Origin of the sequence: Paenibacillus ihuae (assembly GCF_001368795.1) — a bacterium.
Lineage (GTDB): Bacteria > Bacillota > Bacilli > Paenibacillales > Paenibacillaceae > Paenibacillus_AQ > Paenibacillus_AQ ihuae.
Map to the genome: position 1 here is coordinate 41,411 of NZ_LN831200.1, position 48,886 is coordinate 90,296.

Annotated in this window: 44 protein-coding genes, 1 pseudogene and 1 riboswitch; of the genes and pseudogenes, 6 read left to right on the plus strand and 39 right to left on the minus strand. The window is 43.2% G+C overall.

All coding sequences use genetic code 11. The annotated features are described in order from the left end of the window. From cobA to AQR02_RS22860, 14 genes and pseudogenes are all read right to left on the minus strand, one after another. A partial coding sequence (gene cobA / locus AQR02_RS22800) for a uroporphyrinogen-III C-methyltransferase (protein ID WP_082452031.1) occupies positions 1-913 on the minus strand: 913 nt, incomplete at its 3' end. Between the two features lie 5 nt (positions 914-918). Next, on the minus strand, positions 919-1,887 hold the full coding sequence (hemC, locus tag AQR02_RS22805) for a hydroxymethylbilane synthase (protein WP_054942719.1): 969 nt from the start codon (positions 1,885-1,887) through the stop codon (positions 919-921). Positions 1,888-2,386: 499 nt separating this feature from the next. Beyond that, positions 2,387-3,034 (minus strand): precorrin-2 dehydrogenase/sirohydrochlorin ferrochelatase family protein, encoded by a 648-nt coding sequence (locus AQR02_RS22810; RefSeq protein WP_054942720.1) that lies wholly within the window; start codon positions 3,032-3,034, stop codon positions 2,387-2,389. 5 nt (positions 3,035-3,039) lie between these two features. Then, the gene (gene ccsA, locus AQR02_RS22815; RefSeq protein ID WP_054942721.1) at positions 3,040-3,867 is read right to left on the minus strand and encodes a cytochrome c biogenesis protein CcsA; all 828 of its coding nucleotides are present in this window, start codon (positions 3,865-3,867) and stop codon (positions 3,040-3,042) included. Positions 3,868-3,872: 5 nt separating this feature from the next. Beyond that, on the minus strand, positions 3,873-5,264 hold the full coding sequence (hemA, locus tag AQR02_RS22820) for a glutamyl-tRNA reductase (RefSeq protein WP_054942722.1): 1,392 nt from the start codon (positions 5,262-5,264) through the stop codon (positions 3,873-3,875). A gap of 419 nt (positions 5,265-5,683) precedes the next feature. Next, a pseudogene (locus tag AQR02_RS22825) lies at positions 5,684-6,992 on the minus strand (IS4 family transposase). Between the two features lie 167 nt (positions 6,993-7,159). Then, the gene (locus AQR02_RS22830; RefSeq protein ID WP_054942723.1) at positions 7,160-7,912 is read right to left on the minus strand and encodes a hypothetical protein; all 753 of its coding nucleotides are present in this window, start codon (positions 7,910-7,912) and stop codon (positions 7,160-7,162) included. A 32-nt stretch (positions 7,913-7,944) separates the two neighbouring features. After that, positions 7,945-8,865: an ABC transporter ATP-binding protein gene (locus AQR02_RS22835; RefSeq protein WP_054942724.1), complete on the minus strand. Its 921-nt coding sequence runs from the start codon at positions 8,863-8,865 to the stop codon at positions 7,945-7,947. Between the two features lie 37 nt (positions 8,866-8,902). After that, the gene (locus AQR02_RS22840) at positions 8,903-9,493 is read right to left on the minus strand and encodes an ATP-binding cassette domain-containing protein (RefSeq protein ID WP_054942725.1); all 591 of its coding nucleotides are present in this window, start codon (positions 9,491-9,493) and stop codon (positions 8,903-8,905) included. Beyond that, entirely contained in the window at positions 9,472-10,527 is a 1,056-nt protein-coding gene (locus AQR02_RS22845) for an ABC transporter transmembrane domain-containing protein (RefSeq protein ID WP_054942726.1), read from the minus strand. The genes AQR02_RS22840 and AQR02_RS22845 overlap by 22 nt, the downstream gene beginning before the upstream one ends. Positions 10,528-10,529: 2 nt before the next feature. After that, positions 10,530-10,691, minus strand: a complete 162-nt coding sequence (locus AQR02_RS32615) for a hypothetical protein (protein ID WP_159067823.1) — start codon at positions 10,689-10,691, stop codon at positions 10,530-10,532. Continuing rightward, positions 10,688-11,167 carry an SPASM domain-containing protein gene (locus AQR02_RS22850; RefSeq protein WP_054942727.1) on the minus strand — a complete coding sequence of 160 codons (480 nt, stop codon included), beginning with the start codon at positions 11,165-11,167 and terminating at the stop codon, positions 10,688-10,690. Before AQR02_RS22850 ends, AQR02_RS32615 begins: the two co-directional genes overlap by 4 nt. After that, positions 11,164-11,931 (minus strand): radical SAM protein, encoded by a 768-nt coding sequence (locus AQR02_RS22855; protein WP_054942728.1) that lies wholly within the window; start codon positions 11,929-11,931, stop codon positions 11,164-11,166. Before AQR02_RS22855 ends, AQR02_RS22850 begins: the two co-directional genes overlap by 4 nt. Before the next feature lie 42 nt (positions 11,932-11,973). Continuing rightward, a complete protein-coding gene (locus AQR02_RS22860) occupies positions 11,974-13,278 on the minus strand; it encodes a radical SAM protein (protein ID WP_054942729.1) in 1,305 nt (434 codons plus the stop codon). 224 nt (positions 13,279-13,502) lie between these two features. Between AQR02_RS22860 and AQR02_RS22865 the strand changes: the two genes are divergently transcribed. The 4 genes from AQR02_RS22865 (at position 13,503) to hpt (ending at position 17,312) form a co-directional block, all read left to right on the plus strand. Then, a complete protein-coding gene (locus AQR02_RS22865; protein WP_082452033.1) occupies positions 13,503-14,096 on the plus strand; it encodes a transposase in 594 nt (197 codons plus the stop codon). A gap of 239 nt (positions 14,097-14,335) precedes the next feature. Then, positions 14,336-14,438, plus strand: a riboswitch (purine riboswitch). Positions 14,439-14,559: 121 nt separating this feature from the next. Further along, positions 14,560-15,120 carry a phosphoribosyltransferase gene (locus AQR02_RS22870; RefSeq protein ID WP_054942730.1) on the plus strand — a complete coding sequence of 187 codons (561 nt, stop codon included), beginning with the start codon at positions 14,560-14,562 and terminating at the stop codon, positions 15,118-15,120. A 114-nt stretch (positions 15,121-15,234) separates the two neighbouring features. Next, positions 15,235-16,746: an IMP dehydrogenase gene (locus tag AQR02_RS22875; protein WP_054942731.1), complete on the plus strand. Its 1,512-nt coding sequence runs from the start codon at positions 15,235-15,237 to the stop codon at positions 16,744-16,746. Between the two features lie 32 nt (positions 16,747-16,778). After that, positions 16,779-17,312: a hypoxanthine phosphoribosyltransferase gene (gene hpt / locus AQR02_RS22880; RefSeq protein WP_054942732.1), complete on the plus strand. Its 534-nt coding sequence runs from the start codon at positions 16,779-16,781 to the stop codon at positions 17,310-17,312. An 89-nt stretch (positions 17,313-17,401) separates the two neighbouring features. Here the strand turns inward: hpt and AQR02_RS33170 are convergent, their stop codons facing one another. Further along, positions 17,402-17,578: a hypothetical protein gene (locus AQR02_RS33170; protein ID WP_209444265.1), complete on the minus strand. Its 177-nt coding sequence runs from the start codon at positions 17,576-17,578 to the stop codon at positions 17,402-17,404. A 214-nt stretch (positions 17,579-17,792) separates the two neighbouring features. On the opposite strand from AQR02_RS33170, the gene AQR02_RS22890 reads away from it, so the two are divergent. Further along, a complete protein-coding gene (locus tag AQR02_RS22890; protein ID WP_209444267.1) occupies positions 17,793-18,257 on the plus strand; it encodes a hypothetical protein in 465 nt (154 codons plus the stop codon). 101 nt (positions 18,258-18,358) lie between these two features. Here AQR02_RS22890 and AQR02_RS22895 read toward each other — a convergent pair whose 3' ends face one another. Then, entirely contained in the window at positions 18,359-23,653 is a 5,295-nt protein-coding gene (locus AQR02_RS22895) for an S-layer homology domain-containing protein (RefSeq protein ID WP_054942735.1), read from the minus strand. Positions 23,654-23,913: 260 nt separating this feature from the next. Here AQR02_RS22895 and AQR02_RS32620 point away from each other — a divergent pair, with 260 nt between their 5' ends. Then, on the plus strand, positions 23,914-24,174 hold the full coding sequence (locus AQR02_RS32620) for a hypothetical protein (RefSeq protein WP_159067826.1): 261 nt from the start codon (positions 23,914-23,916) through the stop codon (positions 24,172-24,174). A 216-nt stretch (positions 24,175-24,390) separates the two neighbouring features. Here the strand turns inward: AQR02_RS32620 and AQR02_RS35205 are convergent, their stop codons facing one another. The 23 genes from AQR02_RS35205 to AQR02_RS23005 all read right to left on the minus strand — a co-directional run. Beyond that, complete coding sequence (locus AQR02_RS35205) at positions 24,391-24,516, minus strand: hypothetical protein (protein WP_280818659.1); 126 nt, start codon at positions 24,514-24,516, stop codon at positions 24,391-24,393. Between the two features lie 998 nt (positions 24,517-25,514). Beyond that, positions 25,515-26,075 carry a serine O-acetyltransferase gene (locus tag AQR02_RS22900; RefSeq protein WP_054942736.1) on the minus strand — a complete coding sequence of 187 codons (561 nt, stop codon included), beginning with the start codon at positions 26,073-26,075 and terminating at the stop codon, positions 25,515-25,517. Positions 26,076-26,280: 205 nt separating this feature from the next. Beyond that, positions 26,281-27,792, minus strand: coding sequence for a murein biosynthesis integral membrane protein MurJ (gene murJ / locus AQR02_RS22905; RefSeq protein ID WP_054942737.1), 1,512 nt, complete (start codon positions 27,790-27,792; stop codon positions 26,281-26,283). A 29-nt stretch (positions 27,793-27,821) separates the two neighbouring features. Further along, positions 27,822-28,994: an O-antigen polymerase gene (locus AQR02_RS22910; RefSeq protein ID WP_054942738.1), complete on the minus strand. Its 1,173-nt coding sequence runs from the start codon at positions 28,992-28,994 to the stop codon at positions 27,822-27,824. 81 nt (positions 28,995-29,075) lie between these two features. Continuing rightward, positions 29,076-30,206, minus strand: a complete 1,131-nt coding sequence (locus AQR02_RS22915) for a glycosyltransferase family 4 protein (RefSeq protein ID WP_054942739.1) — start codon at positions 30,204-30,206, stop codon at positions 29,076-29,078. A gap of 3 nt (positions 30,207-30,209) precedes the next feature. Next, positions 30,210-31,334 (minus strand): glycosyltransferase, encoded by a 1,125-nt coding sequence (locus tag AQR02_RS22920; RefSeq protein WP_054942740.1) that lies wholly within the window; start codon positions 31,332-31,334, stop codon positions 30,210-30,212. A 60-nt stretch (positions 31,335-31,394) separates the two neighbouring features. Next, positions 31,395-32,606, minus strand: a complete 1,212-nt coding sequence (locus AQR02_RS22925) for a glycosyltransferase (RefSeq protein ID WP_054942741.1) — start codon at positions 32,604-32,606, stop codon at positions 31,395-31,397. A 1-nt stretch (position 32,607) separates the two neighbouring features. Next, positions 32,608-33,732 carry a non-hydrolyzing UDP-N-acetylglucosamine 2-epimerase gene (wecB, locus tag AQR02_RS22930; RefSeq protein ID WP_054942742.1) on the minus strand — a complete coding sequence of 375 codons (1,125 nt, stop codon included), beginning with the start codon at positions 33,730-33,732 and terminating at the stop codon, positions 32,608-32,610. Positions 33,733-33,736: 4 nt separating this feature from the next. Continuing rightward, a complete protein-coding gene (locus AQR02_RS22935; RefSeq protein WP_054942743.1) occupies positions 33,737-34,852 on the minus strand; it encodes a polysaccharide biosynthesis C-terminal domain-containing protein in 1,116 nt (371 codons plus the stop codon). 4 nt (positions 34,853-34,856) lie between these two features. Further along, complete coding sequence (locus AQR02_RS22940) at positions 34,857-35,873, minus strand: polysaccharide biosynthesis protein (protein WP_054942744.1); 1,017 nt, start codon at positions 35,871-35,873, stop codon at positions 34,857-34,859. Continuing rightward, entirely contained in the window at positions 35,860-37,110 is a 1,251-nt protein-coding gene (locus tag AQR02_RS22945) for a glycosyltransferase family 4 protein (protein WP_054942745.1), read from the minus strand. Before AQR02_RS22945 ends, AQR02_RS22940 begins: the two co-directional genes overlap by 14 nt. Beyond that, the gene (locus AQR02_RS22950) at positions 37,107-37,994 is read right to left on the minus strand and encodes an NAD-dependent epimerase/dehydratase family protein (protein ID WP_054942746.1); all 888 of its coding nucleotides are present in this window, start codon (positions 37,992-37,994) and stop codon (positions 37,107-37,109) included. The genes AQR02_RS22945 and AQR02_RS22950 overlap by 4 nt, the downstream gene beginning before the upstream one ends. Position 37,995: 1 nt before the next feature. Next, positions 37,996-38,628 carry a sugar transferase gene (locus tag AQR02_RS22955; RefSeq protein ID WP_108722090.1) on the minus strand — a complete coding sequence of 211 codons (633 nt, stop codon included), beginning with the start codon at positions 38,626-38,628 and terminating at the stop codon, positions 37,996-37,998. Between the two features lie 98 nt (positions 38,629-38,726). Then, positions 38,727-39,734 carry a copper amine oxidase N-terminal domain-containing protein gene (locus AQR02_RS22960; RefSeq protein ID WP_054942747.1) on the minus strand — a complete coding sequence of 336 codons (1,008 nt, stop codon included), beginning with the start codon at positions 39,732-39,734 and terminating at the stop codon, positions 38,727-38,729. Further along, positions 39,731-40,495 carry a hypothetical protein gene (locus AQR02_RS22965; protein ID WP_209444269.1) on the minus strand — a complete coding sequence of 255 codons (765 nt, stop codon included), beginning with the start codon at positions 40,493-40,495 and terminating at the stop codon, positions 39,731-39,733. Before AQR02_RS22965 ends, AQR02_RS22960 begins: the two co-directional genes overlap by 4 nt. Before the next feature lie 5 nt (positions 40,496-40,500). Next, positions 40,501-42,333, minus strand: coding sequence for a polysaccharide biosynthesis protein (locus AQR02_RS22970; RefSeq protein ID WP_054942749.1), 1,833 nt, complete (start codon positions 42,331-42,333; stop codon positions 40,501-40,503). 42 nt (positions 42,334-42,375) lie between these two features. Beyond that, complete coding sequence (locus AQR02_RS22975; RefSeq protein WP_054942750.1) at positions 42,376-43,062, minus strand: CpsD/CapB family tyrosine-protein kinase; 687 nt, start codon at positions 43,060-43,062, stop codon at positions 42,376-42,378. After that, on the minus strand, positions 43,043-43,822 hold the full coding sequence (locus AQR02_RS22980; protein WP_082452035.1) for a YveK family protein: 780 nt from the start codon (positions 43,820-43,822) through the stop codon (positions 43,043-43,045). The genes AQR02_RS22975 and AQR02_RS22980 overlap by 20 nt, the downstream gene beginning before the upstream one ends. Positions 43,823-43,926: 104 nt before the next feature. Continuing rightward, positions 43,927-45,906: an S-layer homology domain-containing protein gene (locus AQR02_RS22985; protein ID WP_054942751.1), complete on the minus strand. Its 1,980-nt coding sequence runs from the start codon at positions 45,904-45,906 to the stop codon at positions 43,927-43,929. Positions 45,907-46,045: 139 nt separating this feature from the next. Beyond that, on the minus strand, positions 46,046-46,828 hold the full coding sequence (locus tag AQR02_RS22990) for a tyrosine-protein phosphatase (RefSeq protein ID WP_054942752.1): 783 nt from the start codon (positions 46,826-46,828) through the stop codon (positions 46,046-46,048). A 101-nt stretch (positions 46,829-46,929) separates the two neighbouring features. Then, on the minus strand, positions 46,930-47,517 hold the full coding sequence (locus tag AQR02_RS22995; RefSeq protein ID WP_054942753.1) for a hypothetical protein: 588 nt from the start codon (positions 47,515-47,517) through the stop codon (positions 46,930-46,932). Positions 47,518-47,692: 175 nt separating this feature from the next. Beyond that, on the minus strand, positions 47,693-48,385 hold the full coding sequence (gene yihA, locus AQR02_RS23000; RefSeq protein WP_054942754.1) for a ribosome biogenesis GTP-binding protein YihA/YsxC: 693 nt from the start codon (positions 48,383-48,385) through the stop codon (positions 47,693-47,695). A gap of 12 nt (positions 48,386-48,397) precedes the next feature. Continuing rightward, positions 48,398-48,886: S16 family serine protease (locus tag AQR02_RS23005; RefSeq protein ID WP_280818660.1), on the minus strand; the 489-nt coding region annotated here is incomplete at its 5' end.

The window sequence follows — 48,886 nt, forward strand, 5'->3', positions numbered from 1 at the left end:
CGCCCAGCGCGGAAGCAATGGCGGCTTTCTTCTCTGCGCCTTCCGGCATGACCGTCTCAATGACCGGGAACTCGTAGGGTTCCCCGCCGAGCTCCTCAATGCGGTCCACCAGCTCGCTGGCCTGGCTGCGAGCGCGGGTCACGACGATGCGCTTGCCGAACAGCGGCAGCGCCTCTACCCACTGCAGCTGCTTGCGCTGCAGGACCACATCGCCGACGACGATCACCGCCGGCGGCTGGAAATCAGCCGCCTTGACCTTGTCCTCTATGTCGGCGAGCGTGCCCACAAGCGTCTCCTGATCGGCGCGCGTGCCCCAGCGGACCAGCGCCACCGGCGTCTCCGGCGGGCGCCCGTGCTTAATCAGCTGGGCGCTGATGTAGCCGATCTTGGCTACGCCCATCAGGAATACCAGTGTACCCGTGGCATTCGTGACCTTATCCCAATGAATGGAACGGTCCAGCTTATCCGGGCTCTCATGACCGGTGATAATCGACAGGGAGGAGGCGTAATCCCGGTGTGTCACCGGTATGCCGGCATACGCCGGCACGCTGATCGCCGACGTGATGCCAGGCACGATCTCATAGTAGATGCCGTGCCGCCGCAGCAGCTCCGCTTCTTCACCCACCCGGCCAAAAATCGTCGGATCTCCGCCCTTAAGCCGCACAACCGTCTTCCCCTCCAGCGCCAGATCAACCAGCAGCTGATTGATCTCCTCCTGCTTCATGGTATGGCGGTCAGGCAATTTCCCCACGTAAATTTTTTGACCGCCGGGTTTCATATGCTTCAGCAGCCTCGGGCTTGCGAGCCGGTCATAGACCAGCACATCCGCCTTTTGAATACACTCCAAGCCCTTCACAGTGATCAGCTTCGCATCTCCCGGACCCGCACCTACCAGATATACTTTCCCCGTCATCTCTATCATCCCCTTACATCCGCCAAAATCTTCTCCGCACCCCTGGCGATCAGCTTACGGGCTACCTCTTCGCCAAGCTGCACCGGGTCTTCGCCGCTGCAGGTTTCCTTAAGGATTACCGAGCCGTCCGGTGTTCCGACCATACCGGTCAGTGTAATGACTTGCCCCTTAGTTTCAGCTGTCCGCTCTGTTCCCGCAGCTTCGCCCGCACCGAGCACCGCATAAGCGCCGATCGGTACCTGGCAGCCGCCGTTCAATGCCCCCAGGAAGGTCCGTTCCGCCGCAACCGTCAGCGCCGTCTGCTCATCATTGTAGAGTGCAAGCAGCTTCCGCAGTTCCGTATCCTCCTCACGGCACTCAATGCCAAGCGCGCCTTGGCCTACTGCGGGAAGACACACCTCAGGCGGCAGATAGGCGCTTACCCGGTCCTGCCAGCCCATACGCGTCAGTCCGGCGGCAGCCAGCAGAATAGCGTCATATTCGCCGCTCTCCAGCTTCTTCAGCCGTGAGTCGATATTGCCGCGCACCGGCTCAATCACAAGATCCGGCCGCAGGGCAGCCAGCTGGCTGGAGCGGCGCAGACTGCTTGTGCCCACACGCGCGCCCTGCGGCAGTTCCTCCAGGCCCGATCCCCCGGAAGCAATCAGGCAGTCCCGCGGATCCACCCGCTTCGGAACAGCGCCATTCATTAAGCCCTCCGGCAATTCGGAAGGCATATCCTTCATACTATGTACTGCCATATCAATTTCACGGGCCAGCATCGCCTGCTCAATTTCCTTCACGAACAGTCCCTTGCCGCCTACTTTGGATAAGGTCACATCCAGAATACGGTCGCCCTTGGTCACGATTTTGTGCACCTCAAAGGTGAAATCGAAGCTATGCTCCGCACTTAGCCGTGTAAGATCCTCAATGACATGCCCTGTCTGGGTCAGCGCCAGAGCGCTTTGTCTGCTGCCTACAATAATTTTACGCATTCTCTCGTTCCTCCCGGTAACATCGCTCTGTCTTACTGCTCTCCCAATCATTGTACTCTTATCTAATCCGGGGCATGCCTGCCGTTCATCCGTCTGCCTGCAGTGCTATTAATTATATAAATAATGGTGTAAATAATGGTGTAAATGCCGTAAACTAGAGGGCTTACTGGTATAATTTGTTTCAAAAAAGTATTATCCAATAATTAATTGGATTTGCTCCTTCTAATCCCATCATATTCCGATATTTACGATGATTAGTTGGAAAACCTCCACCTAATTCGGTCCACACATCCATCTGGGCTCAATTTCGATACATTTAAGTGGAGTTATTCCCACTAGCACTCTGATTCCAAGTTTGAACTGAGAATTAGGTGGAGTAATTCCACTTAGCTTGAGCAGCAGATGATCTCTACAACAATTTCCTTAAAATCCGTTAAGCCGGGTCATAAAACCGGTTCCGCCATGGCCACTACCCGGCATTACCCGGCATTACCCGTCACTAATCGCCCCGGTTCCCGGCGATCCATGCCTCCACATCCTGCGGAGTCCACTCTATAAAGGTGCCCTGCCGCATCTCATTCAACACGTCCAGCCGGCTAAGCCTGCGCAGAAGCCGTCCCCGCACCTCAGCCGAGGGCTCGCGCCGCTTGATCTCGGTGCGCAGCTGATGCAAAAAATCCAGGTACGGTTCGTATTCCTCACCCAGCACCTCGCTCAGCTGTTCCGTAATCCTGGCCGCGGCAGACGGCCCTGCGCCTGAAGTTGAGACGGCTACCGTCAGCCTTCCCCGGCGCAGAACGCCGGGGGTAATGAAATTCCCCGCCTCAGCCCGGCTGGCCACATTCACCGGAAGTCCAAGCGAACGCGCCTCCGCAGCCACTTGCTCATTCACCTCGTCATCGCTACTCGTGGCATATACCAAAAAAGCCCCCCGGAGATCACCGGGTGCATAGCTGCGGTTCAACCAGTTCAGCCCGCCGGCCTCAGCGAGCGCGCTAAGTGCCGTACTCAGCGAGGGGCTGACAACAACGACCGCCGCCTCCGCATCAAGGAGCGCCAGCACCCTGCGCTCCGCTACGGCTCCACCGCCGATAACAATTACCTTTTGTCCCCTAAGATCCAGCATCACCGGCATATAATAGCTCATCCCGCTCACCTCCCGCCCCAGCCATGAAATTCAGACAACGAATTCAGCAGGAAGTTGAGGATAATGAAGGCGTAGCCTGATATGGCCCAGCGGGCCATAATGGTGCCGCTTCTACGTCCGGACCGTTTGAGGACAATATAAATAACATATACCCCCAGCCCGAGCAGTGTCGTCAGCACCTTGGAATCCTGAAACAGCGGTGTCCGCCCCTCAGCGATAATCGACGTAGCAGCGAGCAGCAGGGAGATGATCAGCAGCGGCACTCCGGCAAGGATCGCGGAATACGAATATTTGTCCATCGTTTCGAGACTCGGCAGGCGGCGGATACGGTCATCCCACTTTTTATTTTTGAGCTTCGTGTGCAGGAACAGGTACATTATTGCAAATACTGTCCCCAGTGTCAGTGCGCCAAAGCTCAGATTGGCCAAAATAATATGCATCGCCAGCCAGCCATGCACCGCACTCCAGCTTTCTAGGCTATGATCTGCCGCCGTCAGCCAGACCCGGTTGAGCAAAAATACACTGAAGCCGGCTCCGCTGAGCAGCAGAATGGTGAATTCACCGCCGCGCGTATACGCAACGGCCAGCGATGTCAAAACGATACTGAAGGAAAACCAGAACAGGAAGTCATAGGGAGTAAAGATCGGCAGGCCCTTCTCCTGGGAGAAGCGCACAGCAAGCCCGCCCGATTGCAAAATACCCACAACGGCAAGAAGCCCTGTGCCTATCCGCTTTCCGCCCGGATTCCGCCGAAGGCAATCCGAGAAAATAAACAGCAGGCTCAGGGCATATAGCAGCAGAGCAGTATCATATATTCCGTTCAGCAGTTGCATGCTGCTCACCCGCCCAGCAGGCCTGCCGGAGCAAAGACGGTCTTAGGCACATTGAAATCAGGGGTAGATGCACGTTCTTTGTCATTCTGCTGCACCGGAGCATTACTGCTTCCGCCTGGACCGGCTTCAAGCTGCTCCTGCAGGGCGAAGATTTGAGTGAAATACTCCAGAGCTTCATTTCCCTGCTTGCCGCCGGACATTTCCTTAATAACGTTAATCGGGTCATGCATCATCTGGTTGACGATGCTCTTCGTCAGACGGCGGATGACCTTGCGCTGGTGCTCATCCAGCTCAGGCAGCTTGTTGAACAGGCTGTCCATCGTCTCTTCATAAATTCCGTTCGATTTGTCCTGCAGCGCACGGATCACAGGTCTGACACCAAGCGTCTTCAGCCATACCTGGAATTCATCCATCTCGCCTGCGATCATAACTTCGATCTTCGCGGCTTCGCTGCGGCGCATCTCAAGGTTACTCTCTACGATGCCCTCCAGATCATCAATATCATAGAGAAAGACATCCGGGACACTCGAGGCCGCCGGATCAATATCACGCGGAACGGCAATGTCGATCATGAACAGCGGCCGCGACGGGCGGCGCTTCATGCCGGCGGCTACCTGATCAGCGGTCAGCACATAACCATCCGCTCCCGTAGAGCTGATAATAATATCTACATCATCGAGATGCTTCAGGGCTTCATCAATGGTACTCGGCTTGCCGGAGAACTTCTCCGCCAGTTCCACTGCCCGTGCCAGGGTACGGTTGGCGACAATAACCTCAGCCGCGCCGCTGCTGTACAGATGCTTCACCGTCAGCTCGCTCATTTTGCCTGCGCCGAGGATCAGCACTCTTTTGCCGGTAAACATTCCGAAGATCCGCTTGCCCAGCTCGACAGCCGCATAGCTGACCGAAACGGCACTTTCTCCGATGGAGGTCTCGCTGTGCGCCCGTTTGCCGAGCGTCACCGCCTGTTTGAACAGCTGGTTGAACCAGGTTCCAGTCACACCTTCACTCTGTGCAGTCAAAAAAGAATTGCGTACCTGTCCCAGAATCTGCGTCTCACCAATTACCATTGAATCCAGACCACAGGTCACACGGAACAGATGGGCAATCGCCTGCTCATCTTCGTATATATACATATGCTGCGTAAATTGTTCACTTTTCACATGAAACCACTGCTCTATGAAGCTGCGGATGAAGTATCCGCACATATGAAGCCGGTCTACGACCACATAAATTTCCGTCCGGTTGCAGGTGGCCACAATGACCCCTTCCAGCACGCTTTTGGTCTTCATCAGCTGATGAAGCGCTGCGGGCAAGTCCCTCTCCGCAAAAGCGAACTGCTCTCTCACCTCAACGGGAGCCGTACGGTAATTCAGGCCAACGACGACAATATGCATCGCTTGTTCACCATCCTAGTCTCTATTCAGTGGTGCAGGCACTGTTACAGTTTGATTGGATTAATTGGGACGTCTTTCACAAGTCCCCAAATCACGTGTGTTAAGTATATCACATCAAAATGTGACTTTTTGTATAACCTTTGAACTATTTATGACATCCAGATAATAATAATTATAATCAAGAACAAGTAAAATATCTATGGCTTCACAGATACCCAATTGTACTTTTGTTTTTTTAAAATTGGATTGTTCGCCGGATTCCTAGTCACCTGTAACCAAATCTCCATATTGCAGATCAACGGACGTTGAAGAAGCAGCTGTCTGTGGTATAGCTTAAGGTTTTTAATGATAGCAAACGGCGGTCCTCTAATGGCAGGACCGCCGTTAACTTTATCTATACAATATTGGGTATTATTATCTCAACTTTCGCAGCTTGAAATTGGGAGATAAGCCTTGATGTAATTGGGCAGAGCGGAGATCCACTGCTGGAGTTGACTTTTAATCATGGCGGATAGTTTCTTACCGACTTGATTAGCAATTTCGTTCATCAATTCCACCAGTTGTTGTAAAGCCACCGCCCAGTCCGAGGTGCCGACTTCATCACAAAGCAAATAAAACAGTCCACCGAGTGTTCGTTGATCCGTACTTTGCCGATGCTGCCAGGCCAGTAAAATATAGCGGGAAAAGACAATCGTGGTATGGCTAATAAGCAGATCGTAGGAGCGGCCTTGAAACTCTTTTTGCAGGAGTAGCAGGGATTTAGCGTATTTGAAGAAGACCTCGATGTCCCAACGAAGACTGTAGATTTGAATGATTTCCGGCGCCGTCAGCGTGAGATCGGTCGATAGAAGGGAATACCAGGAACCAGTTCTGTATGAATCTGGCGCAAAATATTCCGCTGTTTCCCCTGAACGCGCGCGGAGCGACTTGGTAAAGACCTTTGAGATCGACCTGCTTGCCATGAGCGAGATACCGCTTGTTGTCGTTTTTCACCATGCCAATGACATGGAGACCCTGGTCTACAATCCGCCCGATTAAGGGGGCATGCGTGAACCAGCTATCCATGAGTACGTAGGCTGCAGAAACCCCGGAAGCAATCGCCCGGTCCAGCAGTTCGGAGACCAGATGCGGGGCGGTAAGCAGTGCTTCTTTCCGCCGTTTGTAACCGCAGGAGCGCTTGTCGATTCCCGAATGGATACCGGTGATTCCGGCTTTTACGGAACTCAGCAAGGCAAAGTCTAAGGGAAGAAACGTATGACCATCCGACCAGCCTAAGGTCAACATACGAACCCCCTTGTAGTAAGCACCCGTCGCGTGATCCTTAAAACGAGCGAGCAGTTCGACCGCTTTGCTCCGATTTCGTTCAAACATGGAATCGTCCACGATGAAGACGGAGGTTCGCGTGACGGAAGTCAGCGTTTCAACTCGCTGTACGGTGTCACTGCTAAGTGAAGTCAAGAAGCGCCGCCAAGCAAAGCCGCTATGATTAAGAAAACGATAGACGGCATCTTTTCCTGGAAAGGCTTCGCCTTTGGCACTCTCTAGCAGACGGAACCAGTTTTTCTGGTGGAAGAGTAGCACGAAAACAAGCAGGAACAGATGGGAACAGGTATAACCGAAAGCCTTTTTGAATCCTGCCTTTCTTAAGTGCTTCAGTACTCCGAGTTCCTGAAAGGCAGGTCTCATTTCAGTTGGGAGTTGATCTAGGGACGACTTTTGCTTTATCATAGGGAGGACACCTCTTCTGTGGTTTAGTGGATCTCAACAATCTCACTTTACCAAATGAAGTGGTGTTTTTCTATGTTGCAAGATCGTTACTTAAGCAGGCTCCGCCTTAACCCCGGCTTGGGTTCAACTTGATTTTGACTCTGCGAAAGTTGAGTTATTATATACACCTAGACGACTTTTTCGACCTTAAATAATCTCATCAGGAACTGGGATATGAGTGTAGCTATAACGCAAATCCCCCCGCTGATAGCAGCATAACGGAAATTCAGGTAGCTGAAATCCATCCGCAGATAGTTTACCGCTGGAAAGGCCGCCACAATTCCCACTAATATCAGCATTCTGAAAATCTTCAACACAGCCTCACTGCCGTTGGTCGCCCACACAATAGCGTTGGCAATGTACAGAAATGCAGCCACACCCAGTATAACGGTCAAAGTGGAGGAGAACAAACTAAGTGCCCATACCGACCGGAATCCAAGCGCAGTAAATATACACCAGATCAGAACGCCGTTAATGAGTGCCATAACCACAACACGGATTAGGGCGAACAGCCACACCGCCAGCATAATTTTACCGGGCCTCGACACCACTGCCAGCAGAAAGCTCAGGTTCTTGTCGGCCTTTTCTTTAGTGAAGAACTGCAGCACATGCGGGATGCCTACATACAGCGCAAACACAAGTACGGACGACAGAAAACCGACAGCAATTAATGAATTGGTAAACATCAAGCGGTGTTCACGGGTCTCATTTAACTTGTGCAGTAGCGGAACAAAGCCATCTATGGACAGGCCCAGACTTTCTTCCAGCTCCCCCAGTTGACCAATCGTAAACACGAAAAAAATGCCAAACATCAGCACCTGCATGGTCAATGACCTTTTCCAATTCAGGGTTTGCACATCTTTTCTTAATAATGGCAGCAAGTACAGCCTCTCCTTTCCCGCCATAGGTTAATTTAATTTTGTGCAGCGGCTTGTTTGGTCGTCCTGTAGAAATCCTCCAGGGAGCTTTTCTCCTTAAAGAACTCCTGCACCTCAATGCCATGCTCCAGCAGAACCTGTAGCGGCTGCGTGATAAGCTCTGGTTTGACCGCGAACGTTACCGATTGCCCATCATGACCCGCTACCGTTATCCCTTCAATAGTACGAAGGAGCTCCGCCACTGTGTCCGGATTGCGGCAGGTAACAATGTAATGCTCGCTAATCCCGGTAATCTCCTGCAGTGCTTGATCTGCCACAATCCGGCCTTGGTGGATCATGATCACCTGATCGGCAATTTTCTCAATATCAAATAAATCATGAGAGCTGATGAGGATCGAAGTGCCCTGCTCCGAACAGATTCCGCTCAGCTTATCCCGCAAAAAAATTTTGGAATCCGGATCAAGCCCGTTGAAGGGCTCATCCAGAATCAGCAGTTCAGGCTCGTGCAATAATTCACGTATAATCATGAGCTTCTGCTTCATCCCTTTGGAATAACGCCCTACCTTCACGGAAGTTTTCAGCTCAAAATGTTGAACAAGCCTGCTGAACCGTTCCGCAATACTCTCTTTGTCCATTCCGCGGAGCCGTCCGAAAAACAGCACATTCTCCCACGCCAACATTTCGCCATATAGTCCGCCCTCGTCAAACACAATGCCAAAACGGTTCCTGCTCTTCTGGCTCATATTATAGGAAGGCTCGCCAAACATAGTACACACTCCCCCTGTGGGAGGATAAAGGCCTGTAATGCAGCGGATCGTTGAAGTCTTGCCTGCCCCGTTCTCCCCAATCAAAGCGCAGATTTGTGCCGGACGGGTAACGATGTCAACATCCTTAAGTACGGGATTGCCCTGCAGGCTCAGGTTTAATCCGCGTGTTTCGATAACCGGAGATACCATGGTTTTACCCCCTGAACATTACCAGGAACAGCCTGGTTTAAGTGTAACTGCTGCCGGCCAACTGTCTGAACGATTCCCCAACATTAAAATGTCTGCCTAAGCAGAAAAAATCAGAATCATGGGAAATAATCAGAATTTTATAGAAGGACTCATTCTCAATCATATTCATTACACAACTCTTCGTTACAGCATCCATATTGGCCGTTGGTTCATCCAGAATTACAATATCTTTGCCCGCCAGTACAGCCCTCAAAAAAGCAATCATCTGTCTTTGGCCACCCGAGACATTGGCTCCTCCATGACCGATTGCCGTATCCAACGCATCCGGAAAAACAGAGAAAAATGAATGAAGCTGATACCTCTCTATCAAATCCGTCAATTGACTGGTCTGTTCCGGCCGGCAGTCCAGCAGAATATTGTCCAGAATCGTACCTTGGAACAAATAGATCTTCTGTGATACATAGGAGATTCTGCTGCGCAGGTCAGATAATTTAATGGTTGATATATCTGTTCCATTGTAATAGATCGCTCCCTCATCCACAGGGTACAGGCCCAAAAGCAACTTGACAAAGGTGGTTTTGCCCGAGCCGTTGGCACCATTGAGAATTACGATGTCCCCTGTGTGCATGCTCTCATTGATATGGTCCAGCACGGGCCGCTGGTCATTTCCGGCACTATAGGAAAAGGAGATATTATTAATATACACGGATTCAATAGGCTCTGTAAGAATATCATTTCTTCCAATATAGGATTTATAGTCACACCAAAGGTAGCCATTGCCTGCACATTACCCAGCACTTTTGCCAGATAACCTGTGAAGGACACATAGTCACCCAGAGTCAATGTTTTCCCCAGGATCATGATCCCAGAGAATAGTAAAACAACAGCTCCAGACATGGAGCTGATGAGTCCTGAACTTTCCATATAACCGTTAACATTTTTGTTCTGCTGCAGAATCGCCGCAATAACATGATGTGTCTTGTTGTAGATACTTGATAAATAGCGCTGCTTGGCGCCGAGAACCTTAATCTCCTCAAGTCCGTTAAGGGTTTCAAAGACGACTCCCGCCATTTCAGCCGAACTTTCTCTTACCTTCCTTGTACTGGCACTCATCCGCCTGCTGTACCAGACTGTCACAGCAACATACAGCGGGATGATAGCAAGAACAATAAGCGATAGCTTTGGATTAATCCGGACCAGCAGAACTGCGGAGATCACACAATCAAATACGCCAATGATAATATTTATAACTGACGGAGAAAAAAGACTGGATACACTTCCGCTTTCGGAAATTCTTGACATCAGATAGCCTTTATCATGCTTATCGATAAATTCCATAGGCATATCTACCGTATGACCAATCATCTCCATCCGGAGGTTGTTGGAAGCATGGGTCCCAGCCTTGACAATATAGTATTTACCGATGAGAGACAGGAAATATCTTATCAGATGCAGACACAATATGATGATTATCTGTTGATACAGGAAGTCTGCACTCCCATGTGGGGAAGACAGATTGTCAATAATTCTACCGGTAATGAGCGGTATAGGCATGGCAATTAGAGATACCGCGGCAAGAGATCCGAACGACAGCAGCAGCAGCAGTCTGTTGCCCTCCAGATACGGCCTGAGAAACATAAGGTTGTTCCAGGATTTCTTCATATCTAATTCTTGAACATGCCTATAATAATAAACGTTGCGATATACAGGACAAATATGATGGCCAAAATCATACTCATCCTGCTTTTATTCTTCACTTTTTGATTAAGAACAACTGTAAAAATACCAATGAAGATAATACTCAGAATCATAATCAGATTGTTCATACCAAGCTCTCCTTTAAAGCATGCTTACAATATACTTTTGAGGACAATTCTCCTCCGGCACTTTCCTCAATAGCCCGGCAATCCGTACAAGCGTACCGCGAACTGCAGCTCCGGCAGGAATCTACTTTATCGAGCGCATACGTCCAATACTCCTGATATTCCCTCTTATCCACAATCCGCTTAAAAGAGTCATTCAGCACATTGCCAATCACTTCATCCCTCATCATCGGACACACGGTCACATCTCCGTTCCGGAATACGGACAGCTTGCCGTTCAAGCAAGGATGAAAGTCGACATTATGAAAAAAGCTGAGATCCGTAAAACAGCTGCCCGCACCTTTATCGCTGTATAAAAGCTCGTTATACACCGGGTCATCGCCAGTTTCATGTATAAAACTGTACTGCATGCCCAAGGGATTAAAATTTTTATAGTACTCTACAATCTCCTCCTGGAATTTATAGTTTATTTTATTCAATAATACATTAAAATAGAAGGGAATTCCTTTTTTTTCAATTTATTCATATTTTCGTAAAATTTTGAGAAGTCAGGGCGGTTTCTTACCAGCTGGTTAGATAATTCCTGATTGTGGGCAGAGGCATGAATAACGAAACTGGCATCTGACAGTTGCGCCCAGTTAACCTGTTCAATATCTAATAAGTTCGTATAAATAAAGATGCTGCTGAAACCCAGTTCATGCGCCTCTGCCAAAATTGTTGATAGCAGATCCCACTGCAGCAGCGGTTCCCCACCGATAATGTGCAGCGTTCTGCATCCTAATTTGTGGCTACGCTGCAGTACATCCCGGTAGTCATTCTGCTTCATCACGTTATCTTGACTGAATCCGCCGTACCGCTTGCACCCGGTCATCCGGTTCACCCGGTTGTCAGTGCTGCAATAAGCACATTCCAGATTACATTCATCGTTAATGTTCAGATACAGATTGGATATTCTTACTCTGTTCTTGGCAAAATCCCTGATGGAAGGAGGGAGGCCAAAACGCACCTTGTCGATATAAGCATTGTTATCATAGTAGCTCCCCATCCCTTTGTCTACAAGCTGGGACAACAGCAAGTAATTAATGTTCTCCACCTGTTCGACAGGCACTCCCCTGTTCAGTTCAAGCAGCATTGCCGCGTCTGCTGACGGTATATTCAGCATTACATTATCACTTAGATCATATATTGAAGCCTGGCGTTCTCCCTGTACAACGTAACAGTGTGATCCGGTCTTAAAAAACACATCAGACACCTCCATTTGTAAGTGCAGTTTCTACAATCAGCTTCAACATTTATCCATTACAAAACGAAAGGATTCGTACTTGCGGTCAATACTGTCTTTGTGTGCCGAGAAATCACGCATGGCATCCGGATTCCGCTCTAGAACACCGTATAATATAGACAGCTGTCTCTCAATGTCCGTTTTTCTCGTAGTGCAAATTCCTTTTACATCGAAATTGTCGCCTACAGCACAGCTCGCATAACACAGCCCGCAAATGGATTGATAAGGACATTCCTTACATTGTTCCGTAAATTTGCTGCTCCACTTCTCCACAATCTCGCTGATTGCGTTAATGTCTAAGCCGTCTTCACAGTTACCTATCGGAAATTGATAGCTTATCTTCTCACACATATGAAAGGTGCCATCAACGGCCACGAACATCCGGCTTCCCGGAATACAGGCATTTCCCAGCAAGGATGAATAATTTCTAGCATATGGATTGATGTTGCGATTATGACTTACTTTCAGACTGGTACCAAACAACCTTTCTTTGAAAAACATCTCGGACGTCCGGTTCTCACCATTTTCTGCCGTTATCTCCTGAAGGTATTGGTCGAGCAGCACGACCATGCTATCATTGCCGCCCCCGCTGTCACCCAACTCAGCATCCAATATCTTGGATAATCTGCCTCCCATGACCTTCATTATATGTTTCTCCTGGACGAAGAAATCGTTCAAAGCGACCATATCAGTCTCATTTTCATAACAACTAAGGATCATTGTCGGGAGCAGTTGCTCCTTGCCCTGTCTCTTGATCTCGGCAAGCAGCTTCCGGATATTCCCGTAGACTACTTCAAACGATCCTCGATCATTTGCAAAAACCCTGTTCTTATCATGCATCTCCTTGGAACCGTCAAGACTGACTGAGATCATCACGTTATGGGCAACTAAATATTCAATGATGGAATCTGTAAGCAGCGTTCCGTTGGTCGTCATAGAGAACATGGTCCTGAAGCCTTTCTGTTGGACATAGGCGATGACTTCTTGAATCAGATCAAACCTGAGCAAGGGTTCGCCCCCGTAGAATGAAATGACCGGCTGTTTATCCGGTGCGTACTCCTTCCATTCCTCAATGTAATCAATGTACTTCTGCACACTCTTCAGCGCAGTCTTCTTCTCCATCCTCTTAAAGGTATGCGTTCTCATCTCTTCATAATTTCCTGAGAAAATACAATATTTACACCTCAAATTACAATTTTCTGTAAGCCCGAGAATCAGCTGCGGATAAGGATAGGTTCTAAGTTCGTCCAAAATCATCTCTTTGCTCAGTTCTACCTCATGTGATCTGAATAGATCCCATTTTTTCATTAATTGCCTTGTTGGCAAGTCCGCACTTTTTAGTATTTATTTACCATTTTTATGCTTCCTCGCTGTAGTGGATGCCCGATGTCTGTTTAATAGAGGAGTTGTCGATACTGCCTAGTAAATAACTTTAATAGGTGGGAATGACGATGTGGACCTCATTAAGTAGTAAAGATAATATGATTGCCGAAATGTTCAAGGTTGCTTTGGAGCTTGAATAACCATGGAAATTGACCCACATAGAATATGATGACAAAGACGAAGCATGGCATTTGTACATCGACTTCGAGCGAGGATCCCTGTTTGCTTGCCCTTCCTGTGGTACTGCGTGCAAAGCCTACGATGCGGAGAAGAAGCAATGGCGTCATCTGGATTTTTGGAACTGGAAAACCTATATGCATGCCCGGGTCCCTCGGACGAACTGCGAACACGATACACGGATGTGGCGGATTTTTCATCACTATGTCCATGTAGCCATGAATGAACTGGATCTGACGAGCGTAAAACGAATTGCTGTGGACGAAACCTCGTCCCGTCGGGGCCATCGCTACATTACTTTATTTGTAGATGTAGATACCAAAACGGTGTTGTTTGCAACCGAAGGAAAGAGTAAGGATACCCTGGAGAAATTTAAACAACATCTGATGAACAAAGCGGCTACAACCACACAAATCCAGGAAATCTGCTGTGATATGTCTCCCGCATTCATTCGAGGCATTCAGGAGCAGTTCCCTGAGGCTGAAATTACTTTTGATAAGTTTCACGTCATGAAAATGGTGAATGAAGCCGTTGACGAACCCTCCCCCTTTATACCATGGGGTTAAGAATCTATTAAAATAGACAAATCTATGAACCTATTCTAGCCAACTTTACCCATCCAGTAGAGCGAAGAGCCATTTTTATTTTATAATTTCCTATTATTAACCTCAGATATAAAGACATATTGACATGGAACACATACGATGATAGCATGATGAAAATAACTAATGTCATATTTAATCACATCATTTAATAAAAAATGAATTGCACGTTAGCAAACACTAAAATCGCGTCATATTTTATTACAGGACATTCCTTATTCTCTTGTATAAGCTCATTAATTTGGTTTGAGCGTTTCTACAGGCAACCGTAAATTGCCCCAGGCTACAAGAGATACCGCATGACAGAAGAATCCCAGGCCGAGCAGCCGCAGACTTTGATGTGCCCGCTCCCCCTGGTGACCCTTTGTTCTGCTGGTGTCTCTTGTATTCTGGGGTTTTGTATATCCAGACAAAAGGAGTGAAGGCGATGAGCGCATTTCTTGCAAGACTCAGCGAATCGATCAGCAAGGCCAAAAACGTGAGGATTTATAAAAATAAAGACACCGCCTATGATTTCAAGCTGTATCCTTTTGGTGAACGCGGCACGTATATCGATCCCGAGCTGATCAGTGAAATTACCGATAATCTGGCCAGCAGCATTACGGAGCAGTTCCCCGCTTTTGATTATATTGTTTCGCCCGAGCCGGGCGGCCACACCTGGGGCATGCTGGCAGCCTACAAGCTGATGAAGCCGATGAATATTCTGCGCCTCAGCACCGAGTTGTACGAGAATTACGAGGTATGCATTAAACGGGAGACGGCTTATAACGAGAACTATATTTATTTTGACGGTTTTACGGCCGGAGATCGGGTACTTATTCTTGATGATGTGATCAGCTCAGGCGCAACGATCCGCTGCATCGCCCAGCAAATGGCGGATATGGGGGTAGAGCTCGTCGGGGTGCAGGGTATACTGGCCAAAGGTGAGCACTACAAACAGCTGGAAGCGGACTATGGAATCCCGGTGCGGGTGCTGTCCAAGGTGTAAGTGAATTCCAAGTAGCTCAGCTGACAAAACTTAAGTTTATGCTTCCGAAGCGAGTTTTGTACGAAGTCAATTCATGCAAGCTAAGCTTACAAAACTTTTAAGGAGTGAACAACCATGGCTTACTATTATGATCAGCCGTCCAGAACGTTTAGCGAGTTCCTGCTCGTTCCGAACCTGACGACCAAACAATGCATTCCAGGGAATGTAGATCTCAGAACCCCTGTGACCAAATTTCGGCGCGGCGAGACTCCGGCGCTGACAATGAATCTGCCGGTTACCTCTGCGGTGATGCAGGCGGTTTCTGACCATAATATGGCCATAGCCCTGGCCAAAAGCGGGGGAATCTCTTTCATCTATGGCTCCCAATCCGTGGAGCAGCAGGTGGAGATGGTCCGCAGGGTCAAAAAGTTCAAAGCCGGCTTTGTCCTGAGCGACTCCAACCTGCGTCCGGAGGATACACTGAAGGATGTGCTGGCCCTTAAAAACCGCAGCGGACACTCCACCATCGCCATCACGGATAACGGGGAGCCGACCGGTAAGCTTATGGGCATCGTCACCAGCCGCGATTACCGTGAAAACCGCCTGCCGCAGGAATGCCCGATTACCGAATTCATGACACCGCTGTCCGCACTGATCTACGCTGAAGAGGGGATTACGTTAACAGAAGCTAATGATATGATCTGGGACCATAAGTTGAACTGCCTGCCCATCGTGAACAGCAGCGGACATCTGGTGCATCTGGTCTTCCGCAAGGACTATGACAGCCACCAAGAGTATCCGCTGGAGCTGCATGACAGCAACAAGCAGCTGATCGTCGGCGCGGGCATCAACTCCCGGGATTACAAGGAACGGGTACCGGCGCTGGTTGAAGCGGGAGCAGATGTGCTCTGCATCGACTCCTCCGACGGTTATTCTGAATGGCAGGCGGAGACGATCCATTATATTAAGGAAACCTTCGGGGAGACGGTGAAGGTCGGAGCCGGCAATGTGGTCGACAAAGAAGGGTTCCTCTACCTGGTAGAAGCCGGAGCGGACTTCATCAAGGTCGGCATCGGCGGCGGCTCGATCTGCATTACCCGTGAGCAGAAGGGCATCGGCCGCGGCCAGGCCTCCTCCGTCATTGAGGTGGCGGCAGCCCGCCAGGAATATTATGAGCAAACAGGGATTTATGTCCCGATCTGCTCCGACGGCGGCATTGTCCATGACTACCACATCGTGCTGGCACTGGCTATGGGCGCTGACTTCGTCATGCTGGGCCGTTATTTCGCCAGATTCGACGAGAGCCCGGGCCGCAAGCTGCTCGTCGGCGGGAACTTCGTCAAAGAATATTGGGGCGAAGGCTCCAGCCGGGCCCGCAACTGGCAACGATACGACTTCGGGGGCGCCGACAAGGAGAGCAAGCTTGAATTCGAAGAGGGCGTGGATTCCTTCATCCCTTATGCCGGCAGACTCAAAGACAACCTGGACCTCAGCATCAGCAAAATCAAATCCACGATGTGCAACTGCGGTGCGCTGACCATTCCCCAGCTGCAGGAGCATGCCAAAATTACTCTGGTCTCCTCAACTACCATCTACGAAGGCGGGGCACATGATGTTATGCTTAAGGAGAAGGATCGAACATCCTAAGCATTGATTATGATTCACGAGGAGCAGTGGTTATGAAAGAACTTCGCAACGTACTGGTTAGCAAAGCCCAGCTTGAGAGCCGGGTGAAGGAGCTGGGCGCCGCCATCTCACGCGATTATGAAGGCAAAGAGCTCGTGCTCATTGGCATCCTGAAAGGCGCAGCCGTATTCATGGCCGACCTGATGCGGGAAATCACCTTCCCCGTGGCCATTGATTATATGTCCGTCTCCAGCTACGGCAGCAGCTCCACCACATCAGGCGTTATAACGATCAAGCAGGATATTAACACTGACATCCGCGGCAAGCATGTCCTGCTCGTCGAGGATCTGATCGACACCGGGCTCACCCTGCAGCATCTCATACAGCTGTTCGCCCTCCGAGAAGCGGCAAGCGTGTCCATCTGCACCATCCTCAGCAAGCCCTCCCGCCGTCTGGCCGATATTCCCATCGACTACTGCGGCATCGAGATCCCCGACGAATTCGTCGTCGGCTACGGCCTCGACTTTGCCGAACAGTACCGCAACCTGCCGGAGGTATGGATTGTAGAGACTGAGGAACAGCAGTAGCACCAGGCACCGCCAAAACAACGGACACCTCTCCCGCCAGCATTCATTCAGAATAACTGGGCAGGAGAAGTGTCCGTTGTTTTTTCAAATCATCCTGCAATCCTGTCCCATAGCACCTCAGCAACACTCGGACCATATTCCTGTGGATACATCAGCAGAGCAAAACACAAAGTGACCATAATTATGAATATCCACAGAACAACCTTATAGCGAAGTTGCAATCGTCCGAGCATCACCAAACTTAGAACGATGAGCAGCAGATTCATTATGATAATGATGGGTAAAGCAACAATTCTTCCGAGTCCGGTGTGCGGAAATTGATCTATTAAAATCAGGAGCAGAATGATACTCGGACTTAGCGCCGTCACAGCTTTCAGCAATACTTTTGAGGATAGTCCCACGAGCTGGTTGCCCTCCCTTCTTGTCTGTAATTACGCCGTGATCGAGCAGATTGAATCAAATTGGAATGAAAGAACGGTGATGGCCTTGAAACAGTTAACGATTCTACTCCTGCTCAGTGCTATGTTAGTCGGCGGCTGCAGCGGGAAGAACAATGTGTATTCAGGAATTGAACAGCAGGATCTTACAGGAATTACGACTGCCAAGGAGCTGGATTATATTTACGCGTACAAGGGACATACAAGCAACTGGGCTTCCACCTATTATATCTATCAGAAAAAAGATAGCGATAGTCATGTCTCCAGAGTATTTTTGAAATATATCGGCAAGGAGCCCGGCCCGTCAGGTGAAATGAAATACGCTTATACTACAGAAAGCGGCGGTGGCGGGAGCGGGACCCTATCTGATGCCGAGTCACCGTCCGTCATATACAACCTGGGCGGCAGCGGCGGAACCGGCGCAGTGCCCGAAAAAGACTCTGTTGTAAAGATGCATGTGGAGTGGAGCGGGGGTTCGGAGGACATTGAGCTGGAGCCTGAACTGTAGTCATTCCATGGGCAGCCCATGTAAAAAAGCAGAGCAGCGGTTATCCGTAACGGAATAATCGCTGCTCTGCTGTTTGTGATATCTTTTTCTCTTTTTAACTACTATTTTAATTGATATAAACGATAGATAAGCGCAGCCGCCTCCGCTTTGCTTGCGGTTTGAGCCGGACGGAAGCTATGATCCTCAAATCCTTCGAATAATTGGATACTCTTGGTCAATGCTACGCTTGCTGCTGCCCATTTCGATATTTTAGCCTTATCTGTGAAGATTGCATTGACGGATTCAGGCTGGGAGACAGCTTGCTTGCCATTATAGGCTGTAAGTGCCCGTGCAAGCATTGTAGCAATCTCTTCACGGGTGATAGTTGCTTTCGGGTCAAAAGCATTTGCTGATTTGCCTGTAATCATTCCCGCAGCATAAGCAGCGGCAATCTCATCATAATACGGATTGGATGATGAGATGTCCTTGAACGGCAGAAGCAATCCCTCACCGCTCAGACCATAAGCCCGGGCGATCATAGCAGCAAACTCTTGACGTGTAACTTTGTCCGAAGGACGGAACTCTGCACTCTGGTCCAGGATTCCCTTGTTCAACAAATAATTAATTTCCTGCACCGCCCAATGATTAGCAGAGACATCTGTGAAGGCAGCTTTGGCCAACATGACCGTATATCGGCTGAAGTGTCCTCTTGGTGTCGTTACGGTTTGAGTAACCGGGTCATATTTCCCCCCGACAGCTTCCCATGTAAGACTCTCATTATTAAGCAGATACACCGTCAGATTCTCCAGGTTGGCCCCGGAATATTTGGAAGTATCGATCGAAGATACATCAAAAGTTACTTCAATAGGTTTGGCGAAACTCTTAACCTGCTGACCGCCTACAGACGCGCTGAATTCCATCACAGGAATGCTGGCGAGCGGTTCAGCCTGACTAGGCTTGCTCACTACAGCATTCTCTACAACTTCAGCCGCCAGATTAATCGTCTGGCCTGCTTCTACAGTACCGAAGGTATCCGGTTCAAGCGTGAACGCGGTTTGATCCATCTGAATTTTTAAGCCGGCAATATCATTCTCTTTGACCAGCGAAAGGATTTCTGACGGAAGCGACGTATTCAGCTTATGAATCCCTTCTTCTACCGGTGGTACGTTGACGGTGATGCTCACTTTCAGATCTGCTGCGCTTCCTGAACCCAGCTTGCTTGTCAGATCTTTGGACAGATCGGACAGCGCCAGCTTCGCAGATTGAATCTGTGTGCTGATCAGCGTCTCATCAAGCTTCGAAGAAACAGTATTACCTGCCACCGTTACATTTGCCTTGGCAATCGTTACTTCTCCCGCTTTATTAAGAGCGGTCTGGCTTGAGGAGATTACGCTGTTCTTCAGCTTCTGGATGTCTTCCGCTGCCACACCCTGCACGTTATTGAGTACTGCTGCTGCATTCTCAATAAGCGTATGGGCGAGCGCAACGGCCTTGTCGGAGCTGTCCATTTTATTCAGCAGATATGGCGCGCTTCCAACAAGCTCTGTAATTGAGTCCACAATCTTCTGCTTCGCAGCAGAATCTTGGACCGTTGCGAGCAACCCTGCTGCCGTATCCATAGCCTTTGAGAGGCTCTTGCTGTTCTGCTCGGCTTCCGCAGAAGTAGTAGCAGATTTGAGCGAGACTGCGATGCTTGTGAGGGCCGTTTGCGCTGCTGCGGCCCGATCAGCAGCTGAACCCGTGGTATTCGTTAACAATTCTTCAAGCTTGTTATTCTGCTTCTCTACATTCTCGGTGACGTTTGCAGCAGATGGAGTTGGAGTTGGTGATGGAGTAACTATTCCAGTTCCAGTTCCAGTTCCAGTTCCAGTACCAGTACCAGTTCCGCTTCCATTGCCGTTACCATTGCCAGTTCCAGTTCCACTTCCACTTCCATTACCTACATCTGTTCCCGGTAAGTTTTCACCCGGATCCACAACAGTGCCGGTAGTCGTCTCAAGCACAATCTTCTTGTTCAGCGTGTAGCTCTGGCCATCAATGGTCAGTGAAGCCTTTATAATATACGTTCCATTAGGAAGATAACCAAAGTTCTCATCTGAAGTGTTATAGGTATAGGCAGTCAGCGGATAGCTGACCGATGAATCTGAGTATAGTTTTTTTCCAGACTCATCCTGAATTTCATAGGAAGCAGCCTCTGGAGTAACATATTTATACCAATTGGACCAGCCACCGTTAGCAATCACCAGAATCAGCGGCTTCTTAATCTGTCCGATTTGATTACCGGCAGTATCCACGAGTCCGATCTTCAGCCAGTTCACTCCGGCAGGGCGGGTCAGCTTTCCATCCTTCAGCCCAACGATGTCCAGCCCCTGTATGGTCTGCGGCGCAAGCTCAGTAAGTGTACCAGCCTTCAGTGTTCCAGGCGCAAAATGAATATCATACTGATACTCAATTGTACCAAAAGCTTTATCTACCTGTACTGTTACATCACCCGGAGTCAGCCGTACTTGATCAGCGTTATGGGCATAGCTCATAAGCTTCGATTGATTCGGTGTTAAATATTCAACGCTGTAAATCGATCCGGATTCTGGTGCAAGCAAGGTAGCCAGCCCAGAAGCAGAATCATCAAGTGTAAGTGTATTATCTCCCGCTCCAATAACAACGCCGTCACGGTAGATAAAGGTGTCTCCTTTAGTTTGGGCCAGCATACTGTAAGTCCCTTGCGTTGCGTAGAAGTAATTCTCATTCACCGCATTGCTGTCGATTACAAATGGAACGTTGTCTGCACCAGCCAAATCAGCTCTTACAACAGATAAATCCTCTGCAGGTCTATCTAATAACACTTTACTTACTTCCTGCAGCTCTTGTCTTGCATCCAGCACGAGCGAGTAATCCTTGCCTGGCTCCGTACGGACAGAACCGTACATATAGTAACCGAATTTAGATTCTACTCCCGTATAACTCCGGTTGTAGCGGATGAAGTCAACACCCACTACAGAAGGTGAATCCACAACCAGAATAGCTTGCGCTTCAGAAGTATTAATGAAGTAAGAGTCTCCTTGGTAGGAACCATTCTGACTCTTAACAACGGCCTGTACGCTGGCATAATCGAGTGGAACGCCTCCGGCATAACTGCTTCCTTCAGCCTTGTCCAACCCGCGAACGCGGATTACCGCCTGGGTCGCCGGATTAATCACCGCTGCCTTTACCTTTTTGAATAAGAAGCCCGGTTTCTTGAACATAAGTTCACCGATATAATAGGCCTGTTCTGAAGGGATTGTAAACTTCCCTTGAGCATCCGTAACTCCAAGCGCCTGACCATAACGGCTAATTTCCACACCGGCCTGCAATTCGCCTTGTCCGCCAGTGACATGCTGCCGAACAGTAATGGTTACATTTTGTGCCTGGTCAACCGTTAAATAAGGCTTCTCCACAAGGTCAACCAATTTACCGTCTTTGCCTCTGATCTCTACATCAAATTCATTCTTCGGCAGAACCTTCAGTACTGCCTCAGCCAGCGGTTCTCCATTTACATACTGACCGTTGGTATAGGTATAAGGTGAGAATTGAACTTTATAAGTCCCTGCAGTAACCGGCTTCCAATCCCGCATATTAATGCGCTCCAGATGGCCTTCCTGCTCTACAGTCGTCCAATACAGCGAATCATTCGCTATTACATTTCCGCTCTCATCTACAATCGACAACTTATAGCTGCCGTTCAGATCTACAATATTTCCATACTCATCTGTCATCACCACTTGGTTCTTAACACTTTCACCCAGTACAACCTGATTCCGCAGTTCATCTTGACCGTAGTAAGACGTATCGGGTACTACGACTTTGATCACGGCTGTATAGGTGCTGCCACCCTTCAGCGTATACTCGCTCTCGGCAGGTTTAAAAAATGATTTCAGTACAATCTGATTCGAGCTGTTGCTCTGGCTGGAAGCAGCAGTCGCGACAGTGGAAGTCAGACGATGAATTTCTTCACCCTTCTGCACATACAAAGTACCGCTGCCTGCAGGAAGAGTGGTACCGATCTGGCTATAATTAAGCTTATCATTGAGATAAGACACCAGCACTTGTCCCACACCTGCGCTCTGCAGGGGCACCTGAAGCTTCAAGGCACTGTAATCAGCCGGGTTTGCAGCCGTTGTTACTTCACCCGCAGCTTCCGTCGGCTTAATTCGATTACGGAAAACCACTTTGCCGTCTACACCCTGAATGGTACCGATGGCAGTGATTTCATATTCTTTATTCTTTTTGACGTAGATAGTAGGTGAAGTTAACTTTATATTGTTGTACCCACCATTAATCTGTTTATACTGGTTGTTATCAATTAGTGAATAAGATTCCAGCTGAACTGGCTTATTATCCCATGTGTAGTGTAGGCTCAGACGGCTATAATCGCTGCCAGCCTCAATAATCTCCTTGTGAACTCCGCTAACCGAGGAATACAATGCCGCTTGCCCCGTCTGGAATAAATACGTTCCAGTATCGGAAGTGATGACGTTTGTATAACTTCCTGATACTTCACCAGTTCTCAGCACTAGCACATCGATTCCAGAAACACCATAGCGGGTAACAGTTCCACTTGGCCAAGAAGAAGTGGAATTATGATTAAGCAGCTGCTTGCCGCCGGCATCCAGATAACGGACTGCAACGGTATAGGTACCTGCCTGCTGAAGATCCGTTACATAGATGGGCTTAGCTTCATATTGATCGGTTCCCTGTTTCAACAATACGAACAGAACAGGAGCGCTAATGGTTGAACTTATTTTATCCTTCAATTGAATCTGTCCATTTGCATCCGTTGTAAAGTTGTAAGAGTTGTAATTCATCCAAATAGCGACTGCTTCCTTCGCTAGCGGAACACCATTATTAAGGATGGTAAGTCTTACATTCTTATCATCACTGCGTATCTCTCCATTGGTTGCACTTACATATGTATTAGAATCCTTGGCCATTACTTCCACAGCAATGGTTATCCCCGTTGTCGAGGGTACCCGGATGATCTGTGGCAGGGTAACCACCGAACCTTGCTCACCTTCAAATTCTGCCTGAAGTGAGTATTCTTCACCGGCTGTCAATCCTTCAAAGGGAATGCTGCTATACTCAAGCGAATGATATACAGTATCCAGTACTGTAAGCTTCGCCTCACTTTTAGGCTTCACCTGGCGTGCAATTTCAGTTCCATCCTTAGTAAGGATAAACTTTACCTCTTGCAGAACCTTAAGATCTTTATAGGTGACATCTACTACACTGTTGACTGTAATCTTCTGCTTGCCATCCGGTGATTGTTCATTGGAGGCCATTCCCACTTTAAGTGAAGCAGCAGATACCCCAAGTACATTAACAAAAGATAAGAGTAATACTAAAATCAGCGAAACAGCCATTCTAAATTTCTTTGAATACATAACCCATCTCCTACTCCCCAGTAAATTCAAATCCTACCTATTCATAATTATTGAAGCCGTACAAACACAACTCCTTTCACAACTAAGCCCCATAAAAAAGCCGTCTAGTATGGATACTACATATATTTCATCGGTTGTGTCTGTTAATTCCTTAACAGGAAACAAAATTGAATTAATTCCAGGATAATACTTTCACGAAAATGTCGAAATTTCTGGATTTATGACTGATGTAGTTCTTTATGCAGGTATAAAGACGCGTTTTGGTTGTAGATTCTTGTCTTCTTAAATATTCAGAAAAAGGCGAACCAGAGATATTCTCTGTTCGCCTTCAGTTGCGTGCATCTATGCTGCATTTGAAAATAAGTGCAGGACTTCTCTTTAGCTGGTGCTGGAGTATAAACACGGACAAGAACGACAGTTATCCAAAAATCCATATGAATAACGAATTGGTAACTCTCAAGGAAGGCGTCAATGTCTTTACCTTCAAGGCTATAAACAGCCTAGGTAAAAACTCTGCTTGAGCCGTTCACATTCTCAACTTCTTCAGGTTAATATAGACCTTGGCATCCGCGTTCACTTTACCTGTAACCTCCGCTACCTGCTGTGGAACCTGCACCTCCAGTTTCACATCTGCAGTAGCTATCAAGTAAGAAGATTTCAGTACCCGGTAGAGTAATGTGGCAACTGAAGTACGAATTAATAGGACTGTTAGGTCTTAAGATGCCATCCGGAAAACCCTAGACCAATTTGTTATCTACAGCAACTGCCATTTCTTTAGCTAATTGCGGAGTTACATCCTCATAATCACTGAATTTATACTGCAAAACATTGTCTGCATTCACATTCTCCGTCTCAAGCCCCATTGCCCGAACCAAGGCAACTATAACATCTTCACGGTAGCACTTGCCTGCAAATCAAAAAAAAGGCTTTCCTTTCAAAGGAAAATACCCGGTGAACTATGAAATATTGAATATATTTATCTCTAACAGCTGACGGAGTGTTCCCAAGATAAAGTATCAACCGAGTACCCGTAGCTTCCATATCCTGACGTAGTGGTGTGGAATAGCGTTGCTATGTTGTATCTGATGAGATTATTGCTGAGGAGGATATTGGAACAAGAATAGAAAAAGTCATACGCTATATCGACCCCAAGCAAGCTCTTCCTGAAAAATACATAGACTCAACCATCGCCCCCGTCGAAAGTGTTCAATATGAAATTAAGGATGGGGATAGCAAACGTGAGTTTGAGGTTGAGATTGGTAGGAGGAGGAAGCACCTAGGTCGGTGCGCAGAGTAGCTGCTATAAATGAAGTAGATCCAGTACCCTGATACAGATACTATGGCTGCTGACTTAATAAAGAATAGTGTTGTTATACTTCATTCGCTTCTTAATCATCTGCAAGCTTGGAATTATCCCATTGCTTATTGCTTTCGACATTTCGCTATAGTACCATGCAAAATCTAGTCTTTCACAGACTATGTATAACATGTGTAGAATCCGGTTTGTTCATATAAAATACGGGATGGGAATAATCAAGGAACCGGTTAAACGGCTGGATACCGTAGGTGGGCTAGCTTCAATTTCTGATTTTTTTCATCATCTCTGATATCCCCCGCGAAATCTTCTTCTGCCGCATCAGGCCAGATCCTCTGTTCCATTAACCGATCACGTTATGTTTAGTTCCTTAGCTGTCGAATCCTTCTTTTAATGCCAAGATTGTCTTGAACGCTAATCAAATCATCGATTGTTCCGGCTAAAGAAATTGAATCCATGAAGTCCCATGAAGTCATGAATTCAAGTTCTGTCTGGTACATGATTTCTTCCATTTTCATTCTATAAAATTCCTATAACTTCCACCAACTACGTAGTTATCAATCCATCTACTCCTTTATTGTTTATTTTCTTAGCAGGAATTCCAGCGATAGTAATTCCTGATTCCAGAAAGGATTTTGTCACAACGGTATTTGCTCCTACCGCAATGTTATCGGCTAATTTAACATCTCCAAAAATTTTAGCCCCTGTACATATTACTATATTATTACCTAGATTAGGCATATGTTCTTCGCCACGTGTCGACCCTATTGTAACTCCGTGGTATATAACGCAATTCTTACCTACCCTAGATAAATTGTTCACTCGAATCCCTCCTCCATGAACAATATGCAGGCCAGAATCAAATACATTAATCGAGATAAATATCCCAAGTTTTAGCTGCAATTTATAAAACTTATACTTTAGCAACATTAAATATATTTTACTAAATAAGGACCGCTTAACATTTGAATAGTATTCAACTTTTCTTAACAACCTCTGAAACTTCCATTCTTCATCTTTAAAAATTCTTGGCCTCTTCCTCATTTCATGCCGACTTCTTCTATCTAACTCTATATATTGCAAATAATCTTCTTTCGTGTTTATCATTTGCTTCCCCACTTTTCACAATAGACTGCCTGCAGTTAATAAAATCCCCAAAACACCCTAAACATCTATAAGTTTTTCTTTATGTTCAGGAAAATCCCAGGAAATATAGATTTTTTAATACAATCGCATAAGAATAAATACTGAAATAATAGAATTTCATATATAGTTTTGGCTACTGTATTTCAGTATCGTTTATTTTACGAATTCAATCAAACTTATTTCTAAATTTATTTAGAATCAGATGCACATCTCTTATTCCGAATAAAAAAATTAGTAACAGATAAAAAACTAACCCAAAGAATATTGAAATAAAGAGAGCTAAGTATATATGTATTGATTGAGTCAAAAAACCAAAAAGAAACCTACATGCTATCCCCATAAAAATTGAAGCTAGAAAAGCTTTCAGCATAGAAAATAATATATTTTTAAGACCAAAAGAACCAATTTTTCTTCTTAACTTCCATATTAACATTAATGAACAAAATAACCCAGAGATACTAGTAGCAAGTGCCAACCCACTAATTCCGAGATATCTAGATAATATTACTATTAAGAAAATGTTTAACAGCATTGATTGAATCGCATTTATCATTGGAGTTTTGGTATCTTGTAAAGAATAGAAGACTGTAGATACTATTTCTCTAACTCCAAAACCTATCATCCCTATAGAATAATAAAACAAAACATTCGCAGTTAACAAAATATCATCACTATCAAAAGCACCTCTACCAAATAAAAGCTTTACCAATGGTTCTGAGAAAATCATATACCCTACTGTAGCTGGCAGTACTAATAATACAACACCATTTATAGATTCTTGTAATCCTCTCTTCACTCCACAAATGTTGTTCTCAGCCGCCATTTTGGAGATGGTTGGATACATAATAGTTAAGATAGCCGAAACTACAATGCCTTGAACAAAGGAATTTAGCGTATGAGCATAGTTTAAAGCAGAAATTCCGCCTATAGAAATTCTTGAAGCTACTGTTCTATCAACTAATTTATTTATAGTCTCAACGGAACTTCCTAAGAGAACAGGAATTATTGTGATAATAAGCGCTCTAAGATTTTTTTCCTTATAATCAAAGGAGAATTTATATCTATATCCACGTTTGTATGCAAATATAAATAGAAGTAAGGCTTGCGAAAATATAGAAAGAACACTTCCAATTGCTAGAAATACTGGTCCATAATTGTGTGAAATTAAGAGAAATATTATCATCAATATACTTAGTGGAATACCCGTAAGCGTTGTAATTATGTAATTCTGCTTTATTTGCAAATATCCCGAAAGAAGATAAACGAGCGCAGTGAAATATATCCCTATAATACTTATTCTACTTAAAAGTATTGTCAAGTTCAAAGTTTTTTCATCAAATCCAGAAGCAAATAACAACACAATTTGTTTTGTGAACAGTAATGTAATTATAATTATTAAAGTTGACAAAATAAAAATAAAATTCAGTAGATTGTTTGTAAAATAAGTACTCTGTCGCTCACCTTGCTCAATATTAATCTTATTGTACATTGGAATAAAACCGGTGGAGATTGCAGCTACTATTGCACTAAATATAACACTAGGGATTAATGTCGAAATTAAAAAAGCATCAGTAATATAGGAAGCACCAAAAAAATAAGCAAAGGCTACTTCTCTTAATAATCCTATTAATTTTGAAGCGATCGTAATTATCATTATTATTATTGCTATTTTTTTCATAGTATCTCCATAATGAGAATAAATTGATTTTATCTTTTCTCAAACATATTTAAAACTTTAAAAACTACAAAAAAAAGTATGAATTGCCAGGTCATATCTGAAAGATATCCTCTATAAAAATTAAAGAAAAAAATTATAAAAATAGCATATGCCGCTACACATAATGATTTAGTAGTAGTAGCTTTTATTGAAACTTTATACAAATAATTGGATATCATACCTAAAATAAACATGAATATCACTACCATGAAGATCCCGCCATTGATAAATGCATCACCAAAAATGTTTGCAAAAATCCCTCCACCAGCTAAATAAGCAGATTCGTTATATCTTGAAGCTAAAACTATCTGTAAAGGAAGTGGCTTTTCTACCCATATGCTCCGTGGTATAAAATTAAATATAATTCTTATGACGCCATTGACAGGAGATACAAAACCATCATTGATTACATTTTTATATATATCAAATGTAGCAAAAGATTCCATAGACATTTTCAACATATCCCAGAGATAATTATTTTCATTAAATTTTATCATCATATTTTTTATAACAGATATTAAAGAAATAAAATCTATAGAACCTACATAATCTCTTTTTATTAAAGTAATAAGCATAAAAAAAGGAGACATTATTAAAGCAATAAGAATCTTCACCCATCCTACTTTTATATAATTAAAGCTAATACCAAACAATCCAAAGAATATAAGAGACTTCACAATATCAAATCTTACTCTACCAGTGATTGCTGCAAGTACAGATAAAAAAGCAATAACAAAAAATAACTTTTTGTTGTTTTTCATATACCCAGCATATATATAAAACTTCACAAAAGATAACCCAGTTATGATTATCTGCTTATACAAAGTATTACTTCCTGCGGAATCTAAGTAACCGAGATTGTATGCATTTTGATTAATACCAACAAAAAAATAAGATAATATTGAATTAATATCTATCAATAAAAAAATCAACAGAATTAACTTTTTAAAATTGGTATCATGAAATTCATTACTTAAAAAGTCAATATTTATATTCAATTTACTTCCAATCAAAAATGAAAAAAAACCTATACAAGCTACAATTAAAGGAATGATATATTCAACTTTATGAACAGCAAATATAAAGGGTAATATTATAAAATAGATAAATAGAAAGAGATTCAAATAATTCGGATGTATTTTAGTTAATGAAAGTTTGAACATGATTACACTCCTATTTGCAAGCCTAGAATCAAATTTCCATGAAATCTCTTGTTTAAACACATTCTTATTCTAGAGATCAATCTAGACGGTATCGGATAATTGCATTTTTCTTGATATTAATTGACTGAATATTTCTAAATGAACTTGAGCCATATTTTCAATGTTAAACGACTGGATTTTCAATAATGAATTCTCACTCATTTCCTTTAGTAGTCTATCATTAAATAATATACTATTAATCTTTTCAGCAAGTGTTTTACAATTTTCTGAAGGAACAATATATCCATTTTCACCATTTTTAACCAACTCTAATCCTGCAATACACTTATCTGTAGTTATTACAGGTAGTCCATGTGCCATTGCTTCGTTAATCACAAGTCCCCATATATCCTCTCGGGTAGGCAAGACAAACAAATCCGCTGACTTGTAATACTTAGATAAATCTTCCTTATTTTTAAAATCAACAAATTTTACATTTTTCAGTTTCAAATTATCCCTCAATTTGATGAATTCTTCTGTTGGCTCTCCTCCCACAATATAGATGCCACATGATGATGGCAATTCCATACAAGAGTTCAACAATACATCAATTCCCTTTCTATAGATGAATTGCCCAACAGTTAATATAACTTTATCTTCATTAATATTTAATTCTTTTTTACATTTTATTTTTTCGTCTAAGGGTATTGGTTTGCTTAAAATATCTTCTTTTTTTAAAGATGTAAATGGGTATTTAAATATTCGCTCCTTTCTAGCTCCATAACTTAAATACTGTTCGTCTGTAATCCTTCCAGTACTTAACCAATATTCAGCACTACTAATAAAATGTGTTTTCAACATTTTTATTAATTGATTCTCTTCTAGTTTGACAAAAGCCCCATCGGATGAATAAACAAATGGAATACCCAATAGTCTTAGTTTTTCAATAGCTAACATAACAGTGGGAATATAGTAATTTGATATGACAATAAGATCATACTCATTTTTGTTAATATATTTTAATATTTTCAAATTAATTGCTTTATCATTTATTTTCCCCTTCTTCAAAAATATTGAACTAAAATTGTTAGCCTTTTTGGAAAACCAATTACTATTTAATTCACTTGAAACCTCAGCTAAAAATACTACTGTTAGGTCAACATATTTTCCCAATTCATTAAAAAAATCAACCCGATATGGAACAGGAATATTTTGAAAGTATAATATCTTCATTTGCTACTCCTTAATATAATTAATCAATTTATTCTCTTCTTCATCTATTTTAAACCCTTGTTTTTTTAGTTCAACGCTAAACTTTCGCATTAAATCTTTATTAGATATTAGTCGTTCAATACTATTAAACAATTGGTCAACATCAAATAAAGTAATGATGCCATTTACGTTGTTAATAATTTGTTCCTTAGCACCGGCAAAATCAGTCGTAACTATTGGCTTATAAAGACATCTAGCTTCTGCTAACGTTAAACAATATCCTTCATGCCTCGATGGTTGAACATATATATCACATTTTTCTAGATATGGGTAAGGATTTGTTCTCATACCTAATAGTATAAAATTGTTCTCTAATTTTAATTTATTTATGGCTTTTTCAAGTGCTTCTCTCTCATTTCCTTCACCAATAATATACCACTTGAAATCATATCCTTTATCTAGCAACTTTCTACAAACCTTTATTGCTAGATCATAACCCTTTTGTCTATCTAGCCGCCCTATAGATAATATATTTATTTGATTTTGATCAAAATCATTTATTCTATCACCAGACATTTTCTTTATTGTTTCTTGAGAAATTATATTATAAAATATTTCCGTTTTATCTTTGAATTCAGGAAAAATCCCTACATATTCATGCATCAATTGTTTTGAAACAGCGAAGAACTTGTCATATTTATCTAAATACTCTTTTAATATACCAGGGTGAAATTTAGATGTTAAAAAATCATTATGAATCCACGCTATTTTAATATCTGCGACAACCTTATCAGCTACGTATTTAACAATAAAAGGCATATGCATATGAAATGCAATTGCTACGTCATATTTTTTTTCTAATGACTGTATTTCTTCAAACTTTGTACTCATTTCTGGAATCGGGTCTTTTAGAACTTTCTTTTTAATTATTATATTGGCAGCTTTCAAAAACCTTAATTTTTTTACATTTTTTATAATTGAGGCTTTAGCTCCTCCAGCTAATAGTTCATCTACTAACTCTTTATTTAATGGTAATTCACCTTGAGTAACCCAAGAAGGAATAAATTCTAAAAAATCACCATTGGCTCTTACCATAAATATAGTTACTTCATAAAGATCCTTAGGAATCTCATTAATCAGTGACAACAAAGATTTCTCAACGCCTCCACAAATCATATGTGGAGTTATAAATAGTATTTTTTTTTCATCTCAGCTACCCTTTTCTATCAGGGATTTATATATACTTATATATTTTTTCCCGACATCCATTTTATTAAAATTGAGGGATTGACTTAAGCAATATTTTGAATAGTATTGCTTAGTATTCTTTTGAATTTGGAGAATACACTGATAAAGTTCATTAATTTCATTGTTCTTCACAATTAATCCACATTTTTCATTAATTGATTCTATACTCCCACCTGTATTAAAGGTGATGACAGGAGTGCCACAAGCTAAACTTTCAAGATTAGTTGTGGGAAAATTATCCTCTAGGGTTGGATTTACAAACACATCTACTGCTGTATATACTTCAGCTAATTCTTCGATATTTTGCGTTCTAGGTAATGCAATAATATTTTTAGGCAAATCAAGAATTTCTTTTTCTTTCAATCCAATTAAGACTATTTTATAGTTTTCATCTAATATTTTTGATAATTGCACAAAATAATCCAATCCTTTTCTTTTCTCCCAAAAACTAGCAACCCCTAGAATGACAAATTTATCTTTTAGTTGATATTTGTTTCTAAACTCACTTATTCTAGGCTTAAATAATTCCAAATCAATCCCATTATTTATAGTTGTTATATTATATTCTGATAAAAATGATTCATTTAATAACTCTGCTAACCACTTAGACGGTGTAATGATATTTAAGTCATTCACCTTACCAAATATTTCTTTTTTCTTAAAGTAGTTACTTTTAGAATTGTCTATTAAAAAACTTGAAGGGTAATTAGCTTTTTGTGGGCAATCATAACAACCTTGTTTCCATTTTCCGCAACCTTCGTAATCAAAATAAGCACAATGACCTGTAAACGGCCAACAATCATGCAGAGTCCAAACTACAGGTTTATTAGCCTTTTTAAGATAATCAAACAAGATACCTATATTTAAATAGTACCCGTGAATATTATGCAAATGGATAAGATCCGGATTTTTTTCTTGTATCTTTTTAATAAATGTTTTCGTTGCTCTTTTTGAACCAAATCCATGTTGATCAGTTAATCTTGTTTTAGCTACATGTCCGTACGTATCATACTTATTACCTATTTTAATTGTTTTACTACAATGCCTTGGCTCCCCTCTTCCATAACCAACATAACTATCAAAGCCATTAATAATAAGTGATTCATGAATATCCGTAACAATTTTTCCAGTACTTCCAAATCCGCAAACAGAATTAATCTGCAAAATCTTCATTCTATCTTCTCCATACAAACTTATTAATAATTCCAACATAACTTTGGATAATTTTCACTACTTTAGTTGATACATTATTATCACTATAGTCATTTGCTAATAAGTGAATTTCATGATTCATTTTCATGTTTATTGCTAACTCTACAGATTGTTCAATATTCTTTTCATCAATACCTCCTATAACTACGGAGCCTTTATCAAGAACTTCTGGACGCTCTGTTGATGTTCTTAATAGTACTCCCGCAAAGTTTAACATAGCGCTTTCTTCAGATAGAGTACCACTATCCGATAGTACGCAATAACTATTTTTCTGTAATTGATTATAATCAAAAAAGCCAAATGGTTTAAGATTTTGTACCAAAGGATGAAATTTAAAATTCCGTTGTTCAATATACTTCATACTTCTTGGGTGTGTAGAGTAAATTACGGGCAATTGATAACGTTCCGCAATTTTATTAATTGCGGTCATAAGAGAGATGAAATTCCGTTCATTATCAATATTTTCTTCCCGATGTGCAGAAACAAGTATATATTTCTCTGGTTCTAGGTTTAACCGTTCAAGTACATCACTTGCATCAATGTTCTCCATGTGAGCTTGAAGAACTTCTTGCATCGGAGATCCTGTAACAAAAATATGTTCTTTACGGAATCCCTCTGATAGAAGATATCTTCTGGAATGTTCTGTATAAGGCAGATTGATATCCGAGATATGGTCAACAATCTTGCGATTTATTTCTTCAGGGACATTTTGATCAAAACATCTGTTGCCTGCTTCCATATGAAAAATAGGTACTTTCAATCTTTTTGCAGCAATCGCACTGAGTGCACTGTTAGTATCACCTAAGATCAGCAGAGCATCTGGTTTTTCTTTTTCTAATACATCAAACGATTTTGCTATTATATTCCCCATCGTTTCGCCCAGATTAGTTCCCACTGCCTCAAGGAAGTAATCAGGTTGACGAAGTTCGAGTTCATTGAAGAATACTTCATTTAATGTATAATCCCAATTCTGCCCTGTATGTACTAAAATATGATTGAAATATCTATCGCAAGCTTTAATGCACTCAGACAAACGAATGATCTCTGGTCTGGTGCCAAGGATTGTCATAACTTTAAGCTTTTCCATTTTCTTAAACCTCCAAGTAATAAGTATCTGGCTTTTCAGGGTTAAACAATTCATTAGCCCAGAAAAGGGTTATTACATCACTAGTACCTGTATTAGTGATGGAATGTGTATATCCAGGTGGAATATCTATCACTCTCAAAGATAATCCATTCACAGGATATTCTAAGATTTCTTCTCCTTCAATCTGTCGAAACTTGACTACAGCTTCTCCTTCAATAACAAGGAATTTCTCTACTTTAGTATGATGCCAGTGGTTACCTCTTGTAATACCTGGTTTAGTTCGTGATATAAATACTTGACCTGAATGTTCCGTTTTAATGAACTCTGCTAACCATCCTCTGTTATCGTGTTTCATTTCCAAATCATATCCGAAATTGTCTTCTGGCAAATATGAGAGATAAGTACTGTAAAGAAAGCGTTCAAAATCACTTTTCAGACTCGAAATAACAAGTGTATTCCGGCTCTCTTTAAATGATACTAAGCTAGCTTCCAGATCCTTAAGCTTAACATTGAAGGAGCGCGAAATATCGCAGTAACCACTTGAGTTGGTTCCACTTAAAGTATCCATTGCAGCTATGAAGGATTCAACTACATCATCAATATAAACTAAATTAACTTCCGCTTCCGGATTATTCACTTGAATGGGTATTTCTCTGCTAATATTGTAGCACCAAGTTGCAACTACAGAATTATAGTTAGGTTTACTCCATTTCCCAAAAACATTGGGTAGTCTATATATAAATGTACTAGCTCCCTTTTGGTCTCCATAAGCGGAAATCGCTTCCTCAGCTGCGCGCTTGCTGTTCCCATATGGATTATCCTGTTCAGCTTGGATCGATGAAGAGAGAAGTATTGGAGTATTCTTTCCGTTCGAAATCAATATATTGATTAAGTGTTGAGTGACACCCAAATTACCAGTCATGAATTCCTCAGTATTCTCAGGCCGATTAATTCCAGCAAGATGATAAATGAAATCAGCCTTAAGTGCATATTCTTCTAATTCTTGGAGTGAATGCTTTGAATCAACCTTCATAACCTCAATATCATCTCTTCTGTTTAAAGACGCTACTAAGTTACGACCAATGAATCCGTAGGCACCTGTTACCAAAACAGTTTTCATTATTCTAGCCCCTGCCATTAAGTTCTTTATTAATCAGATCTAGACTTAACAAGAGTTCTTTAATCCCTTGAATATCTAATCTTTCTGTATTATGAGAATTGTATTCCCAACCCTCGGATATATCTTTATCGCCTTCTTCAAAGAATTTATCATAGTTCAAATCTCTCGTATCAGCAGAAATCCGGTAATAGCTTCCCAGATCAGTTGCTTTTGCCATCTCTTCCCGTGTAAGCAATGTCTCATATAACTTTTCACCATGTCTAGTTCCAATAACTCTTGTGTGACTATCTGACTGAAACAGTTCTTTCAAAGCTATAGCTAGTTCCCCTATTGTTGAAGCAGGAGCCTTCTGAACGAAAATATCTCCTTGAACTGCTTTGTTAAAAGCAAACAACACTAGTTCAACAGCATCTTCCAAGGACATTAGATAACGGGTCATATCAGGATCAGTAATTGTAATATCCTCATAATTTTTAATTTGATCAATGAACAATGGAATAACTGAACCTCTAGAGCACATCACATTTCCATAACGTGTGCCACAGATTAAGGTATCTTCAGGACTTACAGTCCTGGATTTAGCAACCATAACCTTTTCCATCATGGCTTTAGAAATTCCCATAGCATTGATAGGATATACTGCCTTATCTGTTGATAGACACACTACCTTTTTCACTCCAAAAGCAATGGCAGCATTAAGTACATTCTCAGTTCCCATAACATTTGTCTTAACAGCCTCCATAGGGAAAAATTCGCATGAAGGAACTTGTTTTAGGGCTGCCGCATGGAACACATAATCCACATTGTGCATCGCTGCTGCAACACTGTTATAGTCTCTAACATCCCCTATAAAGAATTTCACCTTATCGTTTCTTAGTTCTTTGCGCATATCATCTTGTTTCTTTTCATCCCGGGAGAAGATTCTAATTTCTTTAATTTCTGTATTTAGAAATCTCTTCAGCACCGCATTGCCAAAAGAGCCTGTCCCACCAGTTATTAATAATGTTTTATCTTTGAACATATTGTATTTCCTCCATTAATGACTCTCGTCCAAAATAAGTGTCCATTTCACTCAATAACTCTTGTTTATTAAAATTGGCATCATAATAGTTTCTTGCATTCATACCCATCTTTTTAAGTTCATCTGGTGACTTATTGAACATTTCGATAATAATCTCAGCAAGCTTTTCAGCATCTCCGGCAGGACTAGATAGACCCGCTTTTGCCTCATTAATGATTCGATTTGTTTCCCCATTAGCAGAAGCAATAATAGGTATTCCACAAGCCATATACGATTGTAGTTTTGCTGGAATTGTCATAGCAAACAATGGACTATCTGTTAAACACTGAAATGCAGCGTCACTGCTAGCTAAAAGTTCTGGTATTCTTGTTGCAGGTTGTCGGGGGATGAAATTGAACATTTCAGATATATCATTTGCAGTCACTAATTCTATTAACTCACTTTTATATCTACCATCACCAACAATATTAAATCTGACTTTATTTTTCATATTCTTTTCTTTAAGAATTAAAGCTGTTTTTGGAAGTATATCTAATCCCTGCGCGTTACCAATATTTCCAGCAAAAATGATATTAAATGTATCATCATTAGGAATTTCAGTAACAATACTCTTTTCTATAGGTACATAAAAGTCTTCTGCGTATTGAGGCCAATATGCTATCTTTTCTTCTTCAACCCCACGTTTAGCGATTGATTGAACAAAGCTGTTAGACGTAGCGAAAATTTTATCACAGCGGGCATATATATAGTCAACCATTTTACCAATGGCGCCAATAATATATTTATTATTAACTCCGGTTATAATCTGTACATTCTCAGGCCAAAGATCTTGAACATACAAGAAACATGGCACTTTCCTTTTTTTGGAATACCAAATACCTGGTAAAGCTTGAGTCATTGGAGAAACCTCAAATATAAAAACATAATCCGCCTTAATTCTAGTGAACATTTTCCAAAAGTACCCTGATATTACAAATGATAAATAATTCAATGCAAGCATCATTGAACTTTTCCCTCTTGGCACTAATGGTATTCTAATAATGTCCACACCATTATATGTTTCTCTGCGTCTTTTAAACAAACCATAACCGGGATAATACTTTCCTTGAGGATAATTAGGGATACCAGTTATTACCGTAACCTTATAACCTTTTTTGATCCACTCTGTACAGATATCATTAATACGAAATTGTTCAGGGTAAAAATATTGAGCTATAACTAGGATATGTTTGTTCACTCTTTACCCTTCCCATCTATAGTTTCTGTTAAAATAATCGATTCTCTTAAACTTCTAATTTGATAATCGTTTTTATACTTACTCATTTTTAAATTATATGCCAAGTTTCCAAACACCTTGTTCACCAACCCAATTTTAAATACTAATTTATTAGCAATAAAAGGATTAAATGCCTTGGTCAACTTAATATTTTTGCTATGTGCCTGAGCGATCATTAAGACCATCTGACTAGTATTCACATGCTCACGATTCTGGGGAAAGAAAAGCCCTTGTTCTTGGTTATCAACTATTAATTTGATAAACTCACAAAGATTATCTATGTGAAGCATACTACGCTTATTATCTATGTTAGGAAACAAAGGGAGTTTCCTCGAGAACTTTGCCAACACAGGATAGTTACCTTTAGAACCTCTTCCATAAATCATAGGTGGTCTTAAGACAGCAACTTTGAAGTCGTCATCTTCCAAAGCCCTTACCCCTTCCTCCGCTTGCAACTTACTGTTTCCATAAAAGTTATTAGGTTCTGGAATACTGTTTTCATCGATAAACCCGTCGCTCTTCTTTGCAGAACCATACACAATAATGCTGCTCATTAATATAAACTGTTTAACACTATTACTTTTAGCTTTTTTGGCGACTTTTATTGCAATGTCGCGATTTATTCTATAGTATTCTGCTTCCATTCCAGGATCAGTTGATACATGAGCAATACCAGCTAAATGTAAGACAACATTATATTGAGAGAAATCAAAGTCTTCCCAATCATTACCTCTTACAGATAATTCTTCAATTTCATACTGATGAGGAGATTGCTTTAGCCACTTAATTAGACATGTACCAATAAAACTCCCTTTACCAGTTATTAAAATCTTTATTTTATCCATATTATAGAATTGCCCCTTCAGTGCCAGACGATTTCCCCTGCTCAGTTGCCCCTTCTCTGATCCCTTCTGACTTAAGCACACTAAAAATAGTCAGCAAGAACACTTTAGAGTCCATTGTAAAAGAAATATTTTTGATATAATCACCATCAAGCTTTGCTTTTGCTTCAACTGGCAATTCATCTCGTCCGTTAATTTGTGCCCACCCGGTCAATCCAGGTTTAATATCATTCGCCTTATATTTGTCTCGTTCTAAGATAAGATCATATTGGTTCCAGAGTGCTGGTCGGGGACCAACAATGCTCATTTCACCCTTTAGAATATTTATAATTTGAGGTAATTCATCCAAACTTGTTCTACGAAGGAATCTGCCTACTTTGGTTATGTATAGATTGGGGTCTTGTAACAAATGAGTAGGCATATTGCTAGGCGTATCTATACGCATGGTTCTAAATTTGAGGATATAAAATTCCTTTTTACCCTTACCTATCCGTCTTTGTTTGAATAGGACAGGCCCTTTAGATGTTAATTTAATAATCAGTGCAATTATTAAGAAGAATGGCCACAAAAGGAACATTCCAAGTAAGGCCAATAGAAAATCAATAATTTGCTTTGTTATCATATAGGAAAAACTCATGAGCTCACCCATTCCTTTGGATCTCAGTAATAATTCACCAGAAATCACTACTACTTTTAGTAGTAATAACACTGATGAATTATTCACAAGCATAATATTTAATTTGTCATAGCTTCAGCTATTACTCTACCTGCCTCTAAGTCTGCCTCAAAAGCTTTTCTATACTGATTAATAACATCAGTGCTATAGCCATTAGCCTTAAGTTGTTGTTCAGCCTCAGCCACAATACTATTAAAGCTAGCTGTAAATGATGCTAATTGTTCTAGACCCTTGTTTTTAATACTCACTTTACTTGTATCATCTTTGGCAGCTACATACTCAAATGCAATACTCATTAATGTTGACTGGCTCTGAGTTTTTAATGCATTTAGCTTAGCTTCCGTTGCACTTGTTATATCTTCATAAGAAACTTTTCCAGAAGTTGAGCCACCAGCCTGTGTTGGAGTTGTAGTAGTTGCTCCCTGGCCTGCATTGCCTGGTGTGTTCCCTTCACTCACTTGTTCTTGGTATGACTTAGATGCAGCCGTAATAACCTTTGCTTTCTGATCCCAGTTGATTACGTTTCCCACCGATTCTGAAAGGAATCGAAGCGGTACATATAATGCTCCATTTAAGATATAACTAGATTGGTTAGCAGGTAGACTTTTAGCAACATCATCAAATACAAAGCTTGCCTTCACGGAAGTTAATGTTACAGGTTTAGAAGCCGAGAAAGTCGTTTTAGTATCCGCTGCATTCATAATATACTCTTTGATTACAACCTCCTCAGAACTGCTTGGTTTACCTACGGAAACCTTAAGGTTCTTGGCATCCCAATTCACGCTTTTTTGCAATGCATAAGACATAAATCTTACGGGTACATAAGTCGTATTATTATGAATAAATACCAGTTGACCGGAAGGCGGCACCATACTTACACCATCAAAGATCATTTTGACATTCATATTTTGAACCTTAATAGAGTTAGTGTAAGTATTAATTGTGGGTGTTGTGGTAGCAGCAACTGACGCAGCTGATGCAGATAGTGGTGCCGAAGCCGTTAATGGGGCAGCCCCAATGGATAAGAGGAGCAGTAGAGCTGCTGCAGGAATCTTGACTTTACTCATTGCTGTTCACTTCCTTCTTCTTGTGCTTTAAGCTGTTCTTCTTCGGCTAACACTTGTTCTTGTGTTTTCCCTTCACTTACACCATACTTCTTCGCAATCTGAGAAAGTTCATTATATTGTTCCTCTGACACTTTACCAAGGATAATACTGCGCGCTTCGCGTTTCTCATCTATGGTTAAGCCACCCGATGCTAACTCCTGCAAACGTTTGATGTCTGATACACTTAATTGACTCATCACAATAGATGCCACATCCGCTTTTTCTTTAACTGTAACATTTTCTTGTATTTGCTTAGCTTTATCAGCTGAGACCTGTGCAGTATATCCGCCCACATCTGTGTTCTTATCCGAGGACGGACTGCTTGATGCTTGGGGTTTTGTCGAAGGAGAAGCAATACTTACACTATTCTCAGCTGTCTTCTGTGCCGTGACAGGCTGACTAGTTGCAGTCTCTGAAGCAGGCGCTGATACAGGTGAGGTAGTTGCCGTTGGATTATTTGTATTGCTGACTGGGTTATCCGTAACAGCTTCAGTTGGCTTTACCGTTTCTGCAGGTGCTATAGTCGGTTCCAAGATTACGCTCCCGCTATTCGATACATTGTTAGATTCTAAATCCAAACCTCCGGCCATGGAGGTCATTAATTTATCTACTGCATAATTCGCAGCGAACAATCCACCGATTACTAATACTATGATTATAGACAGAGACCACGCCAGTATCTTCTTCCATCTCTTGTTGAACATAGTAATCCCTTCTTTCACAATAGTTAGCTAATAGCGGCTTGAGCAACAGGCTGCATGGGAACAATCTGATTAATCACTTCACGAATAGCACTTGGTTCCTCCGTCAATACACGTTCTAGCCGCTTAAATTCCAGCTCAAGCTGATTCTGACTGATTACATTTGGTTTACCTATAAATATACGATCATGTTGAGTCGAACCCAGATTCTCTTCATCTGTTAAGAGTTCTTCATAGAGCTTCTCACCTTCGCGGATACCAGAGAACGTAATATCAATATCCCTATAAGGCTCATATCCTGACAAGGTTATCAAATCCTCGGCCAAGGTAAGAATCTTCACAGGTTCACCCATATCCAGTACAAAGACCTCTCCGCCTTTGGCGAAGGAACCGGATTGGATGACCAGCTGCACTGCTTCAGGAATCGTCATGAAATATCGAACCATCTCAGGATGGGTAACGGTCACAGGTCCACCAGCTGCAATTTGCTGTTTGAAGGCTGGTATTACACTGCCCCGGCTGCCTAAGACATTACCAAAACGCACAGCAGAGAACTTAGTCTTACTAGTAGTATTCAAACTTTGTACATACATCTCTGCAATACGCTTGGTTGCCCCCATAACACTAGTAGGGTTAACTGCCTTGTCTGATGAAATCATGACAAAACGTTCTACTCCATAACGATCAGCACAATCAGCAACGTTTCTTGTTCCGAAGACGTTATTCTTAATCGCTTCTGATGGATTGCGCTCCATCAGAGGAACGTGTTTATGCGCTGCCGCATGAAAGACAACATGCGGTCTGAACGTGTGGAATACATCCATCATGCGGTTGCGGTCCTGTACATCTGCAATGACCGTAACGATCTCAAGATCAGGAAATTTCTTACGCAGTTCCATTTCAATCGTATAGATACTATTCTCACCATGGCCAAGTAGTAGAAGCTTCTCAGGAGCAAAAGGAGACACCTGACGGCACAACTCTGAGCCAATAGATCCGCCTGCACCTGTGACCATAACCGTCCTATTATGGACATAGCCTAGAATACCGTTCAAATCTGCTATAATCGGCTCACGTCCAAGTAAATCTTCTACACTTACATCACGAAGCTTCTTCACAGATATTTTCCCGGCAATCAGATCATTAAGTGCAGGAATAATTTTAAGCTTAGCACCCGTAGTTTTAGCTAAATTGATAATCTCGGAAATCTCGGTTCTGGATACAGATGGCATCGCAATAATGATCTCATGGATATCTTTTTCTTTGACGAGCCGCGGCAGATCATATCGGTTCCCCAGCACAGGCAGGCCTAAGATTGACATGTGATATTTGTTGTGATCATCATCTATGAACCCTATCACTCTCGTACCAGCAAAGGAAGGCCCCAACATCTCCTTCGCGATCAGCATGCCGCAATCCCCTGCTCCAACAATCAGTGCATGGGTTTCGGTTTCTATATTGGTTACCCGATCATTACGAAACACTCTCCATAAGAACCGCACTCCGCCAACCAAGACTAGAATCGTTTCCATCGAGCGGATTTCCACTCCAAAGGGTACACGCGCTGGGAGGAGCAGTAGTGCAATCGCATAGGAACTAATAGAACCGATGACAATGGCCTTAAGGATGGAGACAATCTCTCCAATACTGGCATATTGCCACATCCGCCGGTAAAGACCGAAATAGATCAAGCTTCCCCCAATAATAATCGTCGAGATGATGCCAAACTGCAGCATCTGGACCACATAATCATGAGGGATACCGTCATAGAACCGGAACCAATACGAGGTAGCAATACTGAACCAAATGATGGCCAGATCAATGAAGAACAACACGAACACTCTAGATTTTGCTGTCATTTTTAGTGCCTCCAAAAATAACATTTTCACTACCGAACACTGTCAATTTCCGTAGTAGTAATAATAGTAGCCTTCGCTTGCTTTGCGCTTGACGTTATTAAGTACTACCCCCAGCATCTTCGCCCCTACACGATCAAGATTGGCCTTAGCCTTAACAGCAATATCACGTTTTACCTTGCCATAGCTAACTACCATAATCACACCATCACTCTTAGAAGCCACAATCTGTGCATCCGTAACCGCTAAGAGCGGCGGAGTATCGAACAAAATCACATCAAACTGCTGACGTAATTCCTGCAGGACCGTACTCATCCGGTTCGAAGCCATCATCTCCGCCGGATTCGGAGGAATTGGGCCAGAAGTCATAAGGTAGAGGTTAGGAACTCCAGATTCCTGTATAACCTCGTTTAAATCCGCCTGCTGTGACAACAAAGAAGATAACCCGTAACGGTTGCTTAGAGAAAAGGTTTTGTGCGCCGTAGGCTTCCGCAAGTCTCCATCAATCAAAAGCACTTTCTTATCTGCTTGTGCATAGGCCGCCGCAAGATTCGCAGTTACCGTGGATTTCCCTTCCTCAGGTCCGGAGGACGTCACCATAATAATCTGAATCTGCTCATCAATCGAAGAAAAGTCAATATTGGTCCGCAAAGCCCGAAACGCTTCCGATACAGGCGAACGCGGATTCGTTACGGTAATCAGATGGCGTTGTTTATTTGGCTGCTGTGACATGTTCGAGATCCCCCGCCTTTCTGGATAGCTTCTGTGCTTGCGTTTCTGTGGACTTGGTCTCTTCTTGTCCGAGTCTGGTTATCATTGCTATCGTCGGGAGACCCAGGTATTTCTCAATGTCCTCTTCCGTCTTCAAGGTGTCATCCATGTACTCCAGCAGGAAGGCAATCCCCAGGCCGATCATCAGCGAAACGATAAAGGCAATCGCCAGGTTCATCACTACATTAGGTTCAACCGGTCCTGGTGCAACAGTAGGATTAAGCTTGGCTTCATTCAAAATCGATACGTTCTGTACATTGAACAGGGAAGGGATCTCCTGCTTGAACACAAGTGAAATGGCATTCACGATTTCTGCTGCTCTCTGATAAGAGTTATCTCGAACGACAAGTGTCATCACCTGCGTATTATTTACCGAACTCACATTAACCTTCTTCAGCAACTCTTCTGCAGTAGTGTTAAATTGCGGATAGTCCTTGGCTACAACATCCAGAATGGCTGGTGTCTTAATAATTTCCTTGTACGTGTTAATTAATTGAATATTAGTATTAATCTGATTCAAATCCAGCTGTGATGCCGTTGACTGCACTTGCTGTGTCTGATTAACAATAATCTTCGTTGAAGCTTCATACACCGGATTCTTAATGTATAGGCTATACACACCGGCAAGAAGACAGACGACGATAACAATACTTACAATCATCCACAGTCTCTTTCTTACAATCTGAAAATAATCGCGAAGATCCAATTCTTGTGCTGACAAGTGAATTTCCCTCCAAGCTGTTTCTGTAATATTTCAATTCACGCTAAAAAAGTGCCCCCTCTCACATTAACGAGAGGAGGCTCTCCACTTGCTTATTTCACTTCTTACTTGAAGTTCATTGTACGATAGATGATTACAGCTGCTTCTGCACGGGTAGCAGTAGCGTTCGGGTTGAACTTGCCTGCATTACCAATAACCAGGTTATTGCTGGCTGCAAGGGCTACGCCGTCTTTCAGGGAAGCACTGATCTTCGCTGCATCCGAGAATTTGCTAAGTGCTGTTGCATCAGCAGTTGCAGAAGGTTTGAGTGCTTTCACAGCACGGGAGATCATTGTAGCCATCTCAGCACGTGTGATTGTTGCATTCGGATCAAAGGTGGAAGAATTACGTCCAGTGATGATGCCCTTCTCAGCTGCAACAGCAACGTATGGAGCATACCAAGCAGTAGAGCTTACATCGCTGAAGCTTTCTGTTGCCGTGCTGTTCTCAAGGTTCAATGCACGGATCAGCATCTTCGCGAACTCAGCACGGGTAACATTGCTCTTAGGAGCGAACTTGCCGGAGCCGATACCTTCAATTGCGCCTTTAGCGGCTACAACTTGAATCTGTCTTCCAGCCCAAGCCTGTACGCTGGCAGTATCGCTGAAGCTTACTTTGTTCTCTACTACTGCGTAGGAAGAGAAGGTGTCGCGCGGTTCAACGATGAAATCACCGTCAACAACGCCGCCTTGGAATTGCAGTGCGCCGTAAACAACCTTCGCTACGGACAGAAGCTCTTTATCAAGCGATGCTGCACCAACCAGAGGAAGTTTGATTGTCAGTGGTTGTTTGAAGGTTGTTGTGGCTACTCCACCAACTGTCAGGTCGAAGGAATAGACTTTGGAAGCCAACTTCAAGCTAGTGATCGAAGTTACTGTGGTGTCAGCTTCTGTAGTAACCGTCAAAGTTACTGCATCGCTGAATTGGGTTACAGGAATTGTAACAGTCAGCCCGTTGAAGGTAACCGCGATATTCGCAATACCTTTAGCTTTAGCAGCTTCAATGATCGCTTTGGACAGTGGAACTTCTACAGTCGTTGCGTTCACTGTACCCAAGTTCAATGTTAGTGTAAGACCAGTTTTACCTGGGTTAGCTGCCAACAGTGCATCAAAGGCTTTGAGTACATCAGCATCTACCAGCTTCAATGTTGCTTTACCGTTAATAACACTTACCAAAGTAGATACATCATAAACGCCAGGAGTTGCACCTGGAGTAGTAACTGTTGTACCGCCTCCAGTACCGCCTCCAGTACCACCACCAGAAACAAGCGGATAAGTACGGATGTAGGCGAGAGCAAGTGCCTGTGCAGCAGGCTTAGCGGATTTGATCTGTGTATTCACATTATCAAATGTCTTCACCAGATCATCAGCTGTGATACCCAGGTTGTATACTGCATCACTTACAGTCAGTGCACCAACGCCAGTCTTGTGCTCAAGCACTTTGTAAACAGCATCCTTAACCAAGGTCTTCTGGGACTCTGGATTACCGATGAGGTTGATCATATCTGCAGTGGACTTGCTTCCCAGCAGATTGCGAAGTTCTGCCTCTACGCCGTTAGTAGCGAAGAAGAAGTCAAGAATATCGTCGAAGCTGAGGCTGTCCACTTTCGCTTTGGCTGCAATGTTGTTAAACAGCTTAACATTGTCAACATCATAACGGATGCCTTTAAGAACATCGAAATCACTTGCATATACATCATAAACTACGCTGGATACGCTCTTGAAGAGTTTCAGGGAAGTCGCTGTATCTGCATCGCTGAGTTTAAGTTTGCCGAGTACTGGTGCAAAAATTTCCTCGAACTTCGCTTTATCAATTCCAGCAACTTCTTTGGAATAGTTCTGCAAATAAGTTACTTCTGTTGCAGTAAGGTTATTGTAGATCGCCTTAATCTTGGTCTTTACTGAGTCGTGATCGACTGATGCTGCAGATGCTACGCCAGTCAGATGTTTAGCCAATCCTTCGCTGCTGAACGGAAACCCTGCTACGGATGCTGCTGCCATGCTTACTGCTAATGTTGATACTGCCAGTTTCTTCTTCAAAGACACTTTTCATCCACCTCTTTGTATGTAGTTATGTTTCTTATACTGCTGCGCTATCAGAAAAGTTCCGCCCTAACTCAAACTAATCTGATAAAATATAACAATAACCCAGTAATACCCATTCTACCATCAATTGAGAGATTGGTCATCCTTTACGAGAAAAAAAACCGAACATTCTATGAAGTTTCTTGCCGGAACTCGTATAAATGACCCGGATTATCTCCTCATTAGCGATGATTCTCTGCGAATTTTGGCGGAATTTGTCGGAAACCACAGTCCCCAGCTCTTTCTCCACAACCTTGAAAGCTTCACTTAGTCCAAACGGACGATGACTACAGTCATGTGCATCCGATGCAATAATATGGACAGCGTTTCTGCGGCACAGATCAAGCGACAGCTTCTGCAGTTTGCTGCCGAAGGTTCCGGCCAGACTCTGGGCGGTTACTTGACCCACTGCTCCCAGCTCTATTAATCTTTCTAATATGGCGGGACTAGCGGCAACCTCAGCATTGCGCTCCGGGTGGGCGATGACCGGAACGAAGCCTTGAATAACCAGTTCGTGGCAGGTCTCGTCCATTATGCGCGGCACACGTGAAGAAGGCATTTCCAGCAGGATGTATTTCGAATCCGCGAGAGTCAGCAATTGACTCTGCTCCAAATCATTCAGCAGATCCCCGTAAAGGCGGATCTCCTGGCCGGGAAGCACAAGCAAAGGAAGTCCAGCCTGCTGAATTCTCTCATTGAGCAGCTGTACTGCTTGTCCAATAGTTGGAGCGGGGTTCATATATACTCCATTAGCATGATGTGGTGTGGCTACAACAGTGGAAATGCCATCTTGTACGGCATCCTGTGCCATGGAGAGGGCCGCTTCCCAGTCGGTGGCTCCGTCATCCATAAAAGGCAAAATGTGGCTGTGAATATCTATCATATACTTTTTATCGGTCCTTTTCCACTAAAATTATATAGCATCTCAAAAAAATACAACCATTTCACTAGGAAATGATTGCCAAGTATATAGTTATTGTATCCTTAAGCCTCCAAAAATAGCAATCTATGAGCTATGAATGCAAGCTCCTCATCAATATCACCGGGATTCTCGGCAGACTGGAGGGTGTTGCGCTGATCCAGCAAACGATCAACTCTCCGGCGCAGTTCTTCTATCTCTCGTTCTATAGCATCTGACTTATACAGATTCATCATTTCTGAAAGAGAGTGCTTATGCTGATAGATCAGCTTGCTGCCAGAGGACGTCAATTCTGAGATCCGGCGGACAGAGCCTCTCTCATAATAATAGATCATGGTAAACCCATGATAGATTCTATTCACAGTCCCCGTTCCTTTATAGGTGACGAATAGTTTGCGGACGGCATTGTTCAGATGGGGATTAACCACCCGGCAGGATAGTGTGCACCAATGGATGTCGCCTTTACGTTCGACAGACAGGCGCACCTCTTCACCCCCGGCTTCCTCAAGAACAATCATCTGCTCCCCGCCTCCTAGAACCTTCACCCGGTGGCTGATATAGCAGGTATCGGCTGTGAGCAGAAACTGGTTCATCTGAAATTCCGTCATTTGCATAGTCGCATTTACATATTCTGTAGCCAATCGCTGAGCCATAACCATCCCTCTATTCTTTGTAAAGCCTTTACAATGATTATACATCGATGAGTGTGGGTTTTCTCATGAGCGGAAACAGACTGTCAGCTGATAATTCTACCTATACCTTGAGAATAGGAGGATAGTCAAAGGATTGCGCTCTATTGCTAACTTATACACAGGATAAGGCCTTGTTTCAGGATTCCTGCTCTTCTTCAGGCACAATTTCATTTCCTGCTATCTGCTCAGCTTGTTCATTCAGTTCATCCGGATCAGACATTTCATCCAAATCCTCTTCTGCTGACTGCAGACTATAATTCTCAATTAACGCCCACAGCTCATCCTTGCCAAGACCGATTTCCGACGAGAATGGGATGAAGTTATCTCCCGGTAGCACACCAAGTTCCTGTTTCATCACTTTGATATGTTTGGGCCAGCGCGTCTTAGGAATTTTATCGGCCTTAGTTGCCACCACGCAGAGCGGCAGGTCATAGTGCTTAAGCCAGTCAAACATCATCTTGTCATTGCCTGTCGGCGGATGACGCAGATCTACAGCAAGCAGGATCAGCTTCAGCGTGTCACGCTCCGCCATGTACCTTTGACCATTTTGCCCCCATGAGGCCCGCTGGGTTTTGGATACTTTGGCATAACCATATCCGGGAAAATCGACAAAATACATATCTTCATTCACACGGTAATAGTTCATATGCTGGGTTTTGCCCGGGGTGGAGCTGGTACGGGCCAGGTTCTTGCGGTTAATCATACGGTTAATTAAAGAGGACTTCCCGACGTTGGAGCGCCCTGCCAGAGCAATCTCTGGCAAGGCGTCCGTTGGGTATTGATCAGGGCCTACGGCACTGATGATAAATTCGGCATTGTTAACTTTCATAGGTCTTCCTTTCTAATGCACACTACTCGGCGCTTCACTGCTTATTTCTGTATGATGATGATCTACCAGCGCATGCTGCAGTACTTGATCCATATGGGATACAGGTACGAACTCCACATCATTACGCACACTCTCCGGAATATCCTTGAGGTCGCGTTCATTGTCCTTCGGAAGAAGGATTTTTTTGTAGCCGGCCCGGTGTGCTGCCAGCGATTTCTCCTTAAGTCCACCAATGGGCAGGACACGTCCGCGGAGTGTAATCTCGCCCGTCATCGCTACATCCTTCGAGACATACCGTTTCGTGAGTGCAGAGATCAGCGCGGTAGCAATGGTAATCCCGGCGGACGGGCCATCCTTCGGTATCGCACCCTCAGGGATGTGAATGTGAATATCGTTCTTCTCATGAAAATCTGGTGCCAGACCCAGCTCTTCCGCTTTGGAACGGGTGTAGCTGAAGGCGGCCTGTGCCGATTCCTTCATTACATCACCCAGCTGTCCGGT

Bases quoted from the DNA above. Each gene is read 5' to 3' on its own strand.
- AQR02_RS22875 (WP_054942731.1), top strand. From the start codon at position 15,235: ATGGCTTACTATTATGATCAGCCGTCCAGAACGTTTAGCGAGTTCCTG.
- yihA (WP_054942754.1), bottom strand. From the start codon at position 48,385: ATGAAAGTTAACAATGCCGAATTTATCATCAGTGCCGTAGGCCCTGAT.
- AQR02_RS22915 (WP_054942739.1), bottom strand. From the start codon at position 30,206: ATGAAGATATTATACTTTCAAAATATTCCTGTTCCATATCGGGTTGAT.
- AQR02_RS33170 (WP_209444265.1), bottom strand. From the start codon at position 17,578: ATGAATCTGCTGCTCATCGTTCTAAGTTTGGTGATGCTCGGACGATTG.
- AQR02_RS22960 (WP_054942747.1), bottom strand. From the start codon at position 39,734: ATGAGTAAAGTCAAGATTCCTGCAGCAGCTCTACTGCTCCTCTTATCC.
- murJ (WP_054942737.1), bottom strand. From the start codon at position 27,792: ATGAAAAAAATAGCAATAATAATAATGATAATTACGATCGCTTCAAAA.
- AQR02_RS22970 (WP_054942749.1), bottom strand. From the start codon at position 42,333: ATGACAGCAAAATCTAGAGTGTTCGTGTTGTTCTTCATTGATCTGGCC.
- AQR02_RS22860 (WP_054942729.1), bottom strand. From the start codon at position 13,278: ATGAAAAAATGGGATCTATTCAGATCACATGAGGTAGAACTGAGCAAA.
- AQR02_RS22895 (WP_054942735.1), bottom strand. From the start codon at position 23,653: ATGTATTCAAAGAAATTTAGAATGGCTGTTTCGCTGATTTTAGTATTA.
- hpt (WP_054942732.1), top strand. From the start codon at position 16,779: ATGAAAGAACTTCGCAACGTACTGGTTAGCAAAGCCCAGCTTGAGAGC.
- AQR02_RS22870 (WP_054942730.1), top strand. From the start codon at position 14,560: ATGAGCGCATTTCTTGCAAGACTCAGCGAATCGATCAGCAAGGCCAAA.
- AQR02_RS22910 (WP_054942738.1), bottom strand. From the start codon at position 28,994: ATGTTCAAACTTTCATTAACTAAAATACATCCGAATTATTTGAATCTC.
- hemA (WP_054942722.1), bottom strand. From the start codon at position 5,264: ATGCATATTGTCGTCGTTGGCCTGAATTACCGTACGGCTCCCGTTGAG.
- ccsA (WP_054942721.1), bottom strand. From the start codon at position 3,867: ATGCAACTGCTGAACGGAATATATGATACTGCTCTGCTGCTATATGCC.
- AQR02_RS22935 (WP_054942743.1), bottom strand. From the start codon at position 34,852: ATGAAAACTGTTTTGGTAACAGGTGCCTACGGATTCATTGGTCGTAAC.
- AQR02_RS22890 (WP_209444267.1), top strand. From the start codon at position 17,793: ATGGCCTTGAAACAGTTAACGATTCTACTCCTGCTCAGTGCTATGTTA.
- AQR02_RS22900 (WP_054942736.1), bottom strand. From the start codon at position 26,075: ATGATAAACACGAAAGAAGATTATTTGCAATATATAGAGTTAGATAGA.
- AQR02_RS32615 (WP_159067823.1), bottom strand. From the start codon at position 10,691: ATGAACAATCTGATTATGATTCTGAGTATTATCTTCATTGGTATTTTT.
- AQR02_RS22975 (WP_054942750.1), bottom strand. From the start codon at position 43,062: ATGTCACAGCAGCCAAATAAACAACGCCATCTGATTACCGTAACGAAT.
- AQR02_RS35205 (WP_280818659.1), bottom strand. From the start codon at position 24,516: ATGGGGCTTGAGACGGAGAATGTGAATGCAGACAATGTTTTGCAGTAT.
- AQR02_RS22835 (WP_054942724.1), bottom strand. From the start codon at position 8,865: ATGGTATCTCCGGTTATCGAAACACGCGGATTAAACCTGAGCCTGCAG.
- AQR02_RS22950 (WP_054942746.1), bottom strand. From the start codon at position 37,994: ATGGATAAAATAAAGATTTTAATAACTGGTAAAGGGAGTTTTATTGGT.
- AQR02_RS22940 (WP_054942744.1), bottom strand. From the start codon at position 35,873: ATGTTCAAAGATAAAACATTATTAATAACTGGTGGGACAGGCTCTTTT.
- hemC (WP_054942719.1), bottom strand. From the start codon at position 1,887: ATGCGTAAAATTATTGTAGGCAGCAGACAAAGCGCTCTGGCGCTGACC.
- AQR02_RS22840 (WP_054942725.1), bottom strand. From the start codon at position 9,493: ATGCACACAGGGGACATCGTAATTCTCAATGGTGCCAACGGCTCGGGC.
- AQR02_RS22925 (WP_054942741.1), bottom strand. From the start codon at position 32,606: ATGAAGATTTTGCAGATTAATTCTGTTTGCGGATTTGGAAGTACTGGA.
- AQR02_RS22810 (WP_054942720.1), bottom strand. From the start codon at position 3,034: ATGAGCTATTATATGCCGGTGATGCTGGATCTTAGGGGACAAAAGGTA.
- AQR02_RS22845 (WP_054942726.1), bottom strand. From the start codon at position 10,527: ATGAAGAAATCCTGGAACAACCTTATGTTTCTCAGGCCGTATCTGGAG.
- wecB (WP_054942742.1), bottom strand. From the start codon at position 33,732: ATGGAAAAGCTTAAAGTTATGACAATCCTTGGCACCAGACCAGAGATC.
- AQR02_RS22990 (WP_054942752.1), bottom strand. From the start codon at position 46,828: ATGATAGATATTCACAGCCACATTTTGCCTTTTATGGATGACGGAGCC.
- AQR02_RS22955 (WP_108722090.1), bottom strand. From the start codon at position 38,628: ATGAGTTTTTCCTATATGATAACAAAGCAAATTATTGATTTTCTATTG.
- AQR02_RS22995 (WP_054942753.1), bottom strand. From the start codon at position 47,517: ATGGCTCAGCGATTGGCTACAGAATATGTAAATGCGACTATGCAAATG.